This is a genomic window from Burkholderia sp. WSM2232 (genome assembly GCF_000472545.1).
GTDB lineage: Bacteria > Pseudomonadota > Gammaproteobacteria > Burkholderiales > Burkholderiaceae > Paraburkholderia.
This window is the reverse complement of the sequence record NZ_AWZV01000029.1, coordinates 1-57,671: the sequence shown is the minus strand read 5'-3', so window position 1 is coordinate 57,671 and position 57,671 is coordinate 1. Positions and strand designations below refer to the sequence as shown.

The 57,671-nt window shown below is 62.5% G+C and carries 38 protein-coding genes, 1 tRNA gene and 1 pseudogene (1 of these 40 running past the window's edge); 34 read left to right on the top strand and 6 right to left on the bottom strand.

The features are described 5' to 3' along the window. From acs to F757_RS0123805, 15 genes and pseudogenes are all read left to right on the top strand, one after another. Positions 1-1,898, top strand: partial view of an acetate--CoA ligase gene (gene acs, locus F757_RS0123865; RefSeq protein ID WP_027213583.1) — the 3' portion only. 85 nt of this gene lie to the left of the window's left edge; 1,898 of the gene's 1,983 nt are visible here — the last part of the coding sequence; its start codon lies beyond the left edge, outside the window; the stop codon is at positions 1,896-1,898. Positions 1,899-2,166: 268 nt separating this feature from the next. Continuing rightward, positions 2,167-2,619, top strand: a complete 453-nt coding sequence (locus tag F757_RS0123860) for a DUF4212 domain-containing protein (protein WP_027213582.1) — start codon at positions 2,167-2,169, stop codon at positions 2,617-2,619. 4 nt (positions 2,620-2,623) lie between these two features. Continuing rightward, positions 2,624-4,642 (top strand): sodium:solute symporter family protein, encoded by a 2,019-nt coding sequence (locus F757_RS0123855; protein ID WP_027213581.1) that lies wholly within the window; start codon positions 2,624-2,626, stop codon positions 4,640-4,642. 60 nt (positions 4,643-4,702) lie between these two features. Continuing rightward, positions 4,703-4,793 (top strand) — tRNA-Ser (locus tag F757_RS0123850). Positions 4,794-4,961: 168 nt separating this feature from the next. Then, positions 4,962-5,339, top strand: coding sequence for a hypothetical protein (locus tag F757_RS0123845; RefSeq protein WP_198021434.1), 378 nt, complete (start codon positions 4,962-4,964; stop codon positions 5,337-5,339). Next, a complete protein-coding gene (locus tag F757_RS0123840) occupies positions 5,318-5,731 on the top strand; it encodes a hypothetical protein (protein ID WP_027213579.1) in 414 nt (137 codons plus the stop codon). Before F757_RS0123845 ends, F757_RS0123840 begins: the two co-directional genes overlap by 22 nt. A gap of 25 nt (positions 5,732-5,756) precedes the next feature. Beyond that, positions 5,757-6,122 carry a hypothetical protein gene (locus F757_RS34050; protein ID WP_035467425.1) on the top strand — a complete coding sequence of 122 codons (366 nt, stop codon included), beginning with the start codon at positions 5,757-5,759 and terminating at the stop codon, positions 6,120-6,122. 10 nt (positions 6,123-6,132) lie between these two features. Continuing rightward, positions 6,133-6,492 carry a hypothetical protein gene (locus F757_RS35905; RefSeq protein WP_156923714.1) on the top strand — a complete coding sequence of 120 codons (360 nt, stop codon included), beginning with the start codon at positions 6,133-6,135 and terminating at the stop codon, positions 6,490-6,492. Positions 6,493-6,602: 110 nt separating this feature from the next. After that, positions 6,603-6,853, top strand: a pseudogene (locus tag F757_RS35395) (PAAR domain-containing protein). Between the two features lie 498 nt (positions 6,854-7,351). Beyond that, positions 7,352-7,774, top strand: a complete 423-nt coding sequence (locus F757_RS0123830) for a hypothetical protein (protein ID WP_027213578.1) — start codon at positions 7,352-7,354, stop codon at positions 7,772-7,774. Between the two features lie 460 nt (positions 7,775-8,234). Continuing rightward, positions 8,235-10,400 carry a two-partner secretion domain-containing protein gene (locus tag F757_RS0123825; RefSeq protein WP_232221450.1) on the top strand — a complete coding sequence of 722 codons (2,166 nt, stop codon included), beginning with the start codon at positions 8,235-8,237 and terminating at the stop codon, positions 10,398-10,400. After that, positions 10,385-12,289 carry a ShlB/FhaC/HecB family hemolysin secretion/activation protein gene (locus tag F757_RS0123820; RefSeq protein WP_027213576.1) on the top strand — a complete coding sequence of 635 codons (1,905 nt, stop codon included), beginning with the start codon at positions 10,385-10,387 and terminating at the stop codon, positions 12,287-12,289. The genes F757_RS0123825 and F757_RS0123820 overlap by 16 nt, the downstream gene beginning before the upstream one ends. Positions 12,290-12,299: 10 nt before the next feature. Continuing rightward, entirely contained in the window at positions 12,300-13,214 is a 915-nt protein-coding gene (locus F757_RS0123815; RefSeq protein ID WP_027213575.1) for a peptidylprolyl isomerase, read from the top strand. Positions 13,215-13,338: 124 nt separating this feature from the next. After that, a complete protein-coding gene (locus F757_RS0123810) occupies positions 13,339-24,798 on the top strand; it encodes a two-partner secretion domain-containing protein (RefSeq protein WP_027213574.1) in 11,460 nt (3,819 codons plus the stop codon). A 2-nt stretch (positions 24,799-24,800) separates the two neighbouring features. Next, on the top strand, positions 24,801-25,025 hold the full coding sequence (locus tag F757_RS0123805) for a hypothetical protein (RefSeq protein WP_027213573.1): 225 nt from the start codon (positions 24,801-24,803) through the stop codon (positions 25,023-25,025). Positions 25,026-25,149: 124 nt separating this feature from the next. On the opposite strand, the gene F757_RS0123800 is transcribed toward F757_RS0123805, so the two are convergent. Next, positions 25,150-25,362 carry a hypothetical protein gene (locus tag F757_RS0123800; RefSeq protein ID WP_051376857.1) on the bottom strand — a complete coding sequence of 71 codons (213 nt, stop codon included), beginning with the start codon at positions 25,360-25,362 and terminating at the stop codon, positions 25,150-25,152. Positions 25,363-25,496: 134 nt separating this feature from the next. Between F757_RS0123800 and F757_RS35900 the strand changes: the two genes are divergently transcribed. The 6 genes from F757_RS35900 (at position 25,497) to F757_RS34035 (ending at position 31,878) form a co-directional block, all read left to right on the top strand. Beyond that, positions 25,497-25,640, top strand: a complete 144-nt coding sequence (locus F757_RS35900; RefSeq protein WP_156923712.1) for a hypothetical protein — start codon at positions 25,497-25,499, stop codon at positions 25,638-25,640. A 703-nt stretch (positions 25,641-26,343) separates the two neighbouring features. Then, the gene (locus tag F757_RS34045) at positions 26,344-26,724 is read left to right on the top strand and encodes a VENN motif pre-toxin domain-containing protein (RefSeq protein ID WP_232221449.1); all 381 of its coding nucleotides are present in this window, start codon (positions 26,344-26,346) and stop codon (positions 26,722-26,724) included. Positions 26,725-26,994: 270 nt separating this feature from the next. Next, entirely contained in the window at positions 26,995-27,351 is a 357-nt protein-coding gene (locus F757_RS0123785; protein WP_051376856.1) for an immunity 8 family protein, read from the top strand. Positions 27,352-27,839: 488 nt separating this feature from the next. Then, a complete protein-coding gene (locus F757_RS34040; protein ID WP_332258137.1) occupies positions 27,840-30,578 on the top strand; it encodes a DUF637 domain-containing protein in 2,739 nt (912 codons plus the stop codon). A 1-nt stretch (position 30,579) separates the two neighbouring features. Then, positions 30,580-31,101 carry a hypothetical protein gene (locus tag F757_RS0123775; RefSeq protein ID WP_035467420.1) on the top strand — a complete coding sequence of 174 codons (522 nt, stop codon included), beginning with the start codon at positions 30,580-30,582 and terminating at the stop codon, positions 31,099-31,101. A 405-nt stretch (positions 31,102-31,506) separates the two neighbouring features. Next, a complete protein-coding gene (locus F757_RS34035; RefSeq protein WP_051376853.1) occupies positions 31,507-31,878 on the top strand; it encodes a hypothetical protein in 372 nt (123 codons plus the stop codon). Positions 31,879-32,311: 433 nt separating this feature from the next. Here the strand turns inward: F757_RS34035 and F757_RS0123760 are convergent, their stop codons facing one another. Beyond that, entirely contained in the window at positions 32,312-34,270 is a 1,959-nt protein-coding gene (locus tag F757_RS0123760; RefSeq protein ID WP_027213569.1) for a phosphatase PAP2 family protein, read from the bottom strand. A 207-nt stretch (positions 34,271-34,477) separates the two neighbouring features. Here F757_RS0123760 and F757_RS0123755 point away from each other — a divergent pair, with 207 nt between their 5' ends. Next, positions 34,478-35,614 (top strand): sensor histidine kinase, encoded by a 1,137-nt coding sequence (locus F757_RS0123755; RefSeq protein WP_027213568.1) that lies wholly within the window; start codon positions 34,478-34,480, stop codon positions 35,612-35,614. A gap of 43 nt (positions 35,615-35,657) precedes the next feature. On the opposite strand, the gene F757_RS0123750 is transcribed toward F757_RS0123755, so the two are convergent. Then, complete coding sequence (locus F757_RS0123750) at positions 35,658-36,503, bottom strand: CPBP family intramembrane glutamic endopeptidase (RefSeq protein ID WP_027213567.1); 846 nt, start codon at positions 36,501-36,503, stop codon at positions 35,658-35,660. 303 nt (positions 36,504-36,806) lie between these two features. Here F757_RS0123750 and F757_RS0123745 point away from each other — a divergent pair, with 303 nt between their 5' ends. After that, positions 36,807-37,838, top strand: a complete 1,032-nt coding sequence (locus F757_RS0123745) for an alpha/beta fold hydrolase (protein ID WP_027213566.1) — start codon at positions 36,807-36,809, stop codon at positions 37,836-37,838. Between the two features lie 74 nt (positions 37,839-37,912). Here the strand turns inward: F757_RS0123745 and F757_RS34030 are convergent, their stop codons facing one another. After that, on the bottom strand, positions 37,913-38,917 hold the full coding sequence (locus tag F757_RS34030) for a LysR family transcriptional regulator (protein ID WP_035467418.1): 1,005 nt from the start codon (positions 38,915-38,917) through the stop codon (positions 37,913-37,915). Between the two features lie 147 nt (positions 38,918-39,064). On the opposite strand from F757_RS34030, the gene F757_RS0123735 reads away from it, so the two are divergent. The 3 genes from F757_RS0123735 to F757_RS0123725 all read left to right on the top strand — a co-directional run bounded on the left by F757_RS0123735 (position 39,065) and on the right by F757_RS0123725 (position 41,887). Beyond that, on the top strand, positions 39,065-40,354 hold the full coding sequence (locus F757_RS0123735) for an MFS transporter (RefSeq protein ID WP_027213565.1): 1,290 nt from the start codon (positions 39,065-39,067) through the stop codon (positions 40,352-40,354). Positions 40,355-40,681: 327 nt separating this feature from the next. Next, positions 40,682-41,017 (top strand): DUF4148 domain-containing protein, encoded by a 336-nt coding sequence (locus F757_RS0123730; protein ID WP_027213564.1) that lies wholly within the window; start codon positions 40,682-40,684, stop codon positions 41,015-41,017. A gap of 81 nt (positions 41,018-41,098) precedes the next feature. Next, positions 41,099-41,887, top strand: coding sequence for an alpha/beta fold hydrolase (locus F757_RS0123725; RefSeq protein ID WP_027213563.1), 789 nt, complete (start codon positions 41,099-41,101; stop codon positions 41,885-41,887). 26 nt (positions 41,888-41,913) lie between these two features. Here the strand turns inward: F757_RS0123725 and F757_RS34730 are convergent, their stop codons facing one another. Together F757_RS34730 and F757_RS0123715 are read right to left on the bottom strand one after the other, a co-directional pair. Further along, positions 41,914-42,438: a BLUF domain-containing protein gene (locus F757_RS34730; RefSeq protein ID WP_027213562.1), complete on the bottom strand. Its 525-nt coding sequence runs from the start codon at positions 42,436-42,438 to the stop codon at positions 41,914-41,916. Positions 42,439-42,575: 137 nt separating this feature from the next. Beyond that, positions 42,576-43,211, bottom strand: coding sequence for a nitroreductase family protein (locus F757_RS0123715; RefSeq protein WP_027213561.1), 636 nt, complete (start codon positions 43,209-43,211; stop codon positions 42,576-42,578). A 333-nt stretch (positions 43,212-43,544) separates the two neighbouring features. Here F757_RS0123715 and F757_RS0123710 point away from each other — a divergent pair, with 333 nt between their 5' ends. The 8 genes from F757_RS0123710 to F757_RS34020 form a co-directional block, all read left to right on the top strand. Further along, the gene (locus F757_RS0123710; protein ID WP_027213560.1) at positions 43,545-43,778 is read left to right on the top strand and encodes an MbtH family protein; all 234 of its coding nucleotides are present in this window, start codon (positions 43,545-43,547) and stop codon (positions 43,776-43,778) included. 18 nt (positions 43,779-43,796) lie between these two features. After that, positions 43,797-44,690, top strand: a complete 894-nt coding sequence (locus F757_RS0123705) for a thioesterase II family protein (RefSeq protein ID WP_027213559.1) — start codon at positions 43,797-43,799, stop codon at positions 44,688-44,690. Positions 44,691-44,766: 76 nt separating this feature from the next. Further along, a complete protein-coding gene (locus F757_RS0123700; RefSeq protein WP_035467432.1) occupies positions 44,767-46,203 on the top strand; it encodes a peptide synthetase in 1,437 nt (478 codons plus the stop codon). A 215-nt stretch (positions 46,204-46,418) separates the two neighbouring features. Beyond that, positions 46,419-47,303 carry a YqcI/YcgG family protein gene (locus F757_RS0123695; protein ID WP_027213557.1) on the top strand — a complete coding sequence of 295 codons (885 nt, stop codon included), beginning with the start codon at positions 46,419-46,421 and terminating at the stop codon, positions 47,301-47,303. Positions 47,304-47,368: 65 nt separating this feature from the next. After that, complete coding sequence (locus tag F757_RS0123690) at positions 47,369-49,039, top strand: cyclic peptide export ABC transporter (RefSeq protein ID WP_027213556.1); 1,671 nt, start codon at positions 47,369-47,371, stop codon at positions 49,037-49,039. A 17-nt stretch (positions 49,040-49,056) separates the two neighbouring features. After that, positions 49,057-49,875 (top strand): ATP-binding cassette domain-containing protein, encoded by an 819-nt coding sequence (locus F757_RS0123685; RefSeq protein ID WP_027213555.1) that lies wholly within the window; start codon positions 49,057-49,059, stop codon positions 49,873-49,875. Between the two features lie 226 nt (positions 49,876-50,101). After that, on the top strand, positions 50,102-53,764 hold the full coding sequence (locus tag F757_RS0123680; protein WP_027213554.1) for a condensation domain-containing protein: 3,663 nt from the start codon (positions 50,102-50,104) through the stop codon (positions 53,762-53,764). Between the two features lie 126 nt (positions 53,765-53,890). After that, on the top strand, positions 53,891-57,671 hold a 3,781-nt coding region (locus F757_RS34020; protein WP_232221448.1), incomplete at its 3' end, for a non-ribosomal peptide synthetase.

The following is a 57,671-nucleotide window of genomic DNA, read 5'->3' as shown; positions in this document are numbered from 1 at the left end:
TGGATGCTTACCATGCGCTGACCGCCGAGGCGGAACGCGACTACGAGGGCTTCTGGGGGCGTCTTGCTCGCGAGACGCTGAGCTGGAACAAGCCCTTCACGAAGGTGCTCGACGAATCGAACGCACCGTTCTACACGTGGTTCGAAGACGGCCAGTTGAACGCGTCGTACAACAGCATCGACCGGCACGTGGAAGCGGGCAACGGCGAGCGCGTCGCGATCATTTTCGAAGCCGACGACGGCACCGTCACCCGCGTCACCTATCAGGATCTGCTGCAACGCGTGTCGCGCTTTGCGAACGCGTTGAAAAAGCGCGGCGTGAAGAAGGGCGACCGCGTGGTCATCTACATGCCGATGTCGATTGAAGGCATCGTCGCGATGCAGGCCTGCGCGCGTATCGGCGCGACACACTCGGTGGTGTTCGGCGGCTTCTCGTCGAAGTCGCTGAACGAGCGTCTCGTCGACGTCGGCGCGGTCGCGCTCGTGACCTCCGACGAACAGATGCGCGGCGGCAAGGCATTGCCGCTAAAGAACATCGCCGACGAAGCGCTCGCCATGGGCGGCTGCGAGGCGGTGAAGAGCGTGATCGTCTTCAGGCGCACCGGCGGCAAGATCGCCTGGAACGAAGGCCGCGACCTGTGGATGCACGAGCTTGCGCAAGCCGAGTCCGATCAATGCGCGCCCGAATGGGTCGGCGCGGAGCATCCGCTCTTCATCCTCTACACGTCCGGGTCCACCGGCAAGCCCAAAGGCGTGCAGCACAGCACCGGCGGTTATCTGCTGTGGGCTGCGCAAACCATGAAGTGGACTTTCGACTGGAAGCCCTCCGACGTGTTCTGGTGTACCGCCGACATCGGCTGGATCACCGGCCACAGCTACATCACGTATGGTCCGCTCACGCTCGGCGGCACGCAGGTCGTGTTCGAAGGGGTGCCGACCTATCCGAACGCCGGCCGCTTCTGGGACATGATCGCGAAGCACAAGGTGTCGCTTTTCTATACCGCACCGACCGCCATCCGCTCGCTCATCAAGGCGGCCGAGGCGGACCCGAAAGTGCATCCGAAGAGCTATGACCTGTCCACGCTGCGCATCATCGGCACGGTCGGTGAGCCGATCAACCCCGAAGCGTGGGTGTGGTATCACGAGAACGTCGGCGGCGGCCGTTGCCCGATTGTCGATACGTGGTGGCAAACCGAAACCGGCGGTCACATGATCACGCCGCTGCCGGGCGCGACGCCGCTCGTACCGGGGTCATGCACGCTGCCTTTGCCGGGCATCATGGCTGCGGTCGTCGACGAAACCGGTCAGGACGTGCCGAACGGGCAGGGCGGCATTCTCGTCGTGAAGCGGCCGTGGCCTTCCATGCTGCGCAACGTGTGGGGCGATCCCGACCGCTACAAGAAGAGCTATTTCCCTGAGGAGCTGGGCGGCAAGCTGTATCTCGCCGGCGACGGCGCCGTGCGCGACAAGGAGACCGGCTACTTCACGATCATGGGTCGTATCGACGACGTGCTGAACGTGTCCGGCCATCGTCTCGGCACAATGGAAATCGAATCGGCGCTGGTGTCGAATCCGATCGTCGCCGAAGCTGCCGTGGTGGGTCGCCCGGACGCAACGACCGGTGAAGCGGTGTGCGCGTTCGTCGTGTTGAAGCGCGCGCGTCCGGAAGGCGAGGAGGCGGTGAAACTCGCGAACGAACTGCGCAACTGGGTGGGCAAGGAAATCGGTCCGATCGCCAAACCGAAGGACATCCGCTTCGGTGAAAACCTGCCGAAAACGCGTTCGGGCAAGATCATGCGCCGTCTGTTGCGCTCGCTGGCGAAGGGCGAGGCCATCACGCAAGACGTCTCCACGCTCGAAAACCCAGCGATTCTGGATCAGCTCGGCGAGTCGCTGTAAGCGACGCCCCGGCCGTTGCGGCGCCTGTGAAACGGCGACGGACGTGTCGAGTGACGCGTCCCTCGCCCGGTAGCCCTCATCGGGCAAGTTCGTCGGGCAGCGCCCATCCGGCAAGTCCGTCGGGCAACCGTTGTCGGCCAGGTTCACTGGGCGCCTGGCCGGACATCTTCGCCGTATACGTTCGGCATGCACCTCCGCCAGGCGCCGCGAGCGGTGTCGCGCGGACAATCCCGATTGCCTGCGCGGTGCCTTTTTGATACATAGGCGCATGGCCGCGCCGCACCCCATCCCTCACGCCACGCACAATCCCGCACCCGAACCGCCGGCGGTGTCGGAGGCATTGGCGCGCGCGCATCAACGGTACTGGCGCTTTAACGTCGCGCTGATCGCCGCGTTGATGACGGTCGGCTTCGCCGTGTCCTTCCTGCTCCCGCTTGCTGCGCCGGCGCTTGCGCGCGTGCGCTTTGCGGGCTTCAGTCTGCCGTTTTACTTCGGCGCACAAGGCGCGATCCTGATCTACCTTGCGCTGATCGTCGTCTACATTCTGTCGATGCAGCGCGCCGACCGCCGCTTGCAACGCGCATTCGATGCAGACGCCAACGCTGCTGCCCGGAGCACGCAAAGCGCTGGCGATGCGAATGACGCCGCTCACGCTGCCGCAAGGGAACGCATGACGACGCAGCCCACAGCCGCCGCGGATTCCGGCGCACGCGGAACTTGAGCCGATGAAGCTGACGAACCGGCTGATCCGCTCGTATGCGTTCTACACGCTTGGCTTCCTGCTTTTCGTCTATGTGATGTGGCGCATCGAGCGCACCACCGGTCCGGGCATGTGGATCGGCTATGTGTTCCTGTTCGTGCCGATTGCCGTGTATGCGGTGATCGGTCTGCTGTCGCGCACGTCTGATCTGGTCGAGTACTACGTGGCGGGGCGGCGCGTGCCGTCCGCGTTCAACGGCATGGCAACGGCGGCAGACTGGCTCTCGGCGGCGTCGTTCATCGGCCTCGCCGGTTCCATTTACGCCACCGGTTACGACGGCCTTGCCTATCTGATGGGCTGGACCGGCGGCTATTGCCTCGTCGCGTTTCTGCTTGCGCCCTACGTGCGCAAGCTCGCGCGCTACACGATTCCCGATTTTCTTGGCACGCGTTTTTCGAGCAATGCGGTGCGTGCGCTTGCGGCGTTATCCGCGATTCTGTGTTCGTTCGTTTATCTCGTCGCGCAGATCCAGGGCGTGGGTCTGATTGCGACGCGCTTCATCGGCGTCGACTTCGCCGTCGGCATTTTCTGCGGACTCGCGGGCATTCTTGTGTGCTCGTTCCTCGGCGGCATGCGCGCGGTAACCTGGACGCAGGTCGCGCAGTACATCATTCTGATTGCCGCGATTCTGATTCCGGTTTCGATGATCGCGCATAAGGACGGTCTTGGCTGGGTGCCGCAACTGAGTTACGGCCGTTTGATGGAGCGCATGGAGAGCCTTGAAAAACAGGTGCGCGACGAGCCGCTCGAGCAGACCGTGCGCGATGACTACCGCCGCCGCGCTACGTTGATGCAGCAGCGGCTCGACATGCTGCCGCATTCGTTCGTCGAGGAGAAACTGCGGCTCACGCAGCAGGTGGCGGACTTGCGGCGCCGCAATGGTCCGCTGCGCGAAATCAAGGAGCGCGAGAAGGCGCTCGAGCAGTTCCCGCGCGATGCCGCCGCCGCGCAGGTGGTGTGGACCCAGCAGCGCGATGAAATGCTGATGCGTGCCGCCGCGCCGTTGCCGATGCATGAGCCCTTTCCCGCAACGGGCGACGATGATCGACGCATGCACGAGCGCAACTTTCTTTCGCTGTTGTTGTGCCTCTCGCTCGGGACGGCGAGCCTGCCGCATATTCTGACGCGCTACAACACCACGACTTCGGTGGCTTCGGCGCGGCGTTCCGTCGGCTGGACGCTGTTCTTTGTCGCGCTGTTCTACGTGACCGTGCCGGTGCTCGCGGTGCTGATCAAGTACGAGATGCTGACGAACCTCGTCGGTCATCACTTTGCGGATTTGCCGCAATGGCTCACGCAATGGCGCAAGGTCGAGCCGAGCCTGATCACGCTCGCGGACACGAACGGCGACGGTATCGTGCGATGGAGCGAGATCCAGATGCAGCCCGACATGGTGGTGCTGGCTGCGCCGGAGATTGCGGGGCTGCCGTATGTGATGTCCGGTCTGATCGCCGCGGGCGCGCTGGCTGCGGCGCTTTCCACTGCAGACGGCTTGCTGCTCACGATCGCCAATGCCTTATCGCACGATGTCTATTACCACATGGTCGATCCGGGGGCGTCGAGTCAGCGGCGGGTGACGATTTCGAAGATTCTGCTGCTGGGGGTGGCGCTGTTTGCGTCGTATGTGGCGTCGCTGAACACGGGCAATATTCTGTTCCTCGTGGGTGCGGCGTTTTCGCTTGCGGCATCCAGCCTGTTTCCGGTGCTGGTGCTGGGCGTGTTCTGGAAGCGCACGACGCGCCTCGGTGCAGTCGCCGGCATGCTGGCGGGGCTGCTGGTGTGCATCTACTACATCGTTTCGACGTATCCCTTTTTCGCGCAGATGACCGGTTTCGCGGGACCGCGCTGGTTCGGCATCGAGCCGATCAGTTCCGGCGTGTTCGGCGTGCCGGCGGGCTTTCTGGTGGCGATCGGCGTGAGCCTGCTGGACCGCAAGCCGGACGCTTATACGACGGCGCTGGTGGACTATATCCGCCATCCTTAGACGGCTTCTTTCAAGAGGACTGGCGCACGGCGCGAAGTTTGCTATAATTCGGCTCCCCGCGGAGAGATGGATGAGCGGTTTAAGTCGCACGCCTGGAAAGCGTGTATAGGTTAATAGCCTATCGGGGGTTCGAATCCCCCTCTCTCCGCCAGGAAACCAATGAATACGGGCTTCTGAGCCCGTTTTTCGTTTCTACCCGCCAAAGAGCCCACCAAAAAATACAATAGATTCCAGGAGCGGTTGAGATTAGCAACTGGCTAGGATCGAATCGGGGGAGTCCATGCATCGGTCTGATTTTCAACGATTGGCGACGACGCGGGTGACCGACGCTAAGGCATTGCTCGCTGCCGGTCAACATCAGGGGGCCTACTACATTGCCGGGTACGCGATCGAATGCGCCCTCAAGGCTTGCCTGTGCAAACAGTTCAAGCTTTATGACTTTCCCGACAAGAGGCTCGTTACAGATAGCTATACGCATAATCTCGACGATCTAGTTAGGCTCGCGGGATTGCGCCCCGCATTGGCGGCAAACATTCAAGCCCATGCGGCGTTCGAAAGTAACTGGGCCGTGGTTAAAGATTGGTCTGAGCATGAACGCTACAACACGACCCGCACGCAGTTAGAGGCGAGAGACTATCTCTCCGCTGTCATCGCGAGAAAACAGGGAGTTCTGGCATGGTTGAAACAGCACTGGTAGGCGAGCGCGTCCCTGCCCACGCCGTGGATGCGGGGTCCGAACTCCTCCGCTCGCTCGACAAGGCGCAATTGCAGATTCGCGCAGCGCTTTGGGTTCGTCGTGAACAGTCGCTAGAGTGGGTATTGGAATTCGCCACTCCTTTGCTCAAAGCCGAGGGGCCCAAAAGGCTTTATACAGCTGTCCAAGTTGAGTTACGGAAGCTAGAGAAAAAGAAGGGCAACCCGACAATCAGCCTCGAGAGCGTACGAATTATCTCGCCAGATGATGAACTGCTGATGCAACTTCGCGTTGTGGCAAGGACGCCATCTTCGGCAATTGTTGGAATAGCTTTTCGGGGCAACGTTGTGAACGGCCGGCTGGTTCCCGACTGTTATATTTATCGCAACGCCTGATCGAACTGGCTTAGCGCCAAACCGAATGTTTGCGACAGGGAAATATCAAACAACGTTATACACGCTTAGGTCTGGTAAGGCGGCTCTGGGATCCACCGGGAATGAAAAATACGATGCAGATATGCAGGAACGGTTTTTCAGAGACTACCTCTTCAACAAGGCCGGCGGAGGCGCATTGGCCGATTTTGTCAAAAACGGCAAGGAAACTATAGATGACGCTCAATATGCGGCGGCGCAGGAGTGGGCTTCCATTTCCGCCCCGCGAGGTTGCCGATTCAAGACGGTAGAATATCGAACGGTCACATGTCGTATTATCAAAGCGCGGCCAACACGAATAACGACGGGTCTACTGCAAAATTGGTGGATGTTCTCAGTCAAATTCAAGGAATGAGCTGATTAACGTGAGCCTGAAATTGTCTTTGAGACACTTTGTTTGCGCATTGCTGTTTGCCTTTTCCGGTAGCGTGCTTGCTGAGTCAGGTATTAATGGACTGAATGTTCCTGCCATCAAGAACGAGACGCCCTACGACAAGGTTCGTGAAATCATGTTGGAGCATGGATGGAGGCCGTATCGTGGCGCCAACGCTCTACCGTGTGCTCCCGAAGACGAAAGATGCAAAGGGCGGCCGGAGATGCAAGTGTGCTCGGATGTTGGACTCGGCCAATGTTCCTGGTTATGGAAAAAGAACGGGAACATAGTGGTTATAAAAACGCAAGATGACGACTTGTTTTACGGCGTTACCCGCTACTACGGGCGTTGAATGAAAACTGCGCAGCAGATCGTCGGCTGATCGTAATGATGCGGTCAGTTTAATATCGCTCCTCATAGTCATCGGTTCTTGTAGTCGATGCTGTCCAAGCACATCACCTCATGATGAACCTCACCGTGTTGACGACGATACCGACCACGGCGGCAAAGTACTGACCGGCTCGGCGACGATGCGTTACGATGGCCGCTTCGTCGCGCGTAAGGGCGACCGTGTTTCGTGCCCGCGGCATCCGGACGTATCGCCGAACGTGATTGAGGAAGGAGACGCATCGATGACCGATGACGGTATCCCTATTGCTCGGCATGGTCACCGGGCCACGTGTGGCTGTCGCCTTATCTCAAGTTTGATCTGATACTCGCGACCGTCGCCAAGATTGGCAGCAAGAAGAACGTGGTCTCACGTTGGGCGGAGCCTATATCGGCGCGAAGGGAGTCGACCAATCGAAGCGTGCGGTGTCTTCCGCGTCAGGCGATGCAGGCTCATTAGTCATTTCGCCGGATGGATGCTACGTTGCGCCGAATGGACAGATAGACTGTGGCGACGACGCGTATCCGGGGTCTGCGATATCCAGCCAAACAAACGGTCGCAGTCGATAGTGACGCGTGTAACGCTCTCTTTTAGATCGCTTGTGATGGGGCGCGGCTATCGATAAATGGGCCGGACAACCGACGCACGGCGTTAAGCGACGGCTTCTCATCTGCAAGTGTAATTCGCCGCCAGAACTGGTAGCGTCCCAGCAGTCGGCAACGGTCGAGGTACTACTGTGGACGATGAGTCCTCTGCTGCTGCGAGTCTCAAGACGCGTAGACCGTATTGCTGATCGATTCGGCTGAAAAAGCAATAACGCCAAATGCTCAAAGAATCTCTCCTTGCGGTAGTGCTACTCGGTCTGCCTCCAGTCACTCATGCAGAAATAACGAGCGAGACATTCTGCTTCAGTTCCGGCGACGGGAAACCGATCAACTTTGAGATGCGTACGTACTACGACTCAGCCAACAAATTCTCGTCTGGCTTCGTGAGATACCAGAACTCAAAACAACCGATCCCGCTGGTCCTCGCCAACTCAGCGGGGGAAACGTTGAGCGAAGATGCGCCCGGTCAGGAGACCACAACCTGGACCGAGATATACAACGGACAGGCAACCGGCGAATACGAAATGATCACGCAAGGAACGGAAGTATCCTCTATGGTCTACACCAATAAGAAGAAAACTCAGAAAACCGCCTTCGTGTTGAACACTAGTGCAATCGCCGATGGCAATTGCAAGTGGTGATGCTTCTGCATCAATCATAACGGCGGGTTGATGGCGGCGCGAAGTCCAAGATGGCACCTTTCATTGGAACCCCGCAGACCAGCAACGCTATTCGAGTCGGTGACCCGGCACGCGCGGCACCAGCGATCCCATGACAACAACCGTGGAAGCCCCGATGCTTTACGGAGCCGCATGGAGAGCGTATCGCGTCGCGAGTGGTGTAGGCCTTGAAGCAGATCAGCAATCCGCGCGATAACCGATTCGAGTGAGGCAATATGAAATATGCAAATCGCATAATCAAAACGAAGCCCCGCCTAAGTTATGCATTTGATTGCTTTTCGTAATGAAAAAGTAATAAAAAATATTCCAGATCCTTACTCAAGTTTTTTCCGCTCACGCCGACATTCGTAATACGGGCGCATGGGTCAAAGAACCCGCCCTACACAAAAACCAAGCTAGAGAGTCTGTCGGACGGGGTTGCATGAAAGGCCGGTGTTATCTCCGACTCCCGAAATGCGGGAGTTGGCACGCGATTGCTCGCGCTGTCTACTTCATTCAGTTGCTATTTGCCGCTGCGCCAGTCACGGCCAGTGCGGCAGGCATTGTCGTTGACGGCGCGACGGCAACGACGGTTTCCACTGCCGCAAATGGTCACCAGACCGTCAATATCGCTCCGGCATTTGCGGGCGTTTCCAGCAATACCTACACGAATTTCAATGTCGATGCGGCGGGCGCTTCGCTGAACAACGTGGGTATTAATGCCCGCACGATTGTCAATCAGGTCACGAGCACGAATCCCAGCGTTATCAGCGGCCGTATCGATGTATTAGGCTCTCGCGCCAATGTGATATTGGCCAATCCCAATGGCATTACGGTGAACGGCGGATCGTTCGTCAATACCGGCCGTGTGGCGTTGACAACCGGGCACGTCAGCTTCAAGGACACGGTGCCCGTAGCCGGCCTTCCCGAGCGAGACATCGTGCTCGATACGAGCACCGGCACCATCGTTGTCGGACCGCAGGGATTGACGGGCGCGCTGATCGGTCTCGACCTGATCGCGAAGAACCTGCAGATCAACGGGCCGCTGACCAACACCTTCACGTCGCAAACCGCTGGGATACGCGCGGTCGCGGGCAATAGCAACGTCACGCTGAACACCGCCGTGTCGCCAAACGACAATGGCAACGACTGGCTGACACTGAGCCAGTCGACATCGCCCGCCACCGCAAGCTCGTTCGCCATCGACATCACCGCAGCAGGCAGCCTGACGAGCGGCCGCGTGCAACTGATCGTCACCGACAAAGGCCCTGGCGTGCGCAGCGCCGGGCCGCTGAACGCGACGCTCGGAGATTTCACGCTGGCCTCGAACGGCTCCGTGCAGTTTTCCAACACCACGCTCACCGCGCAGAACAATCTCGATCTGCAGGTGCGTGACAACCTTGCGCTGACCGACACAAAGGTCACAACGAACAACGGCGCGGCCACGCTGGCTGCGAGCGGCGCCGTGACGCTGACAGGCAGTAGCCTGCTCGCCGCGACGGGCATCGACATCAGCGGTGCGGGCATTGCATTGACGCAGGACACCGCGGCTCAATCGGTGGTTGCCTCGGCGAAGAGCGGGGTGGTTCTGACCAGCACCGGCGACATCACTAACTTTGGCTCGCTGATCCAGGGCCAGCAGACCAATACGCTCGACTCCGCATCGCTCGGCGCGGTGACGCTGAACGCGACGGGCAACGTGCTGAACCACTCCACAGTGGATAGCAAACTCTCGGTCATCTTCGGTGTGGCTGGCGATGTGTCGATCACTGCGGGCGGTTCCGTGACCAACCAGAACGCCCGCATTCTGTCGAACAAGGCGCTGACAATAACGGCCGGCGGCGACGTGAACAACATCGTCGATCATTCCGCCGGTACCAACGGCGGCGCGCCGGTCGGCTATTCCGACCGCAGCTGGCGGCTCCTTTTTGTCGAGCATCGCGAAAGCGGTTTCGACGTGGATTACGGCGCAATCGACGACCCTTCGAAGCTCTCGTACATCACCGCGGACGACGGCAAGCTTTCCATCTCGGGCACGAACGTGACGAATGTCGGCGGCTCGATTCTCGCGAACGGCGGCTCCATTGCGGTCACGGCTCGCAACCAGTTGCTCACGCAAGGCGTCTTTACAGGCCAGGCCTCCTACCGGCAAAAGTGCTTCTTCTTCTGTAGTTCGTCGTCTTCGAGCAGCGTGCAGGCGTTCGGCGGAGTGATCGAAGCATCGCAGGACATCACGCTGAAGGCCGGCACGCAGATTACCAACACCGGCGGCACGGTGCTCGCGCTCAATACACTCAAGCTCGATGCGCCGAAGACGCTCGCTCAGGCTGTACTCGGCTACAGCGCGATCAACCGCAATCACGACCTGAAGGCGTGGTTCGGCAACTCATGGTCGGCGATTTTCGCGGCGGACACCGGCGGCGTCTTCACCGGCGGCAACGGCCAGGTCGAGCTGACCGGCGAGGCCGACATTGACGGGGGCGCCTTCAACGCCCCTGGTGGCGTCAAAGCCGCGGGCGGCGTGAACACCATCCGCACGCCGTACCGTGCGCCGGTGACCATCGGCAATCACAATCACATCGGGCTCGTGTCATGGTTCGGACTCTGACGCGCGCGATGCGGCGGGCACTCAAGCCGGCCACGCAGCAGCCCGGCATGCGACCCGCGCAGCAGGCGCGGAAGCACCGCCTGCACAGCCTTGCACGCTGCACATTCGCCGTGCTCGCTGGTGCCGTATCAGCCCGCGCTTTCGCGGAAACGTTGCCGCCCGGCCTGGCCGGCAACGCGGCACTGGGCGGCGCACCGTTCGGTGTGCCGATGCGCGCTGAGCAGGACCCTGCGCAACGGTTGCTGCAGGAGCAGCGCGACCGGCAGCGTCGCGAGGAAATCCAGCAGGCGCCCGCGCAAATCGAAGTACAGCAGCCCACCGTGGTCAACCTTCCCGAAGGTGCGGATGTGGAAACGCTGCCGGACGTGGAGCCGCTCTTCAAGATCGACCACATCAAATTCATCGGCGACACGGTGCTCGGGCAACACGAACTCGACACGATTGCCGCGCCTTTCATCGGCAAGCAGCTCGGCCGCAACCGCATCAACCTGCTGCTGCGCCGCGTGACCGAAGCTTTCATCGCGCGTGGCTACATTACGACGCGTGCCTATCTTGGCGCGCAGAATCTCGCTTCGGGCACGCTGAAGGTCAATATCGTCGACGGCAAGGTGTCGGCGTTCACGCTCAACGGGCACCCCCTGCGTCCACGCGATCCCAACGAGCCCTGGTACACGACGCACGGCGGCGGCCTGCTGACCGACGCAGGTACGGCATGGGCATTCGGCGACAGCGTAGGCGACGTGCTGCGGCTGCCCGATCTCGAGCAGGGCGTCGACCAGATCAACCGGTTGCGCCGCAACCAGGCCGAAATCCAGATCATGCCGGGCGAGACGCCGGGCGATTCAGTGGTCGCCATCACGAACCACTATGGCGACCGCGTTTTCTACGATCTCGGCATTGACAATTACGGCAGTTCGCAAACCGGCACGCTGCGCTATCGCGCCGGCGTGCAGGCGAACAACCTGATCGGTTTGCAGGAGTCGCTGTCGTTTAACTTCGTGGGCACTCAGGACAGCAATGCGTTGGTGTTTTCCGCTGCGGCGCCCTACGGGTATCAAACCTTCAGCTATACGACGTCGCTCTCCGAATACCAGCAGGCCATCGGCGACATCGCGTTGCTTCAGGGCCGCACGTTCAGCCAGATTCTCGGCTGGAACGATGTGTTGACACGTTCGCGTGCGGGCCGCACGAGCGTCGACGTCACGCTCACGAAGATGCGCACCGAGCGCACCTTGAACGGTATCGAACTGTCGCCGCAGGACCTCACGGTATTGCGCATCGGTCTGAATGGTTTGCGCCGTTTTGTCGCGAACGACCAGGGCGCGGCTGCGACGTGGGACGTGGGCGTCTCGCGCGGTTTGCCGTGGCTCTCGGCCAGTCACGATAGCGCCGGCATCGACGAGGTCGAGGCGCACAGTCAGTTCACACGGCTCGATGCGACTGCCACGCTGCAGATCGCGCTCGGCACGCTGGCTGGCATGCAATGGAGCTATCGCGGCACGCTGCGCGGCCAGTACAGCCGCGTCGCGCTGTTCGGCAACGAGCAGATTTTCCTCGGTGGCATGGACTCGGTGCGCGGCTTTACCGAAGGCGGCATTGCAGGCGACAGCGGCTTTTATCTGCGCAACGAGGCGGCCTGGCAGAACGTGCCTGCCTGGCACGACGCGCGTCTCGAACCGTATGTGTTTCTCGACGGCGGCAAGTCGCATCTCGTCGCGCAAGGCGGCTGGCCGACGCTGATCGGCACGGGCGTCGGCGCACGCGCGCAATGGCGCTACAAGACACAAACCGTCACCAGCGAGGTGCTGCTCGGGCAGGCCTTGCTTCAACCGGCCGCGCTCGGAAAGAAAGCCACCGTGCTGCTCGCCACGCTCAACTGGTCACTCTGAAGAGGTCCCTATGAAACATCGCCCGATCGCAGTCACGATCCGCAACGCCACGCTGTTCGTCATGCTTGCCGCAGCAGGCCTCGCTGTCGGCATGCCGACGGCACAGGCAGCCAACAAGCCTTCGACGAAGCCCTCTGCGGAAAAAAGCGTCGAAGCGGCGCCGGGTCCGTTGCCCGCCAACGCGGTCGCACGCGTGAACAACGTAGTCATCACGCAGGCCCAGCTCGACGATGCTGTGCGCGCGTCGAACGCACCTGACACCCCCACGCTGCGCGCATCGATCAAGAACCAGATGATCGCTCGCGAACTGTTCCGCCAGGCTGCGGAAAAACAGCACTACGAATCCCGCCCGCAGGTGGTGGCCGCAGTGGAGCAGGCGAAATCCGCAGCAATGACTGCCGCGTATCTGCGCGATCAGGTGAAGCCTGCGCCGGTAACCGATGCAGACGTAAAGGCGAAGTACGACGCGATCGTCGCCACGCTCGGCGAGTTCGAATACAAGCCGAGCGCCATTGCCGTGAAAGATGCGGACACCGCGCAAACGGTGCTGACGCAACTAAAGAAGGGGACAGACTTCGCGCAGCTCGCGAAGCAGTACAGCCAGGGGCCAGGGGCCGCGCAAGGCGGCGCGCTTAACTGGATTTCGTTCAGGACGCCGATTCAGCCCGGCAACACGCAGAACTGGCCGCAACCGCTTGCCGAAGCACTCGTGAAGCTGCCGCAGGGCGGCGTGTCGAGCGCGCCGGTACAGGTCGGCGACGCGTTCTGGATTCTGCGCGTCGACGAAAAGCGTCCGACGCAAGTGCCGCAATACGACCAGATCAAGGACACCTTGCGCAAGCAACTTGAACAGGTGGCGCTGCAGAAAGCGACCGCGCAGGTGGTTGTCGATCTGATGAAGAACGCACGGATTCAGCAGCAGTAACACCTTGCTTTGCGAGGGATGCAGCGGGCGGGGTGAAACCGCTGCGACGCCACTTCGGGTTTGAACGCCCGGGCTGGTGAAGAAGTGCCATACGTACAAAAAACCAGAAGAAGACGAGAGCATCATGAACGCGTCGACGCGCAACGCTTTACGACAACTCGAACAGAATCGGCATGCCCACGACGAGCGGCACGAACGCGGCATGCAATCGGCGCGCGAGCGCTGGTCGGTGCCGACGCCTGCCCGCGTGTATCGCGTGTGGCAGCGCGCGGTCTCGGCGCTGGTCGCGTTGACGCTTTTCGCCGGGCCGCTGTCTGTCACGTTTGAACAAAGCCGCGACGCGGCAGGCGTGCTCGCCGCGGGCAGCCAGCGTCTGGACGACGAAGCATGGCAGCAGATTCTGGATCTCGCCGGCTTGCGCGTTCGCTTCATGATGCAGGAGGCGCAGGCCGCGCCTATCGTCGACCCGACTGCACCGATTTCCTTTCAGCCGAAGATCACGCAGAGCACGGGCGCGAACGGCGGTGTACCTGTCGTTAACATCACGGCGCCGAACGCGGCAGGCATTTCGCTGAATCAGTATCAAAGCTTCAATATCGACCCGGTCGGGCTGATCCTCAACAACAGCCTGATGTCCGGTACGTCGCTCACGGGCGGCGACGTGCAGGCCAATCCCAATCTCTCTGGCCGCACGGCAAGCGTGATCGTCAACCAGGTGACCTCGACGGGCGCTGCATTCGCGAGTCTGCTGAACGGCCCGCTGGAAGTGTTCGGCGCGCCGGCCACCGTCATCATCGCGAATCCGAACGGCATTACGACGAACGGCACCGGCTTCACGAATACCATCGGCGTCACGTTGTCGACCGGCACGCCGCAATTCCTGAGCGATCTCAAAGGCACCGTCACCGACTTCAACAACGCGCAGGCGGTCGGTTACAGCGTGACTGGGGGGCATATCCAGATCGAGGGCAACGCGGGCGTGAACGGTCCGGGCGCGGGTATCGAAGGCACGGTGGGCACGATCGATCTGATCGGCGAGACCATCGGCATCAATGCGCCGCTGTATGCGGGGCAGCGCATCAACGCGATTGCCGGCCGCCAGTTCGTGCTGCCTTCTGCAGTGGCGAGCAGCGGCACCACGTATGCGACATCGTCCAACGGTGCAGAGAACACGGCAAGCGCCATCAACGGCGCAAATGGGCGTGCCAACAACGGACTTGCGATTGACGCCACGGCCTTCGGTGCAATGACCGCGGGCCAGATCCAGGTGATCGGCACGGCAGCCGGAATGGGCGTGCGCACCGATGCGCAGATGGCGGCAAATACTGGCGATCTGTTGCTCTCGTCAAATGGCGATCTCACCGTCAACGGTTCGGCTGCGCAACAGCAGGCGACCTTGCAGGCAAGCGGCAACCTCGCGATGACGGGCGCGCACGTCGGCGTTACCGGCTACACGATCAATGCAAATGGCGATGTGACGTCGAGCGGCACGATCCAGACCGGCGGCAAGCTCGCAGTGAGCGCGGGCGGCAGCGTGAATGTCGCGAACGCGCAGTCGAACGGCGACGCCGCACTCAAGGGCGGTGCGAATGTCACGCTCGGCGACGTGCAGACGGGCGGCGCGCTGGCGGTCAGCGCACAAGGTAATGACGGCGCTGGCGACATCAATCTGAACGGCACCTCCGTGGTGAGCGGCGCGACGAACCTGCAGGCCGCGCGCGACATCAACTTCAACGGGCAGACCAACAGCGGCACCCTGCAGGCAACCGCGCAACGCAACGTCAACACAAGCGCGGCGTTGCAGACATCGGGCGAACTCGCGCTGAATGCCACGCAAGGCAATGTCAATGCTGGCGGCACCGTGAAAAGTGGAAGCGGGCTTGCGCTCGCATCCGGCCAGAACGTCAACGTGAGCGGACAAGTCACTGCGCAGAACGCAGTCACGGTCGCGGCGGGCCAGGACCTCGCAGTGACCGGGTCGCTCGCGAGCGGCACGACGCTCGCGGCCAACGTTGCGCGTGACGTTTCGGTCGCAGGGTCGCTGCTAGTCGGGACCGATGCGCAGATCAACGCGGCGCGCAATGTCGATGTGCCTGGCGTCGTTATCGTGCAGCAGGACGGCGTGGTGAATGCGCAGAATAACCTGACCGGCAGCGGTTCGCTTGCGTTTGGACAGAACGGCACGCTGACCACGGGACAGGACGTCGCGTTTACCGGCAAGCTGCTCGCCAACGGTCTGCAGGTGAGCGCAGGCAATAATGCCAGTGTCGCCGACGTCCAGGCTGGCGGCACGTTCAGCATTGCCGCAAACGGCCTGACCAGCAACCCGGCTGGCGGCGGCGACGTGAGCTTCAATGGCAATGCGGCTGTGGTGGGCGCAACGAACGTGCAGGCCGCGCGCGATGTCACGGTGAACGGCACACTCGCGGGCGGCTCAAAGGTCGCACTGACGGCGCAACGCAACGTGACGGTGGCAACTAGTGGAACGGTGCAGGCCGTCGGGGACCTGGCTGTCGCAGCGGTGAACGGCAGTGTCAGTTCGAGCGGCACGATGAACGGTGCCGCGAATCTGTCGGTAAGCGGCGCGCAGGACGTCGCGTTGACGGGTGCGACTAGCGTGACCGGAGACACGACGCTAACGGCAGGGCACGACATCGTGATTGGCGGCACGCTGGCGGGGCAGGGCGCGGCAACGCTCGATGCAGGCCACGACGTTAGCGCGGGCGGCAGCAGCGGCTTCGTCAAGGATACGAGCATCACCGCGGCAAATGATCTTTCGGTGACGGGCTCCCTGCAAGGCGCGGCGGTTTCGCTGTCAGCGGGTCAGTCGGTGACGCTGAACAACGTGCAGGCCAACAACGCGCTGCAGGTGACGGCGTCAGGCGGCACGCTTGCGGTGAACGGGCTGGTTGCTTCGCTTTCCACTGCGTCGCTGAGTTCCCGCGGCGACACGTCAGTGAGCGGCGCATTGCAGAGCGCCAACGCATTGAGCGTGACGAGCGGCGGCAATACGGCGGTTACGGGAAGTGTTGCATCGAACGGCGACGTCACGCTTAAGAACGCGAACGGGTCGCTCGTCAGCACAGGCAATATTCAGTCCGGCGACAACCTGCTGATCGACGCGGCGCACTCGGTCGATCTCGGCACGCAAGGCACCTCCGCACTTGCGGACCTCACCGTCAAAGCCGGCCAGAATCTGACGATCAACGGTTCAGTGGTCGCGCAAGGCAACGGCACGCTGAGCGCGGGCGGGAACATTGCGGGCGCTGCGGCAAGCGCATTTGGTCTCGCGGCAAACGTCGCTTCCGGCGGCGATACGAATCTCAGCGGCTCCTTGCGCGGCGGTACAGTCCAGACGACGGCGCGCGGCTCAGCATCGCTGCATGACGTGCAGGCCGCATCCGGTCTTTCGCTCGCAGCGAACAACGACCTCAACATCACCGGCGCTGTGACCGGCGGCGCGGCGGTCGCGCTCAACGCCGGGCACAACATCGGCATCAGCGGCTCCATACAGTCGGCCAATGACACGACGCTGGACGCGCAAAACGGCAACGTCACTTCGACAGGCACGATCGCGAGCAACGGTGCTTTCAATGCGCAGGCCGGCTCCGACATCAACCTGGGCGGCACGACGAGCGCTGCGCTCGACACGACGCTCACGGCAATGCGCGACATCAACGTGACCGGCATGCTTGCCGGACAAGGGCAGGGCAGTGCGACGGCCGGGCGCGACATCGGCGGGGCGGGCACCATGACGTTCGCGCAGGCCGCCACGCTCGCTGCGGGCCGCGACGTTGCGCAGGGCGGGTTGATCCAGGGGCAGTCCGTCCAGGTGACGGCTGCGGGCAACATCGCCACGAACAACGTCGAGTCGGCGAGCACCGTTGCGCTCACCGCGAATGGGACCAATACGGCTAACGGTCCCGGCAATGTGACGGTCAACGGTTCGGTGGCGGCAGCGGCGGCGGTGAGCACGACGGCGCGCAACGACGTGTCCGTTGCATCGACCGGCAAGATTGCCAGCGGCACGACGGTTGGCATCGAAGCTCAGCACGACATCAACATTGCGGGCGCTGTGGAGTCGGTCGGCAATACGCTGCTCACTGCGCAGCAAGGCAGCTTGAATGCGACGGGCGGCATCAACAGCGGCGGCAAGCTCGACATCGCGACCGGGCTCGATCTGTCGCTCGGGGCGAGCACGAGTGCAGTCGGTGATGCGACCTTGAACGCCGGCCGCGATGCGCTGCTGAACGGCCTGCTGATCGGCGAGGCAAACGGTTCGGTAACGGCGGGGCACGACATCGGCGGCGCAGGTACGCAGGCCTTCACGCAAGCCGCATCCTTCACGGCGCAACACGATATTGCGTTGACGGGCGGCGTGCAGGCGAGCGAGGTGAGTGCGATCGGCGGTAACAACGCAGCGCTGCACGATGTCCATTCATCGAGCACGTTGACGCTGAGCGCGAACGGCAACGCTGGCGGTGGCGATGCGGCCATCACCGGCACGGCCACCGCTCCGGGCGTCGTGACACTGAGCGGCGCACGCGACGTGCTGGTGAGCGGATCGCTGACCACCGGCGACTCGCTGACACTCACAGCGCTTCGCGACGTATCGGCAAGCGGCACGCTACAAACCACGGCTGGCGATCTCACCGCGACGACGGCCACCGGCAGCATCGCGCTGACGGGAACCACGACCACCTCCGGTGCGCTGACTCTGAACTCGGCGCTCGACACGCGACTCGGCGGTCAGATCAACGCGGCGAGAGACGTCACCGTGCAGGCGGGACGTGACATCGCACTGAGCGGCACGCTGGCCGGTCAGCTTGGCGGCTCGCTCACGGCATCGCACGATATTGCCGGTGCGGGCGCGGCGGCATTTGCCCAGGCCGCGACGCTCGACGCTTCGCATGACGTTGCATTGACCGGCGCGTTGCAAGGCGCGAGCGTCACCGTGACGGGCGGCAACAACGCTGGACTGGGCAGCGTGCAGGCAGTGACCGGCAATGCGAGCGTCACCGCAAACGGCAACGCAACGGGTGGCGACGTGACGATTGGCGGTGCGGCAACCGCGCTCGGCGCGCTCGCCGTGCAGGCAGCGCGCGATGTCAGCGTGGGCGGCGCGATCAACACAGGCAGCACGACCACAATCGACGCAACCCGCAACATCGCGCTTGCCGATGTGAATTCGGCAGGCAACCTGACGTTCGCCGCGACGAACGGCAACGCCAGCGCCGCGAACGTCACCACGCAGGGCAATCTCACAGGAAGCGCCGGACAGGCACTGACCGTCTCCGGCGCGACAACCGTCGGCGGCAATGCGCAGCTCGCGTCGGGCGGCAACATGACGTTGACGGGCGGCATCGGCGCGCAGAGCACCGGCACGTTGACGGCAGGCGGTTCGATCAGCGCGGCCTCTGTGGCGTTCGGTCAGCAGGCGACGTTAAGCGCGGGAGGCAGCATCGGCGTGAGCGGCGCTGTCGCGACCAACGGTGCGCTCAATGCGACCGCGGGAAATGACCTTTCGCTAGGTTCCGCGCAAGCGGGCGGCGCGCTCGCGCTGCAGGCGCAAGGACATAACGGCGCGGGCGACGTGAAGGTGAACGGCGCACTTGCGTCCGGCAGCACGGCGACGATAAATGCCGCGCGCGACGCAACCATCGGCGGCAACGCAAGCAGTACCGGCACGCTTGCTTTTAGTGCTGGCCGCAATGTCACGGCGAACGGCACGATCGGCGCAAACGGCGACGTGACGCTGACTGCGACGAGCGGCAACCTTGCCGTGGGTGGTGCGATCACGAGTCAAGGCAATTTCAACGCGAACTCAGGCGGTGCGCTCGCGTTGAACGGCGAGCTTGTCAACGGCAATACGACGTTGGCCGCGGGCAGCACGGCGACGCTGACCGGCACGTTCCTCGGCCTCGGTCTTGCGAACATCAACGCGGGCGGCGCTGTGAACGGCGGCGGCTCGCTGACCTTTGGCAAGGACATTACCGTAGGCGCCGGTAGTGGTATCACGCTTGGCGCGATTCAGGGCGCAGGCCAGTTCACGGCGACCTCGGCCGGCGACATGTCGCTTGGCGCGACAACGGCGGTGGGCAATGTAAGCGCGAAGTCGACGGGCGGCAGCGTGAGCTTCGGCGGCGATCTGCAGTCAGGCGGCAACGTGACGCTTCAGGCCGCGAACAATGCGACGGTGGCGGGCGCGGTGTCGTCGATGGGCGCGGTCAACATCAGCGGCGCACAGGGCAATGTGAGCGTGGCGGGCGTGTCGTCCAACGGCGATACGACGATGAGTGCCGGACAGACGCTCTCGCTGAGCGGCACGAGCACCGTGGCAGGGCAGTTCACGCTCAGCGGCGGTAACGTCACGTTGAGCGGCTCGCAAGGCGGGTCGAAGAATGTGAGCGTGAGTGCGCAGGGGACGCTCGATGCGAGCGGCGCGTCTGTCGTGTCCACGCAGAACATGCAGTTCAGCGGTACGAACGTGACATTGGGGACGGCGATTGCCGGCGGGGCGCTGACCGCGACGGCATCGAATCAGCTCTCTCTCGTGGGCGCGGCGGTGGATGCCGTCGGCGCAGCGACGCTGAGCGCGGGCAACGACTTCTACAACGCGAGCCAGGTGCTGTCGGGCGGCGCGCTGTATGTGTCGGCGCCGAATCTGACAAACGCGGCGAATGCGTCGCTGGCGTCGACCACTACGACGACGATCAACGCGACAAACTTCACGAATGCGGGACTCGTGAATGGTTCGACCACCAATGTTACGCTGGCCGGCGCGCTCAACAACAGCGGCGGCTCGTTGATGGCGGTCAACAGCCTCAATGTGAATACGGGGACGCTCAACAATCAGAACGGGATCATTTTCGCGGGCAATCCCAATGGGCCGGGTGGGCCGACTACGGGCGACGTCTCGCTGACCATCAACGGCGGCGACGGTTCTTTCTACAACGCTGGAGGCCAGTTGCTTGCGCAGCGCAACATGGGCATCAGCGCGATGAACATGGCGTTCGATCCGTCGCAGGGGACGATCAGCCAGGGTGGGCAGCTTTCGATCACCGCGGCGTCGATCAGTAATACCGGAACCTGGAATTACGGTGGACAGGGCGTGACGCTGACGGGCGTCTACGGCATCAACAACTACGGGACCATGACGGGGACCGCGCCGCTGACGCTGTCGACCAACGGCACGTTCACGAACTTTGGGCAGGTTACCGGCAGCAACGTTACGTTCAATGGGACGTTGAATAATGTTGCTGGGGCGGTGATGCATGCGGACGGCACGCTTGCGTTGAATGGGAATACCGTTAATCGCGGGACTGTGGAGGCTAGTGGGCTGCTGTCGGTCACTGGCGGGAATTACGACAATCAGGGCGCGACGACGCAATCAAAGGGGGATGCGAATTTCAATCTCTCAGGGACGTTGCTGAATACTGGTGGTTCTATTTTCGCGGGGAATAACGTCAATATTAGTGCGGGGGCGGTGGTTAATGATCAGACGGCGCCGAGCGCGCCTGTAACGACGACTGCAACGGTCACTGATCCCACGCTTCTATGGTCAGCAGTTGCCGGGACCAAGACGTCCTGGTCGCTGCATCACGTAGGAACCGGAGACGGAGGCGAGCTCGCAGCCGGATCGACCACTGTCAGTGCGACGCTCGGAGACGTTCTGTCGCCGCAAGGTAATGCGAGCGCCTCTTCGCCCGTGGCCGGATCAGGAACGGTCACCTTTTACGATCACGACGGAACATGGACGGTGGCGGATGGGCCCGACCCGACTGCGACTGGGTCTGTCACCCTCTCTTTGCCCACGATTTCGCAAACGTCCGTGACACAGCAGCCGGGGACATCCGGCGTGATTTCCGCTGGTGGATCGATATCGCTAGTGGCGGGTTCGCTGTCTAACCAAGGTGGGCAAATCGCGGCGCAGGGCGATGTCACTCTCAATGTGCAGTCGCTCAGCAATGGTGCTGCTGCCGCCACCACAACCTATCAGACGGGACTGAGCGTTGACGCTGGGCAATTCTCGAGTTTCTTTGCGCAGTTGAAAGCACTGGGCGTGATTACGGTGGCAGGTACCGGTAACCCGACCGGCACCAACTGCGATTCGCAAGGATACTGCACGGTCGGGGACGCACTTCCGCCGACACAATTTAACATCGCACCGGGCGCAGCTCCCACCGCTACAGGATCAACTACAGTCTCGTTGCCGACAGGCATGATCGCGGCTGGCAGCAACCTGGCTATCTATGGCGGCAACCTCGCTAACGCGGGTTTGTTATATGCCGGCAATAACGTTCTGGTCGGCGCGGCGAGCCTGACGAACCAGGGCGGCAACCAGCAGAGTTCTTCGACGCAGACTGGTTGTGCGGCCGGTGTGCCAAGCACCGCGTGCGGCACTGCAGGCCACCTCCGCGGGTCGAATCCCACCACGACGACGTTCGGCTACAGCCAGAACGACGCGACGATCTACGCCGGCCACGACCTGGTGATTGCCGCAGGCCAGATCAACAACACGTTCGGGAATCTGCTCGCGGGGCACGACATCGTAATTGGCGGTGTCGGTACAACCGCGAGTTCGACGACGCCCGCAAGTAGCCTGAACAACACGTCGGGCAACATCGTCGCGGGCAACAACATAACGCTTAATGTGTCGGGCGCGATCACCAATAACCTGCCACCGCCGGTTCCCGTGCACGAGAACTACGGCATGAAGGAGCAGTATTCCGGCTGTATGACCGCTGGCGGTTACAAGGAGAGTTACTGCGAAGGCTACGTCGATCAGCAGTCGGGAAGTTCGTCCGTCATTAGCGCCGGCAACAACCTGCAGATCAACGCCGGTAGCCTGACCAACATCGGCAGCCTCATCGCGGCCGGCAACACTGCGACGATTGCGGTTGCTGGACCGGTGGTCAACGAAGCTCAGACACTCAACGCTTACTGGCACTCGCATTGGGTCCAGGAAACGGGCATGTTCAGTAGCGACAAGCGTCACGACGTGTGGGCGTGCGGATCGCCATCTGAATGTACCGCGCTGTACGGTAGCGCTTACACGAGCACCGGTGGCACGATCGATCCGCCGCAGCCCGTAGGCAATATCGCGGCGACGATTCAGGCGCCGAATCTGTCGATCACCTCGAGCGGTCAGATCGAGAACGTCGGCAACGTGATCGGAACGTCAGTAACTTTGACGGGGCAGAAGCTCATCAATGGGATTACGACGGCCAATACCTATACGCCGCGCGTCAATGCGCCGTCGCAGGTGATCTCGCTAAGTCCGGTGAGTCTGCCGGGGTTGAACCTTTCGGTGCCGCGTGCAGTGGGCGGCGCGCTCCCGACGCCAGTGGCTGGCAAGGCGTCGTTTGTCGACAACTCGCTGGGTACCTCGGCGCTGGGCAATCTGGGGCCGCAGGATCTACTCACGGCACTGCCGGCCAACCTGCAGCCGAGTTCGACGCTGTTCTACTACAACCCTCAGGAAGAAGACCTGATGCTGCAGCAGGCCGCGTTGCAGCAGACAGGCAAGGCTAGCTTTATCGACGGGCTGACGTATGACAGCAAGACGAATACGTCCGTTACGGAGCAGGAAAAAAAGTACCTATATCAGAACGCGCTCGACTACGCAAAAGCGAACAATCTGCAACTCGGTGAGGCGCTGACGCAGACGCAGATCAACGCGCTCGATAAGCCGATGCTGTGGTATGTCGAGCAGACGGTTCCGGACCCTTCTTGCACCGTGACGGGCACGGCTACGTGTCCCACGATTACGGCGCTGATGCCACAGGTCTATCTGCCGAGCGATACGAGTGCGATGTCGGCGGGTGGGAATATCTTCGGTCAGGACGTCACGCTCAACTTTGGCAAGGGTAGTGGCGGCAGCATTCTGAATACAGGCAGCATTACTGCCTCAGACACCCTGACGGTCAACACAGATTCTCTGACCAACCAGGCGAACCAGGTTGATATTGGTCAGATCTGGAGCAAGGTGAAGGGCGGTTACGTCGAAGAAACGGGAACCACCGTGCAGCCGGGCGGGTTCATGAGTGCGGCGAACATGAATCTGAACGTCCAGACACTCAGTCAGATCGGCGGTGCACTGCAGAAGCTAAATGCGGACGGCACGATCGACCAGGCCGGCACGCAGATAATTCTGGCGCAGATCCAGCAGCAGCTCGGCAGCGCATTTTCGCAAGTCGCAGTGAGCGACAACTTGCATACCCAGTTCGTCCAGGAAGGAGGGCTCGGGGTATTCGGGCAGGTGCTCAGCATCGCGATTGAGATCGTCGCCTCGTTCTACTTGGGTCCGTTAGCTGGCGCACTTATTGGCAGCATCGCCGGGCAGATGATCACCACAGGCTCAGTGGATTGGGGTTCCGTTGGCAAGGCCGTGGCAGTCGCGGAGCTCACCGCTGGAATTGACGCCGGTCTCGGGCTGAATGGGGCAAGCGGCTTCAGTGATGTTGGCAATGGCGCCGTTTATGCCGACTCGTCTATCACTTTGGCGGACGTGGGGCAAACGGCGATGAATGTGGCCGAGCGCTCCCTGGTGAGCGCGGGCGTATCTACCGCGATATATGGCGGTAGCTTCGGGCAGGCGCTGAAGAATAATCTGGTGTCAAACGTTGCTGCTGTGGGCGCCAATTTTATTGGCGACGAGTTCAATCAGTCGTCCGGCCTTTTCAGCAATAATAGTCCGCTGTATTACGCTGCGCATGCGGCATTGGGCTGCGCGAGTTCGGCGGCGCTCGGAACAGGATGCGCGGGCGGGGCCATTGGCGGGGCGACGAGCGCAGTGCTGTCGCCGTGGGTGATTAGCCAGATAGATCCGACAGGAGCGCCGCTCGATCAAGGGCAGATTGCTGCAATTACCGCACTGGCGACGCTGGCGGGTGGCGGTCTCGCCGGGCTCGCCGGTCAAAACGCGATGGCTGGAGCGACGACCGCGCAAAATGAAGCGCTGAACAATGCGACGCAGCATGTTGGGCCGTCGAACGGTATGCTATCGAAGGTTTGCGCTGCTACGAATCCGGCTTGTAGCGACCAGATGATCCAGACGCTGAACAATGCGCCGGCGCAGAATGCCACAATGGCGCTGGGTAACATGAACGCGGCCGCGCCTTATGTCGCGGGTGCGCTCGGCGTTTCGTTGTTTGGCCCAGAAACGATCGCGGCGGCGGTGACCGCTGGTGCATATGATTACTTCGGCGATCTTTATAGCTACAGGACGGGGTTGCAGCCGGACCAACCGAACTTCCCGAAGTCGTATATCGCGGGTGTGGTCGGAGGGTTGGCGTATCCGTTCGCAATCGCCGACGAAGCCATTTCGGGAATGAGTAAGGTTGGGAAGATCGCGGCGAACGGTTATAACGCCGGAGTAGCTGGGGTGGGTGCATTCGGTTCTGCGGCGGTGACACGCCAAGACAACCCAGACTTGTCCGGCGGGCTCGGAAGTGGATTGGCTGCTGCCGGGACTTGGGCCAAGGCAACCTTGCCGGCCCCGTTTGGCAACATAGCGAATCAAATGCTTCAAGGCGCTGCCGGGCCGATCCAGAATGTTATTCAAAAGGCATTGGGGCACTAACGTTGGATGACAAAAGGCGGTTGATCTTCTGGCGCTTTGCGAAGGGCTACCTTTCGCTTATTGCCATGATTGTGTTTGTTCTAGGAGTGTCATTGGCTAAAGGCGCAGGCTGGAAGCCAATGCTAGCTGGCATGCCTGTTTACATCACTTTCTTCGTGGGGATTACGTATCAGTTCGTGAAAGAGTTGCGCGCGTTGAATCGTGAAAAGCCACGAGACCCGGAGTGATCTAGCTTCTTTGGCCGGCGAAGATTTTTATTCGAGTGCAGGATAGGGCTTGCGCCGGTTATTGCCCGGCCAGCGAGCGAGACGACAGACCCGGCTTCGGCCGGGTTTGTCGTTTCTGGCGCTACTATTGATGAGTTTCGCGCCATGCGTGGCCAGCGGCGATGGCGTCGTCGCGGGTGGCGTAGGTCTCGCTAGGACCGCTGGTGATGTTGCCGATGCGCACCCACGATTCCCAGCGGCCGTCGTTACGCCAGCTCGGCACGGCGGCGACGCCGCTGGCTTCAAGTTCGGGTTTGACGGCCTCGACTTCGGGGCGGTGGATGAGTGCGCCGGACATGAGCAGGAGGGTGCCGCAGATGCGGCGATCGGTATGGCCACGTTGCTGAGGTCGCGCCAGATTGCGGCGGCCTCGGCCGGGGCAATGAGTTCGGCGGCGGCGTCGATCGCGGCGACGAGTTCGGTGAGACGGGCGTGTGCAGTGTCGAGCGTGTGCCGGTGCAGGGCGTGTTCGTGGCGATCGTGCTGGACGGAGAGCCAGCGGTCGAGGGCGGCCTGTTCGTCGTCGGCGAGCTGCGCGCGCAGCGCTCGCGAGGGGCCGTCGTCGCGGCGGAATGAGCCGATGATCTTCTGGCGCGCGCGGGACGAGGCGGCATCACGTTCGACACGAATCAGCTTGACGGTAGGGCCTTGTTCACGGATCAGCACGAGGCGGCACATCGTAGAGGATGACGGCCCAGCATAGCGCACGAGGGGCGTGAGACGGAGGTGTCCGGACAAAAACCGGCGCGCGCCTATCCTGCACTGAAGCGAAAAGTTTGACCGGTCAAAATCGGTGTGTTCCTGATTAAAGCGAAGCCAGCCCTGGGGCTGGCTTTTTTACGTCCGGTGAGGGGAGACCCGGCGACAGCGGCTGGATGAAATCGACGCCATGCGCGCTTCCGCGTTTCTCCCTGAGCGGGAGAAACGGCTGCCGGGGTACGCCGTTCTGTTAGCCGTCTGGGCGCTTTGCAAAGCTTGACATTCCTGCCAGCGCAGCGCGGTTAAAGTTCGTTCATCGCGCGCGGGGAGACCAGCCAGGTGCGCATCGCTCTTTAAGTGACTTCGGGTGTGGGCTGAAAACCCACGTCGGGGCAAAAACCGGATAGCAGGAGCGCATCCAGGCGGTGGTGCCGGCGAAGCCGTGTCGCGTCTGGGATTGCGAGCGTTGCGAACGCGGGACGCGTCGGAGCAACCATATGCGGCACTGGGATGTGCAAGCTCGGCTGCGCTGGGGACTGGCTGTGCGGGGGGTGCCATTGGCGGGGTCACGAGCGCAATCGTGTCGCCGTTCTTGGTTGAGCAGGCGGGCGGCGCAGCCAACCTGACGAACGACCAACGTGCGTTGATCGTCGGCGCGTCGACGCTGCTGGGTGGTTTAACGGCGGGACTTGCTGGCCAGAACGCGCAGGGCGGGGCGACAGCAGCGGCAAACGAATCGCTGAACAACTCGACGGGCGATCATCGAACAGAAGAAGAAAAGGCGCAGGACGCGATCAAGGCACAGAAGCAGAAAGAAGCGGCGGCTTTGGGTCAGGGGCGCACGGTCAAGACGGAAAAATGGCGAGACCTATGTGACCGGCTCGTCTGCGATCGGGGGATTGGGAGGAGCCACAAACAGTGGCGGTCTGACGGCGGGAGAACGGATTGGTATGTTGCGTGATGCGGCTACTGGCAAAGGCAATTTTGCATTAGGCGAAGCGTCGACCGCAGATGCGAACGTGCTTGGGCAAGATTGGGTTGGTCCGGGTTATCGAGTGTCCCAGACAGACGGAAGTACGCTGATCAGCGCGGACGGCCTGCGGCAGTATCGTCCACCTTCACCGAAGCCCAATAGCTCCTACGCTACGACCGGAGTGCAAGCTAATTTCCAGTCGCGGAGTGTGCCAAGCGGGGCGTGGCAGAATAATGGTCACTTGAACATCACGAGGCCATGATGCGAGCCAAGCTAAAGGGCATTTCTTCCCCCGATGTTGAGCTACGGACCTACTGGCCCGAAGACGAAGCCTGCTTCGGTTTCTTGGTCGAACTGCAAATTGGCCCGGAAAACGAAAAGGGTGCCGACCTGTTTCAGATCATGGTCTGCACCCCAGACTGGATTAAAGCCAAGTACTCGGATCGTAAGGCCGTGTGGGGACGCCATATGCTGATCGTGTTTGAGTACGACTTAACTGAAATCGAGTCGGCCATAAGCCGATATGTGGAAAGTTGCGCGGCGGACCATTGGCATGGCTTGGCGTTGAAGCTGAGTCGAATCGGCGGTTGGGAATTTGAGGACTATCAACCTTGAACTATCAGCTTCGATCTCGATGACCTGACCCGGCTTCGGCCGGGTTTGTCGTTTGCGGCGTCGTGGAGCGTCGTGATGTTGTTGCCCGATTTGCGCAATTCGTCGTCGGGTCGAGTGTTTATCGTACGGTGCTAAAAAAGCCTCTTTGCGACTTCGCGGCGCACGTCCTCGTTGAGGTGCATGTGCTTCGAAGTCTGCATCGCGCTCTGAATCTAATCGGGTGGCTGGATCAGGGTTTGTGTCCCGGTGTGTGGCGGTGGCGATGCCGTGCAAATGGCCGAGTCGCCGCGCCACGCAGGGTCGTCACCGGTCCGGGGTAATCGCGGAATGCTCGTTGTGGGGATGCGGACGAGCATTATGATGTGTAGGCCTGCGACTCGCTGGCGGAGTGCACGACGCTTTATGGCAGCGCGTACACGACAGCAGGTGGGACGGTCGATCCGCCCCAGCCAGTCGGCAACATCGCCGCCACGATCCAGGCGCCGAACTTGTCGATCACCTCGACTGGAGAAATTCGGAACGTTGGGAACGTAATCGGCACGTACGTCTCTTTGACAGGGCAGAAGCTCATTAACGGCATTACTACGGCGAACACCTATACGCCACGGGTCAATGCGCCATCGCAAGTCATATCGTTGAGCCAGGTGCAGTTGCCTGGGCTGAACTTGTCAACGCCGCGTTCCGTCGGCGGGGCGCTACCCACGCCCGTAGCGGGCAAGGCCTCATACATTACCGGTTCGCTGGATGGCTCCGCGATCGGAGCGGTGGGACCGCAAGCCCTGCTGACGAATCTGCCATCCAGCCTGCAGCCATCGTCAACGCTGTTTTACTACGACCCTCAGGCAGAAGACCTGATGCTGCAGCAGGCAGCGCTGCAGCAGACGGGCCAAGCCAGCTTTGTTAGCGGGCTGTCTTACGACAGCAAACGCAACCTGTCAGTCACTGAGCAGGAAAAGGCCATCCTGTATGAAAACGCGATCGACTATGCGAAGCAAAACAATCTTCAGCTTGGGGAAGCGTTGTCACAAACGCAGATCAGTGCGCTTTCCGAACCGATGTTGTGGTACGTCCAGCAATCTGTGCCCGATCCGAGTTGCCTGTCCACCGGCGTAGTCGCTTGCCCGACTGTTAGCGCGCTCATGCCTCAGGTCTATCTGCCGCGGAACTGGAACGCGATGTCGGCGGGCGGCAACATCACCGGCCAGGATGTCACGCTCAACTTCAACGAGAACGGGCAAGGAAGCATTCTCAACACGGGCAACATTGCAGCGTCGAATACGCTGACGGTCAATACCGGCACGCTGACCAACCAGGCGAATCAGGTCAATGTAGGGGATATCTGGCAGTACATCGCGGCGACCGGCTACGAAAAGACCAGTGGTACTAAAGTCCAGCCTGGCGGCTTCATGAGCGCGGCTGACATGAATCTGAACGTGCAGACGCTCAACCAGATTGGTGGGGCGTTGCAGTTGCTGGGTAACAACGCAACGGTTGATGAGACCGGTACGCAGCAGTTGCTCTCCAGTTTGCAGCAACAACTCGGGACCAATTTCACGCAGACGAGAGTGACCGACCACCTCGATACGAGCTTCACCGCGATGGGCGGGTTTGGTGCTGCGGAGATTGTTGGAATGGCTTTCGCTGTCGTCGTGTCGATCATGACCGCCGGCGCAGCGAGTGGCGCCATCGGGGCGACCCTTGGCACGACGGCCGGTAGCACGTTTGCAGCAGGCACAACGGCAACCGCTGCAACGGCGACCTCGGCGGCTACGGTAGCGACGACGGCAGGACTGGGCAACATCGCGCTGTCGGCGGCTCTCGCCGGGTTCACCTCGAGCATTGCCTCACAACTGACAGTGAACGGAAGCCTGGATTGGGGCAGCGCATTCGAAGCGGCTGCCGTCGCAGGTATCACGGCAGGACTGACGAACGGCATTACTTACAACTCGGACACTGGATTCGATTTCACCACAGCACCCCTAACGGTCGGAGGTCCGACTAGCTCTCTTGCCAGCCTGGCCGGTGTCAATCCGTCGATCGGCACCACTGTGAATCAGGCGGCTGCATCGACCGCGTCAACCTTGGAAACGCGTGCTCTGGCGATGCTGGCCGAGGCCGGGATTTCCGCTGGCGTGCGTACAGCGATTGAGGGAGGCAGCCTGCTTGGCGCATTCCAGAACTCGCTGATTCAGGAGATGGCAGCGTCGGGCGCCTATGCTATCGGCGATGGCACAAGCCCTCTTTCAATCGAGAACATACTGGAACATGCGGTGCTGGGCTGTGCTGCCAGTTCGCTAAGTGGCACCGGATGTACGGGTGGCGCCATCGGAGCGGCGACTAGTGCAATATTGTCGCCGCTTGCGATCATGGCTATGAGTCCGACAGGCGCGCCGCTCACCGATGGCCAGGCGGCGGTCGTGACCGCACTGTCCGTACTGACGGGCGGCGTTGCCGCTGGCCTCGCAGGCGGCGATGCGCAAGCAGGAGCGACGTGGGCTGAAAACGAAGCGACTAACAACTCTGAGATACATACGGCTGACATCCTCAAAGCTTGTCTGCAGAGTTCTTTTTGTAGTGCAATGTTGCCTGCGCCCGCGAAGATCGCTGCAATCGGCTATGTCACGAGTGCAACCGGCAGTTCGAAGGACGATTCCGGGAACAACTTGCCGCAGTTACCGGATAGCCCAAGCAACAACGATGATGACCTAAGCGGCGGCTCGCAGGGACAACACGTCAGCGGCTTTACCTTGGCCGGGATGCCTATTCCCGTCTGCGTGCCATACGCTGGCTGTACGTTCGTGATCGTGCCGGTACCGACGTCGTTTTCCTTGCCCAACATTGGCGCCATCTTTTCTACCGGTAGTGGGAGCGATAGTGGGACCGGCGGCGGGTCAACCACTAGTGCGAACGATGGCACGACGAAGGGGGGCGCAAATAGCGCTACAAACACGGCGGCAGATGGTTCCAATGTCGGGTGGGCGAACACTACAATTGGCAGGAGCATTCCGAACTCTGCCGTCGACCCTACTCGGGACCAGTTCGAGCAGAGTCTCTTGAATGGTGGATTTACTGCGACCCCGAAGGGCGGCGCGAATGATGTAACCGTCTACACGAACGGAGCCATCCAATATTCGGTTCGTAACAACGCCAGTTCGACAGGTGGACCTTCTGTTGATTATCGGGTCAACGGAATTCTTGTCAGCAAGATTCGATTGAATGGACAGTGATATGGGATACGTTTCGGATGCTGAGTTGTACCAGCGCCTAGTGGGGCGAGTGACAAGCCTGAACTCTTGGCAGCTCGGTCAAGCTTCGCCTGACACGTCCCTACGATACTTCGACTGGCTGGAGTTCCTCGTAAACGGGTTCTGGGCGTACGTCATTGAATTGGCGCGCCTGAGTGGAGATACGTCGATCTATTTCTACGATCTTGAGCAAGCGAGAACTTCGTTATTTGTGGAAAGGTTTGGCGTATACCCACTGGTCCAACTCGACACGCACATGACCGAGCCGGAATATATTGCTGCCCTTAACGAGGAGCCGGGAAAGGTCCAGCGGGAAACGTTCGCCGTTTCGAATACCAACTCGTACCTCATCTTTCCGCAATCAGGCAAATGGCACATACATGGGGAATACTCAATTGAGATGGCCGAACTGGCGTCGAGCGTGGGTATTCCAGCGGACACCATGTTCCCACATGACTTTTGGGCCGAGACGGAAGCTTTGCGCCTCGTCGGATCGACCAAGTGACCTCTGCCCGTGACTGAGGATTTGCTATTGCCCGCATGGGTGATTTGTAGCCACAAACACGGCGGCGACGGCTGGGAGCGCGGCGGATATGATGACCGCAACGTAACTGCGTACCCAACTGAGTTTTCAACAAGCGGGTATCCTTGACGCCAGCGGTCGGCTTACGCAACAAGCGGTCCAAAACTCTGACCCGACTGCTCTTGCTGGCGGCAAGATCAATAACCCTGCTGTCGTGAGCGAGCTTACGAGCGATGGGTCAAACATTGCTGATTGGGGCAAATTCACGACGCAATCTGTAACCATGCCCAATGGGCAATCGATGCAGATTCACTACTACATGAACTCGGTAACGGGCAAGATTGATTACGTCACTTCTGACTTTAAGGTGAAAGACGTGGTTAGACCATGAAGGCGCAATATTCAAGGGCGCGGCCCTACAAAGGGCACGGAAGCGATCCCAGCTTTACCTTGGGAGATACGTACCTGGTTCTTGGTGTTCGCTTCCAGCCGGAAGGTCGGCCAACAATGATCACCGTTCAGCGCGACTCTGATAGGACCCCTGTCTTGGTGGAGCTTCACTGCTTCGATGTTGTCGACCCCGCTATCCCTGGCGGTTGGTGTTTCTCTGATTTCGGTTGTGGCTCCTATCGCGTAGAGCCTAAGGAATTTGGAGGCAAATTCTGGGATCGCTTTCACGATGGCGACCCGGAGGCAAAGAAGACATTCGAGCGGGCAGTCGAGAAGCTCAAAGCGTTCCGTGCGCAAAATGCAGGATAGGCTTGCGCCGGTTATTGCCCGGACAGCGAGCGAGACGACAAACCCGGCTTCGGCCGGGCTTGTCGTCTCTGGCGTTACTGTTGATGAGCTTCGCGCCATGTGCGGCAGCGGCGAGAGCCTCGTCGCGGGTAGCGCAGTTGAACGGGCGCATCTCCTACCCAGGCGGGCGCTTCGAGGTCTCGCGGGGACCGCGGGTGATGTTACCGATGCATCCCCACAATTCCCGGCGGCCCTCGTTGCGCCAGCTCGGCATGGCGGCGACGTCGTTGGCTTCGAGTTCAGGTTCGACGGCCTCGACTTCCGGGCGGCCGACGAGCGCGCGGACATCAACGGCCCAGCCGGAACGCTCCTTCGGTGGGCCATTTTTACATCGGCACTATCTGTGAAACGGCGCTGCCATCGGGGGACCCGGAAACGCTCAACCCCGCCGTCACTATCCCCCCACCAACCTAACCCCCACCCCCGTCCCCGTATAAACCGGCGTCGCCTTAAACCCGTCGACTGTCACCGCCGAGAACTTCGCCGATCCCGCCGCACCGTCGATCAACGCAATCGTATCCCCCACCTTCGGCGCATAGCCATTCACGAACTTCACGTGCAGCGTGCCGCCCGCGATGCTCAGCGTGCCGCCCACGCGCAGGCGTCCGCCGCCGTTGCCGTCGATATCGAGCTCGAGCGTCGTGTTATCGAGCTGCGTGTAGCGCGCTGCGATCGTCACGGGCGCGCTCGCCGCGACTTTCACGCTGCCGCCCGAGCCGACATACACGTCGCCGGTGCCAAACGCAGTAGGCGATGCTGCCGCGAGCGTGCCGCCGCTGACCTGAGTGCCGCCGGTGTAGCTGTTCTTGCCCGCGAGTGTCAGCATGCCCGTGCCTTGCAGCGTCAGCTTGCCCGCACCCGCAATGTCATTGCGCCACAGGTCGGCTGCATTGAATCCGCCCTTCGACGCATCCATCGAAACGATCACGTTGCCGTTGAACGCGCCATAACCGTCCGCCGCGGCGAACAGGTTCAGGCGGCCCCAGCCCTCGGCGTCGTCCATCATCGGATAACCCGACGGCATTTCGGTCGTCTTCAGCACCACACGCCGCTGGTCGGCGCTCAGGTACGGAAAGCGGGTCTGCAGCAGAACCTCCGCGCCCTTCGGCACGACCGGCGGCGCATCGGTCGATTCGATCGGAGCGAAGCCGAACGTCATGCGGCGCAGGAATGCCGCCTTGTTCGCGGTGTAATCGGCGAACCGGTCGGTCGTTGCCGTGCCTAAATGAGCGAAGGTGGCGAACGTCGCGTCGCTCGTTCCCGTGAGCTGCTGCAGCGTCTGGTGGGCTTGACCGTAAGCGGTCTGCGCGTCGCTCGCATACGTGGTCAGGTTGGCGGCACTGACGGCCAGCGCGAGCATGCGGCCGCCGATCACGTCGAGTGGCGAGTGCATCCCGGCGAGAATGCGGTTCTCGCCCAGTTCGAGACCGCGACTCACCATTTCCTGGAACCGCTCGGGAACGAGCCACGCCATCGTCATCGCATCGCGCATCGCTTCGCCCTCATGGCCGCTGATGAAGCCGCCGTCGGTCGCGGGCGTCGCACTCTCGGCGGGCACGAGCGTCGGCGCCACGACGACACTCGTGCTCCAGCGGTAGGGCCGCGCGTACTTGTAGAAGCGTTTCGTCGGTTCGGTGGATGCGTTGTTGCCCATCTCGTTGAGCAGATCGACGACCTTCCCGAAGCTCGCGTTGGCACTGCCGCCCACGCCGACGTTGTTGCCGGAGTCGTTGTACAGCACGGTCGTGGCATCCGGCGGCACACTGGTGATGCTCGTCGTTTGCTGCGCCGCAGTGCGCCATGCGGCGGTAAGCGGGCCCATGCCGTCGGTCACGCTGTAGCCCTTGCCGCGCCGGTCGTCGAAATACGCGGCGTCGGCCTGCTGTTGCGTGCGGGCGGTGGTCGCGTCGACCACGTACTGAACGTTGGCCGCCAGCACGGTGCTGTTGACAATAGTGCCGCACGGCGTGCCGCTCGCGGGCAGGCCCGAACAGGCCGACGCCACGACGGCGGGAAACGCGCCGTTTGCCGGCGCGCTCACGCCGGCGTCCACCAGCATCGTCGACGGCTGCCATAGGTCGAGGAAGCGGCTCACCACACGCACGGCAGCGTTGGTCGACAGGGTCGCGTAGCGCGCGTCGCCGCGCTGGTTGGTCGCGATGTTGTCGACGAAAGCCGGCACGCTCGGCACTGGCGCGCTATCGACGAAGCCGGGGTCTGCCGGCGGTGCCGGCACGGCCGCGATGGTCTGATTCGTCGATACGACGTCGTCGCTGCCGCCGCAGGCAGTGAGAACGATCGCACTCGACAGCGCTGCAACACGCAGGGCGAAACGGCTTCGTGACACAAACATGCAAGACTCCATCTCTGGGGGAAAGATGGCGCATTGTGGTGGGCGAACGTGACGCGCCGGTTAAGGCCTGGTGTTGAGTGGTATCTGGTGGGGTGAATGGCCGGCCTCCCGGCTTGCATCATTAAAACGGCCGGGCGCCAAATTGCCTGTAACATGAAAGTACACGGATTGCTTCCCCATTCCGCGCTCAGGCAGTGGAGACCTCGGATGCGACTTGCTGACTTTATCCTGCGAGACATGGAGCCGATTCTGGCGCAGTGGGAGGCGTTCGCCGCCACACTGCTGCCGGCAGCGGCTCACCTGGAGTCGCTTGCGCTGCGTGACCATGCGCAGCAGATCCTGCACGCCGTAGTAAAAGACCTGCGGACTTCCCAGACCCGCCAGGTTCAACGCGAGAAGTCGCTGGGGCATGCCCCGATGATCGACGCAAGCGAAACCGCGGCTCAGACGCATGCGCTGCTGAGGGCGCGGGCGGGGTTCAACATCAATCAGCTTGCCGCCGAATACCGCGCACTGCGCGCCAGCGTGCTTCGCCTGTGGATCGACGACTGCGAGCCGCGCACGGCTGACCTCGACGACGTGATCCGTTTCAACGAGGCGATCGACCAGGCGCTGGCGGAATCGATCAATTTTTTCAGCGCACAGGTCGAGCAGAACCGGAACCTGTTGCTCGGCATGCTCGGACATGACATGCGCAGTCCGCTTCAGGCAATCCAGATGACCGCGTCCTACCTCGCAGCGCTGAATGCGGGGGAGGTCGTATCGGACGCGGCTGACCGTTTGATTCGCAGCGGAGGGCGGATGCAGGCGCTGCTCGACGACCTGTGCGATTTCAACCGGACGAGGCTCGGCCTCGGCATCAACGTCGTGCCGGAGAAGATCGACCTCGCGGAAGTACTCGCCGACGAACTCGACGAATTGCGTACGGCCCATCCCGGCAGCCAACTGGAACTGAGCGTCAGCGGCAATCTGCAGGGAACCTGGGACAGCCGCCGCCTGCAGCAACTGGTGCAGAATCTCGTGCTCAACGCGCTCAAATACGGGGCGCCGGATATGCCAATACGCGTTGAGCTGAGCGGCGACGCCGAGCAGATTCGCATCGACGTCAGGAACCGTGGACCTGCCATCGAGCGCGCGACGCTCGAGCGCATTTTCGAACCGCTCACGCGAGGAGCGGACGCCCGGCAGTCATCCGGCAGCGACGGAAGCCTGGGGCTTGGGCTCTACATTGCACGCGAGATCGCCAAGGCCCATCGCGGAGAAATAGAAGCGAATTCCGACGGCACAGAAACCGTCTTCTCGGTGTCGCTGCCGCGCGCAGAGGACACGGCAAACGGGCATTGACACGGCGTTCTCGCGAGCGCCAGTTGAGCACAGCCTGCTCGCATTACGTGCGTGCAATGAACGGATAAGTGAACAGTCCGAAGTGAATCAGGTTGAGTCCGAAGTGCGTGAGCACTGCGGCCTGCAAACCTCCTGCGCGATAGGCGAGACCCGCGCCGAGCCCGGCGAGACCCGCCACCACGACCAGTAGCGCGCCACCCTGGAAGTGCAGGGCGCCGAAGAGCACAGCACCCACGACCAGCCCGACCCATTGTGCATTGGAACGACCGCCGGCAAGGCGACCGATGCCGCCTTGCACATAGCCGCGAAAAAAGGCTTCTTCCGCGAACGCAACCAGCAGCAAGTTGTTCAGCGCCCACAGCCATGCGAGATGCGGCCACTTGGGCGCCCACGCAATAGATCCTGCAACGAACCCGATCGTCAGGCACACGAAAGACGTCGCGGCGCAAGCCACGAGCGCTGCGACGGCCCGCCTGCGCCAAGCCTCGTGCGGCACGATCCACGGGCACGCCAGTACCAGCCAGAAGCCGATCAGCGGCTTATCGAAGTTCAGGTACATCGTGAAGGGCGCGGCGTCCGGCGTAAAACGCTCGGCATGAATGACCTCCAGATTATGAAAACCGGGCAACTTGTGTTGAAACAGTCCGATTGCAACCGCGACAAACACGAAGTTGCACAACAAGCGCATGGCAGGCGACGCAGCGTGCCGCAGTAAAAGACCCGTGCCGACAAGAAGCGCAATGGGGATCAGCGCAAGTGCCTCCAATTGCCCCAACGCAAATGCGCTTGCATACGCAATGGCCAGCATGCCCAGGATAATGGCACGCGGTACTCGCGCTATGGCCAGCGCGGCGGCAAGAAAAATGGCGACCCACGGCAATGCTTGCATTGAGATGTCCGGAAAAGATAAGGGGCTAGACCTGCCAGATGGATTTTTTCAGCCGTGCGATGTTAGCGGAGGTTCGCTTTGTATCGCAATGTATCCGGACAGTGACACGATACATAACGTTGCACCCATCGCGAGTGCGGACATATGCCAGATACGTCCAGCGGGTTTAATCCGATTCACGCGAGTCGAACGGGCGTTGCCGCCGAAACCGCAAAACGCAGCCAGCTTTGCGCGACACCAATGATTCGGACCTTCGACTGCCGCTTCCTGCTTCAAAGCTCTCTACACAAAGGAAAACGAGCCATGTCTGAACAGATCAACACCCGGCGCCGTCGTCTGCTCGGCACCACAGTCGCGGGCCTCAGCCTGATGGAACTGGGCCTGAGCGGTCTCGCCAATGCGCAGACCACTTCGGGCGCGGCGGCGTCGCGAGTGGTTTCGTTCGAGAACCTTCGGCAGGTCAACGCTGGCACGCTCAACGTGGGTTATGCGGAAGCGGGCCCGCAGCACGGACCCGTTGTGATCCTGCTGCACGGTTGGCCGTACGACATCTACAGTTTCGCTGAAGTCACGCCCTTGCTCGTCGCCCAGGGCTACCGCGTGATCGTGCCGTATCTGCGTGGCTACGGCACTACGCGGTTTCTGTCGCCGGACACGCCGCGCAACGGACAGCAGGCTGTCGTTGCCGTCGACATCATTGCGCTGATGGATGCGTTGAAAATCGACAAGGCGATTTTCGGCGGCTTCGATTGGGGCGCCCGCACGGTGAACATCATTGCCGCGCTGTGGCCGGAGCGCTGCAAGGCGATGGTCTCGGTGAGCGGTTACCTGATCGGCAGCCAGGCTGCGAACCAGGCGCCGCTGCCGCCCAAGGCGGAGCTCGCGTGGTGGTATCAGTTCTATTTCGCGACCGAGCGCGGCTATGCCGGCTACGACAAGAACCGCAACGAGTTCAACAAGCTGATCTGGCGTCTCGCTTCCCCCAAATGGAATTTCGACGACGCCACTTTCGATCGCACGGCTCAGTCGTTCAACAATCCGGACCACGTGGCCGTGGTGATTCACAACTATCGTTGGCGCCTGGGACTCGCTCAGGGCGAGTCGCAATACGATGAACTGGAACAGCGTCTTGCCAAGGCGCCCACCATTTCGGTGCCGACCATCACGATGGAAGGGGACGCAAACGGTGCGCCGCATCCTGAACCCGCCGCGTACGCGAAGAAGTTCACCGGCAAGTATGCGCACCGCAATATCGGCGGCGGCGTGGGGCATAACCTGCCTCAGGAAGCGCCGAAAGCTTTTGCCGACGCGATTATCGACGTCGCGCGTTTCTGACTGACGCAAGGGGCGCGGCCGCGTTTCACCGTGCCCCCTGGTAGACCCGCGCCGCACTCACGCGGCGCCGGCCCTCAAGCTTTGCGCGCGCCCCGGCTCTTCTGCGTCGGGGCCTTGTGCCGCCGGGCGCCTGAAGCAGGTTGCGGGTTTTGCGCTTGTTGCCCGTTCGGCGCAGCAAACATCGGCATGCGTTCCTCGATCCATTTGAGCAATTCGAGTGGCCCCGCGGCCAGCGGCCGGTCGGTTTTCACAAGGACTCTCGCCTGGGCATTCTCGAACAGCGGATGCGCGATCGCAACCGTGGTCAACTGGTCGGCGGCCAGCTCGCGGTACGCAGCGAATTCTCCGATCAGCGTCATGAAATCGCCCGCCATCACGAAGCGCTTCAATGCGCTCAGCGAGTTGGTGGTCAGCGTCGGGCGAATGCTTACGTTTTCCGCCATTTCCAGCATCGATACGACATGGCCGATGCCGAACGCGGACGGCATGACCGCAAGCGGGTAGGCGCGCAGATCGTCGACACTCGCCGGGCGCTTGCGGCGCGCGAGCGGGTGGTCCTTGCGCACCAGCAACACGACGGGTTGCGCGGAACTCGCCCGGTACTCGATGCGCGGATGAGGCGGCGGATTGTAGGCGAGACCGATGTGCGCGCGGTTCTCCGCCACTTCGTCGAGAAGGGCGTCCACGGCCAGCATCGTCATGCTGATCTCGAGGCCCGGATAGCGTGTGCAGAACTGCGCGAGCACTTCGTCGATAAACATGTCCACGAAACCTTCGCTGATGGCGAGCTGAATATGCCCCTGCCTGAGCTCCTTCAGCGCATGCAGTTGGTCTTCGAGCTTTTCCTGCTGCGCGCGATAGCCGCGCCAGAACTCGAGCAGATGCGTCGCCGCTTCCGTGGGCCGCACGCCGCGCGCCTGGCGCTCGAACAGCGCCGCGCCCAGTTCGTCTTCCAGCAGCCTGATTTGCCGCGTAATGACCGACGGCGACGTATTGATGTGCTCGGCCGCGCCGCGAATGGTGCCCTGCGTCAGCACCTCGTAAAAATAGCGAAGACGCTGCTGATTGATCTCTCTCATGTGCCTGCCCTGTGTGCCTGCTGTATGGGGACGCGTTGCCTGTAGAGCAACGATATGTGAACTTAGTTGCTATTGCTAGTCCATTTTTGCCCTGCCAACATGAATTCAGCCCGCCAGACGGATCCCGCAAGGAACGAGGAGACACCTATGTCAGCCATCCACCCATCCGCCGCCGAAGATCTTTCTTCCGCGCTCTACAGCAAGCTCAACTGGCGGCTCCTGCCGTTCCTCGTGGCGTGCTACATGTTCGCGTATCTGGACCGCGTAAACGTCGGCTTCGCGAAGCTTCAGATGCAAAGCGACCTGGGCTTCTCCGACGCGGCGTACGGCGTCGGCGCAGGCATTTTTTTCATCGGCTACGTGCTGTTCGAATTGCCGAGCAACCTGATGCTGCCGAAGGTAGGCGCACGCCGCACATTCAGTCGCATTCTCGTGTTGTGGGGCATCACGTCTGCCTGCATGCTGTTCGTGCGCAACGTGCCGGCTTTTTACGCGATGCGTTTTCTGCTCGGCGTCTTCGAGGCCGGCTTCGCACCGGGCATGATCTATTACCTGTCGTGCTGGTACGGGCCCGCCCGCATGGCGCGCGCGATTGCCCTTGTATTCGTTGCGGGACCGCTCGGCGGCATCGTGGGCGGTCCCGTTTCCGCGTGGCTGATGACGGCTCTGGCGGGCGTGGGCGGCCTTGCCGGCTGGCAATGGATGTTTCTGGTCGAAGGTTTGCCCTGCATCGTGCTCGGACTGCTGACGCTGCGCGTGCTGTCGGACCGTCCCGCTGATGCTCGCTGGCTCACGAGCAGCGAAAAGCAACTTCTCGAGAGCGAAACGGCGCCGGCTGCGCATCATGCGGACTCCTTCAAGGCCGTGCTCAGGAGTCCGCGCGTGTATGTGCTCGCGCTCGCGTACTTCAGCATCATCTTTCCCATCTACGCCATCAGCTTCTGGCTGCCGACACTGCTGAAAGAGCAGGGCGTGACTGACACACTTCGCCTCGGCTGGTACACCGCGATCCCCTATGTGGCCGCGGCCATCTGCATGTATGCGGCAGGCCGCCGCTCAGACCGCGTGGGCGAGCGGCGCTATCACTGCGCGATTCCGGCAAGCGGCGCGGCGCTCTTCCTGATCCTCGCCATCTTCGCGGACGGCAGCGTGATGCTCACGCTGATTGCGCTGACGCTCGGCACTGCATGTCTGTGGATGGCGTACACCGTGTTCTGGGCGATTCCGTCGGAACTGGTCAAGGGAACCGCGGCCGCCGGCGGCATTGCGCTGATCAATACCGTGGGACTGTCGGGCGGTTTCTGGGGGCCGGCAGTGGTCGGATGGACCAAGGCCGGCACGGGCAGCATACACGCGGGGCTTCTCGTCATGGCTTGCGCCGCCGCACTCGCTGCCGTGCTGATCATGAAGAGCAAGCTGACGCTCAAACAGGACTAGCCATCAGGCACGCCAGATTCTGCAAGTCGTGCGCATGTCATGAAAACAGTATCCGGACTATTCTTTGCCCGCTTCGCGACCTTGCCTCGTCTTGTAGCGCGATTTTGTATCGCAGTGTATCTGCGCTACGGGCGGACAAACTGCGTTGCACGGCATGCGGTTCGCGAACACATTGCAGATACGTCGGCGGGTTCAAATATCTACACGCAAGGTTGATCCGCAACACTGCGCCCGGTTCAGGGGATGCAAGGGTCCGCATGCTCTGCACGAGACGGATTGTCCCTGAACGCTTGAGCTTTGATCCCGCCATTTTTCTGGAGAACACTCATGAAACTCGTTCAATCGCTTGTCGTCGCAGCACTCGTTGCCGTTCCTGCTCTTTCGTTTGCGCAGTCCACTCATGCATTGACGCGCGCCGAAGTGCGCGCGGAACTGGTTCAACTCGAGAAGGCCGGCTACAACCCCGCCGGCGACCATACCCAGTACCCGAGCAACCTTCAGGCTGCGCAAATGCGTGTCGACGCACAAAACGGCTCGGCTGCTGCCGCATACGGCGGCGTGCAGAACGGTGCGTCGGCTGCGGGCTCGCGCTCGCCGGCGGGCGCAACGCCTCGCGCGCATCAGGACGTTATCGGTCTCGGTCCGATCTATGCTCATTCGTAATCCTGAGGATGGCAGCGCGCGTGTGCATTCTGCCATCCAATGACTGCGACAACACTACTACGATTTGCCGGGAAAAAAACAATGGCCACGCTAATCAAAAGACTCTTCGGTGCCGCGGTATTATTCGGCGGCCTGTTCGCGGTACAGGCGTTGCAGGCAGCAAATGCAGCGCCGGCAGAAGATTTGAAGGGCAAGAACGTCGTGCTCGTGCACGGCGCATTTGCTGACGGCTCGAGCTGGGACAAAGTGATTCCGCTACTCGAGGCGCGCGGACTTCACGTGGTTTCGGTGCAGAACCCACTGAGCTCGCTGGCTGACGACGTTGCCGCGACGAAGCGCGTGGTGGACCAACAAACGGGTCCGGTCGTGCTGGTCGGTCATTCGTGGGCCGGCGTCGTGATCAGCGAGGCAGGCAATGACGACAAGGTAAAGAGCCTTGTCTACGTGGCGGCATTTGCGCCCGATAACGGCCAGTCTATTGAAGACATCACGAAGGGCAAACCCGCGCCGGCCTGGGCAAGTGAGCTGCAAAAAGACTCCGGCGGATACCTGACGCTGTCGACGAAGGCTGTTCTAGCCGATTTCGCGCCGGATCTGCCGCTGCCGCAACGACGCCTGATCGCCGCGACGCAGGTGCCGTGGGCGGCCAACTGTATCGGCGAAAAGGTCACGACCGCTGCATGGCATGACAAGCCGTCGTACTTCGTGGTTGCTTCACATGACCGAATGATCGATCCGAAACTTCAGCAGGCTATGGCCAGCAACATTGGTGCACGGATCACGACTGTGGAGAGCAGCCACGTCGCGATGGTGAGCCAGCCGAAAGCCGTAGCGGAAACCATCATCGCCGCTGCAAAAGCCGCGCAGTAGCAGTGTATTTGCGAGAGCGAGCGACATCACACGGACGATTGTGCGTCGCGCCGGAGCAGAACGTCGAACCGGCCGGCGACAAGATGCGACTCGCTCACTTCCGGCAGCGTCCGTGCTGCCTGACAGATGCGCCACACTTCCTCGAGCAGCGAGCGGTCCGTGCCCGACCAACTGGTCAGGATGCTCTCGATGCGCTCAGACCCGTCAAGGTCGCCGGTGAAATAGCCCATTGACCATTCGACAAAACGGCGCCGCTCGAGCGATCCAATCGCGACAATCCTCATCTCATGGTGACGCCGGTCGTTGCCGATGCGGCGCAGACATTCTCTAACGGCGCCTGGATTGCCCTCCAGGTACTGAACGAAGTTGCGGCCCGCATGAACGAGAAAGCCCGTGAGCGCATCCGCCCGATTCAGAACGCGAGAGACCGACACGATCGATTCGACATCCGCGATGCCTACGCCCGCACACACGTTGCTTATATAGACGGCGGCAAATAGCGTCTCGTCGTCACTGGGCGGTCCGGGGCGACCGGATTCATCTGAGCACATACGATGGGTCTCTGCGAAGACATCGTCAGTTCCCAGTATAGAGTCGCATGTCGCGGCCTAAGCGAGGGTGGTCGGTATCTGACTAATGCTCGACGCACAGTGCCGGATGAACGCGGCAGAAACGGCCTGGCGATGCTTTAGATCGACGTGCGCCCCAGCCACTCACGTACGTAAAGCGAATGCGGCGGCCGCGCGGCTGAAGCTTCGCGAGACTTCGGTGTCCCGACGAACAGAAACCCCAGCACGCGCTCGGACGGCTCGAAGTCGAGCGCGGCTTGCAGGTTCGGGTCATAGGCGTCCGCGCCGGTCGCCCAGAAGCCGGCATAGCCAAGTGCGTGAATTGCATTGAGCATGTTCATCGCGGCGGCGCCGACCGCAAGGAGCTGTTCGGTCTCCGGAATGTGCGAGTCGCTGCAAGTTGCTGCGGCTATCACGATGACAAGCGGCGCCGTGTACGCAAGTTGCCGCCGATGTTCGTGCTGCGCGCGCGGACTCGCCGGTTCCCGGCGCGCGGCGACGTCCACGAGCACTTCGCCGAACTCGGCGCGCGCGTCGTCGCGTATCAGCGCAAAGCGCCACGGACGCAATGCGCCGTGGTCCGGCGCACGCATCGCGGCGTCGAAGATCAGGGCCAGCTCGGTTTCGTTGGGCCCCGGTTCGGCGAGCGGCCACGAGGACCGGCGTGAGAGCAGGGTGTCGAAGAATGCCCGCTGCGTTGGCGACGAAGCGGCGACGACGACCTCGTGGTTAGCGGAGCGCTGCGAGTTTTCCATGGCGATTGACCGTGTTTTCGATGAAACGGATGATGGCGAGAAACGCCGCATAATGCAAATGATTCTTATTTGCTTGTCTGACGAAAGATTTTGCCTTAAGCTCCGGTTTCGCTGGCCGCATACGTTTGCGTTGCTTTTGAGTCGATTGAACGGGGCATCTTGCTCACTTGACACACGCCGTGATCGACGAGTAGATTTAAATGAAAATGATTCGCATTTAGATGCTCGGCGGATAAACCGCGCGTCTCGCTGCGAACCAGCGGTGCTTAGGCGCAAAGCAACCGGGCCTTCACCGGATCAACCAGACGCAGACAACTTCATTCAGGAGCCGCGATGAGCTGGGGTGACGAAAACACGAATTTCGTTGTCGTTGTAAATCATGAAGAACAGTATTCGATCTGGCCTGACTACAAGGCTATTCCCGCTGGCTGGCGCGAAGCCGGCAAGTCCGGCAGGAAGGACGAATGCCTCCAATGGATCGATGAGGTCTGGACCGATATGCGTCCGCTCAGCTTGCGTCAGGCAATGGCCGACAGCGCAGCGCCCGAAGGCGTCACCAATGCGTGATGCGCGCGCGCTGAACCAATGAACTCGTCAAATCGCGTTCGGCACGCGTCCAGCGCGCTCACGCTCGTCTGCCTTGCGCACGCCGGCGGCAGCGTCGCGGTGTATCGAGAGTGGCAAGCCTTGCTGCCGTCTTTCGTACGGGTGCGCACACTCGAATTGCCTGGTCACGGTATGCGCCGTGCCGAGCCGGTGCATACGGAATGGCCCGCGCTCGTCGAACAACTCGCTGACGAACTGCTCACTCTGGTGAACGACGGTGCACCGTTTGCCTTGTTCGGCCACAGCATGGGCTCGCTCGTCGGACTGGAACTCATGCATGCGCTGCGCGAGAGAGGCAAACCAGCACCAGTGTGGTTCGGTGCCTCCGCCACCATCTCGCCGGTCCGCCGTAAACACGAAACGAATTGGCTGAACTGTTCGCATACCGAAATGATTGCCTGCCTGCGCGAACGCGGCGGTACGCCGGCCGAATTGCTCGACGATGCGGATTTCGTCGACTTCATGCTGCCGTTGTTACGCGCCGACTTTCATTTGTGCGGCATTCATCCAGCGCGCACCAAGGCGCGTCTGGCGGCGGGGGGCAGCGCGGCGGCCATGCTCGATTGTCCCATCGACGTCTTCGTCGGCCGGGACGATCCCGCCACGGCACACGCCGCAGATGTTCATGCATGGGCGCAGCAGACGCGCGGCCCCTGCGCGGTGCACCGGTTCGACGGCGGGCACTTTTTCATCGACACGGCGCGCGAGGCGGTACTCGCAGTCGTCGCCGGATCGCTCGCGCGAAGTATCCGGCATACGCAGCTCGCCCAGCGCGCGCAAGGGCCGCAACAGCCGCAACTGCCGCAACACATACCGCAGCCGCACGACTCACCGTGCGCAGGCGCCCGAGCAAACCGTTGCGCGGAGCCGTAGTGTGAGTCTTTCGCGCGAGATGCTTCACCTCCATTCACTCGCAGTTTGAGGCAACCCGGATAAGGACCGAATGACCATGAGCCAGGCTTCGCTGCCGATCTTCGATTTCTCGCCGTTCGTTGGCCACAGCGAGCGCTACGTCGCGCTCATCAAACAGTTCGCGGCCGCACAGCCGTTTCGCAGTGCCACTGTCGACGAACTGCTCCTCGACGACGACTTTCACCGCCGCCCCCTGCGGCCCGAGGACTTCGACTTCCTCAAGTTCATGAAGCCGGTGCGGGAGCACAACGTGAGCCGTCTGCCGGCGCTCGCCTCCGGCCGCACGCTGATGTCGATCTACGAGCTCGACGTCGCGCGTGCACCTGCCGGCGCGCAGCCGGCAGACTGGCAGCGCTTTACCGACTTCTACCGCGAAGACACGCGCGAGCTCGGTGCGCAGATCGCGCCGTTTCTCGAAGCCTATGCGTTCGAATACCTGACCAAAGACGTCGACGTGAGTGAAAACGCCAGCGCTGCGAGCGCGCGCGTTACCGGCATCGTAGACGAGGAACTCGCATTCTGGAGTGCCACGTTCGAGCGGCTCATGCGAAACGACTACCTGGAAGAGGGGCTGCGCTTCATCATGGTCCAGCGCTGGGCGCTCGCGGTCTCGAAGCGCCGCGCGCTCGCGCGAGCCGGCGCAAGCGGCTTCTTCGACATGCTGCCGCCCGATGAACGGCCAGGCCTTCATCACGCAGCACCGGACGACGCACTGTTCGAACGCGTTGCGGCCGCAAGCGGCGTCACGGGCAGGCAGCACGCGTACTGGCAGTTCTATCTGCCGACCAGCACTGCGAAATGCAACCTGCTGTATGCGCTCGCACGACGGCCGGATCGCGCGTTTGGCCTGATCGGCGCGGCCTTCGCGGCCGAAGCCGAATGGCTCGCGTTCGGGCTTGCGCTGGAGAGGGCGTGCGCGCATCTGAAGCCGGCCGGCCGCGGGCCCGCCGACGCAACTGCATTGAAAAGCGCGCTGGAACAGCGCTGCACGCGCGCATTGCGGCGCGTGGCGGACAATTTCGGCGACGCGGCGCGCGCTCAGTGCGTGCAGGGTCTTGTCGCTGGCGAGCGGCTCGCCGGGCGCGCGCGCTGGGACCTCGGCGAGCAACTGCGCTGGCTTTCGTCGATTCGCGACTATGTCGCTTTCGCGCATCGCATCAGCTCGCGGATCGATGCGGAGTGTCCGGGTATCGACCGCGAGACGTTTGTGGAGCCGCACGAAATGTGCTCGACCACGCATGTACACAACGACCATCGTCTCGTCACGATCGAGGAGGGCGACATGCTCTTCTGGGGTAACGTCGGCATGCAACTCCCCATGCACAAAGGCGACATGGTGCTGATTCCGGATGGCCGCCTGCATGGCTCGACCGTGGTATCTGGCGAGTGTACGTATCACCAGCCGATCATTCCCGACGAGTGGGTCGAAGCCCTCGTCGCGGAGCTCGACGAGCCGGCGGCCGCCTCGACGTGAGCACGCGAAGCGGGTAAGCAACGGAGCAGAAACCAAGCAGTAAGCGAGCAAGAAGCGAGCAAAAAGCGAGCAGCATCATGCAGGCGCCCACGGCAAAGATCGACAACAAAGGTGCCTCTTCCCCACGACAGCAGTATCGATGTCCCCGTCACCCGGCGCGGGATGCCTCGCGCGTTCGACGCGCGCAACAGTGGGTCAGGAAGAGAGAGCGAACGATGCAAGCAGGCACTAGTGCTATGGCAGAGGCCGATCGATTCGAGGTCAGCGACTGGAAGAGCCGGATCATTGCCGGCAAGGCGACGGGAGCGGCGGTGTCCGCGCCCGCATGGCTGGACGCGTCGTATGCGACGCTGCGCGAGCACGTGCTCGACCCGGCGTATCCGTGTTTTTTCGGCACGATGGCCGAGCGGCGCGGCGAGATGTTCTACTCGTTCGTCAACGGCCGCGATCTGCGCGATCTGCCTGCGACGATGCAAACCTTCGCGGAGCTTGCATTGCAGCCGCAATACAGGAGGAACAACATCGCGGTGTTTTTCGAGCCGGACCCGGAGCCGCTTTCGCACGATGCGTACAGAATGCTGTTCTGGGGCATTCTGCAGCAGTTGCACGACATCGACCCGGACCCGGCGGCGGATCAGCAGCCCGACCCGATGGACGAAGCATGGGAGTTCTCGTACGCAGGCGTGCAGATGTTCGTCGTATGCGCGTGCCCGTCGTTTCGCGCGCGTCATAGCCGCAATCTGGGTCCCGGCATGGTGCTGCTGTTCCAGCCGCGTTCGGTGTTCGTTGATACCATCACGAACAAGGTGATTGGCCGCGAGGCACGCAACCAGGTGCGCAAGCGCCTCGAAACATGGGACGATATTCCCGCGCACCCTGACCTTGGTTTTTATGGAGACCCGGGCAACCTGGAATGGAAACAGTACTTTCTCGACGACGCCAACGCGCCCATCGAGGAGCGCTGTCCGTTCCTGAAGCGCCGCGCGCAAGCGGGTGCTCACGCTATGCAGGCACGCCGTCATGTGCCTGCGCATGGGGCGCGCAACGAACACGAAAGAGCCTTCGCGCATGAAGACGATGCGCGAGGTGTCGACAACTGACGCGGCCGGCGCGCGAGGACGCCGCTCGCGTCCTCGCGCATTCAAGCCGCAATGAAAGGAGCTTCATGTCCGTACTTTTGCAACTGGTCAGCAAGTCGCGCTGGATGATCGCCGCGGCGCTCATTGCGAGCGTGCTCAGCGGCCTCGGCAATGCCGCGCTGCTCGCGCTCATCAATCAGGCGCTCGTCGCGACGCCTGACGGCCTTGCGCGGCTCGGCATGCAGTTCCTCGCGGTGGGGCTCGGTGTGCTCGCGATGCGTGCGCTCGCGCAGTCGCTCTTCATGTGGCTCGGCCAACAGGCCAAAGCGACCCTGCGCATGCGCACCATTCGTCGCATTGGCGACGCTGCGTTTGCACAGCTGGAAAAGCAGGGTGCGGCGAAATCGCTTGCTGTCCTCACGCAGGATCTGGACACGATCGTGGTGTTTTTCGTGAGCCTGCCCTCGCTTGCGATGCAAAGCGCGGTGATCGTCGGCTGTCTCGCTTATCTCGGCTATATGTCGTGGCCGATCCTGCTTGTCGCGATGGTCACCATCGTGCTGGGCATGGCGGGCTTTCGCTATGCGCACACCCGTGCCATGTTCCATTTGCGTGCGTCGCGCAAACGCGAGGACGATCTCGTCAAGCATTTCCGCGCGCTCTTCGACGGTGCCAAGGAACTGAAGCTGCATCGGGCCCGCAAAAATGCGTTCGTCGAGGACACGCTCGCGAGCAATGTCGAAGCGGTGCGGGTGCAGCGTACGCGCGGCTACATGCTGTATGCGGCGGCGACGAGCTGGGGCAATTTCATTCTGTTCGCGTTCATCGGCCTCACGCTCTTCGTGTTCGCGCGCTACATCAGAGTCGATCCTCATGTCATGTCGGGTTACGCGATTGTGTTCGTCTACATGATCATGCCGATTGAAGCCGTGCTGTCCGCGATTCCGAGCCTCAGTTCGGCGCGCGTCGCTCTGGAACGCATCGAGCAGGTCAATGCAGAGCTGCCGCGCGAGGTCATGCTCGAACCGCCGGTCGCGGCCTCGTTCGAAAGCATTGCGCTCGACGGCGCTACGCATCGCTACTTCCGCGAGAAGGAAAACGAGGTGTTCACGCTCGGGCCAGTCGATCTGACGTTCCGGCCAGGCGAGCTCGTCTATCTGATCGGCGGCAACGGCAGCGGCAAGACCACGCTCGCTAAAATGCTGGTGGGACTGTACGTGCCCGAGAGCGGACGCGTGCTGCTGAACGGCGAGCCTGTCGACGAAGCGCGGCGCGACGCCTACCGTCAGCACTTTTCCGTCGTATTCAGCGACTTCTTCCTGTTCGACACGCTGCTCGGCATGCATGCCGAAGGACTCGACGCGCTTGCGCAACAACTGCTCGTCGATCTGCAGCTCGATCACAAGGTCAGCGTGAAGGACGGCAGGTTTTCGACCCTGGACCTCTCGCAGGGTCAACGCAAACGGCTTGCGCTGGTCGTCGCGTATCTGGAAGATCGTCCGTTCTATGTGTTCGACGAATGGGCTGCGGACCAGGACCCGCTTTTCAAGGACGTGTTCTACAAGCGCCTGCTGCCCGAACTGAAGGCGAAGGGCAAGACCGTGCTCGTCATCACGCACGACGATCGCTACTTTCATCTTGCCGAGCGCTTCATCAAGCTGGACTTCGGCCAGATCGTCGAAGACGGCCCCGGCCCCGGCCCCGGCCCCGGCCCTGGCGCCGCGCATGCCGCGAGCCTGGCGTCCGCTTATCAATGATTCAGGATTCATCTTTCATGAACGACAATCCGTCCGTTTTCTCTGCCCCTGTCGCGCAGGGCGAGCCGATGTACGAACTCGACGGCGTGTCGTTTCGCATCGGCGAGCGCGTGCTGTTGCATCCGCTCGCGCTGACGCTGCCGAAAGGACGCGTGTGCGGCCTGATCGGTCACAACGGCTCCGGCAAATCGACGCTGCTCAAACTGCTCGCGCGTCAGCAGGCGCCCAGCGCAGGCATGCTGCGTTTCGCGGGGCGGCCGCTGCGTGAGTGGGAGAACCGCGAGTTTGCGCGTCAGGTCGCGTATCTGCCGCAACAGCAGCCGGCGGCGACCGGCATGACGGTGCGCGAGCTCGTGGCGCTTGGCCGCTATCCGTGGCACGGCGCGCTTGGGCGCTTTACCGGCGTGGACGCCGACAAGGTGCACGAGGCGATGGAACTCACGGACATTGCGCGTTTCGCGGACCGCGCGGTGGACAGTCTCTCGGGCGGCGAGCGGCAACGCGCGTGGATCGCGATGCTGGTCGCGCAGGACAGTCAGTGTCTGCTGCTCGACGAACCGATCTCGGCGCTCGACATCTCGCATCAACTGGAAGTGCTCGACCTCGTGCGCACGCTGAGCCAGCAACGCGGCCTCGGCGTGGTGGTCGTGCTGCACGACGTCAACATGGCGGCGCGTTTCTGCGACGACTTGGTCGCGCTCAAGGGCGGCCGTCTGCTCGCGAGCGGCAGCGCAGCGGAGTTGATCGAAGAAAAGATGCTCGGCGCAATTTACGGCGTGCCGATGGGCACCGTGGCGCATCCGCGCGGCGGTACGCCGATCAGTTTCGCGTATTGACCGGTATCTGCCGACCGGGCCTCGTATCCGCGTGATGCAAAGCGCGCCGGCACGGCTGACCGGTATCACATAACGGCGTTCCCAAGAGACGCCTTGCTTTCCCCGCAATGACGATATTCACGCCGCCGGCGCAATGCATGCGACGGCGACGCTTGTCTTGCGCCGCGCCGATGCGGTGCAGGGCGATGACGGCCGCGCGGCGCGCGGCATATCTCGGGAGGCGAGGATGTCTGTTACCAATACGCCGCGCCATGATGGCGCGGACCAGTACGCGGTGAATCGCGCGGCGCAGAGCGAGGAAGTCGATAGCACCGGGTTGTTCAGCGAAGCGCAGTCTCAGACAGCTGCGGCGCCCGCGCTTGACCTCGTCACGGTGATGAAGCTACACGTTCGCGAACGCCCCGACCAGGTGGCGGTGCGTTTTCTCGCCGACGGCGAGATGGACGCTCACGAACTGACCTACAGCGAGCTGGATGCACGCGCGCGGCGTCTCGCGGCACGCCTGCGCAAGCACGGCGCACAGAATGACCGCGTGCTGCTGATGCTGCCGAGCGGCCTCGATTACGTAACGTCGTTTTTTGCCTGCCAGTATGCAGGAATGATCGCGGTTCCGGCGTATCCGCCGCAGGCGCTGCAAAGCGGACACATAGAACGGCTGCGGCGCATTTCGGACGATTGCATGGCGCGAATCGCAGTGGTGGACCGCGCCTCGCGTGGCGTGTCGGGCGGCCCTGAATGCGAGCTGGAGCTGAACGGCGCGACGCTACTGTCGCTGGACGAGGCGAGCCCCGACGAATACTTTTGCATCGAGCGCGCGGAACCTGGCGCAATAGCGTTTTTGCAGTACACGTCCGGCTCGACCTCATCGCCGAAAGGGGTGATGGTTAGTCATGCGAACGTATGCGTGAACGTGAGTGCGATGTCGCGCGGCATGGGTTGCCGGCCCGGCGACCGCATGTTCTCGTGGCTGCCGCTGTATCACGACATGGGGCTGATCGGCAGCGTGCTGATGCCGGTGCTGTGCGGCTTCCAGGTCAGCCTGATTTCGCCACTGCATTTTCTGGAGCGTCCGGCGCGCTGGCTGGCGGGTATCGCACGCGAGCGCGCGAGCGTGACTGGCGGCCCGGACTTTGCGTATCGACTATGCACGGACCGCGTGCGCGATGCGCAACTGGCCGGACTCGATCTGTCGTCGCTGCGCGTCGCGTTCTGCGGTTCGGAGCCGATTCGCCAGACGACGCTCGACGGTTTCGCTCAGCGTTTCAGCGCCCACGGCCTCGACCCGCGCGCGATGTACGCGTGCTATGGCCTCGCCGAGGCGACGCTGTTTTTCACGGGCGTCGAGGTGGGCTCGGGCTCGCCCGAGACGCGCTTTTCCGCGTCCGCGCTTGCGCAGGCACTGCCGGTCGCGCGACCCGTGGCTGCTGCGAATGGCGGCGGTCATGGTGCTTGCGGAGAGCACCATGACCCCACTGACCCCACTGACCCCAGTGGCCGCGGGGACGACAAGGCCGTCGTCGGTTGCGGTGTAACCGCCTTTGGCCACGAGCTTGCGATTGTCGATCCGCAGACGGGCAAGCGCCTGCCGGACGGTCACGTCGGCGAAGTATGGTGTGCCGGTCCCAGCATCACACATGGCTACTGGCACAACCCGCAGGCCACGGCCGAGGTGTTTCTCGACGACGCGCCGGGTTTTCCGGGACGCTGGCTGCGCACTGGCGATCTGGGTTTTGTCCACGGCGGTCAGTTCTTTTTCTGCGGACGCCGCAAAGACATGATCGTGCTGCGCGGCGAGAACGTGTATCCGCAGGACCTTGAAACAGTGCTTGCGGAGCGTGTCGAATGGCTGCGGCGCGGGCGCGTCACCGCGTTTCCTGTCGAGACCGCCGACGGCGCGGAGGCGATTGGCATCGCAGCGGAAGTGCCACGCGGCAGGGCGCGGCAGGCGGCGCCGGAGACTATCTTCAACGCGATCGCCGCAGCGCTTGGCGATGCATTCCAGTATGAAGCTGCACTGATTCTGCTGCTCGAACCCGGGGACCTGCCGCGCACGTCCAGTGGAAAATTGCAGCGCAGCGCATGCGTGGCCGCGTGGCAAAGCGGCGCGCTCCTGCCGTTCGCGATACACGACGCAAGATCGTCGCGGCTGCGAACCAGTGCAACGGGCGCGAGCACGCCAGAGGCGGGCGGCACGACGTTGACGCCGACTGAGCAGGTCATCGCGCAGATCTGGAGCGACGTGCTCGACGTGCCGACACCCGACGCAAACGACGACTTTTTCGCGCTGGGCGGCCGTTCGCTGCTCGCGGCGAAGGTCGCATCGCGGCTGCGTGCACAACTGGGGCGCGACGTGCCAGTGGGGCTTCTGTTTAGTCATCCGAAGCTTAAGGAACTGGCGGGCGTGCTGGAGGCGCGCAGGGCAACGCCTGCGCAAGCCGGCGCAAGCGTTGTCCCCCTGACGCGCCGCGCTGCAAGCGAGCGCGGTTCGGCGCCGCTGTCCTTGCCGCAGGAACGCCTCTGGATGCTGTGGCAACTCGATCCGGATAGCCCTGCCTACAACATTTCTGCGGCGCTCTCTTTGACAGGGCCGCTCGATGTACATCGGGTGAAGAGCGCGCTCGATGCGCTGGTTTTGCGTCACGAGATGCTGCGTACGCGCTTTGACGATAGCGGCGACGCACCGCGCCAACTAATCACGGCGGTGACCGAAGCGGCCGATCTTCGCGACGCGTGGCACTGGCAAACCATCGACGCCCGCAACAGTACCGACGAACATTTCGACGCCCAGTTGCGTCGACGCGCGCGCGAACCCTTCGATCTGACAGGCGGGCCGCTCTTTCGCGCGACGCTCTTCCTGCGCGGCGATGAGCGGCACATACTGCACTTCGTCATGCATCACATTGTCGCCGACGGTTGGTCGATCAATGTTTTGCTGCGCGATTTCGCCGCCGGTTATCGTGCCGCGCAGCGTGCCGGCATTGACGCACTGCCCGCGCTGTCCGTGCTGCCTGCACCGGCAGTCCAATACGCCGACTACGCGGCATGGCAGCGCGAGCGCTTTGACGCCGACGGCGGCGCGCAACTCGACGCACAACTTCACTACTGGCGCAGCCGTCTCGCAGGCTACGACGCTTTGCTCGACCTGCCGACCGTTCACGAACGCGGCCGTGCCTACGCGCCGCATGCCGCGCGCGTGGGCGCACGCATTTCCGTTGCTCTGGCGAGCCGCCTCGAGTCGCTCGCGCGCGCGGAAAACGCCACCTTGTTCATGGTGCTGCTCGCCGCGTTCGCCGCGTTGCTGTCGCGGTACAGCGGCGCGCATGACGTCGCAATCGCGGTGCCCGTCGCCGGTCGCGACCGGCTCGAAACCGAGGAGTTGATCGGCTTCTTCGTCAACACGTTGGCAATGCGCGCATCCGTGAAAAGCACGCAGCCGTTTGCCGCATTGCTGCGCGAGGTGCGCAACGACAGCATCGACGCGCAGGCGAATGCAGACGTGCCGTTCGAGCGCGTCGTAGCTGCGCTGCAGCCAGGACGCCGCGCGGGCGGCAGTCCGCTCGCGCAGATCAAGTTCGTGCTGCACGACGAATTCGACACGGCGCTCGATCTGGACGGCGTGCAATGCGAACTGATCGACGCTGACGCGAGCGACGCCCGCTTCGAACTCGCGCTCGATGTATTCCGAGAGGGCGCCGGCGAACTGCGCTGCGTGTTCGCGTACGCCGTTGCGCTTTACGACGATGCGTTCATCGCGCAGTTCGCGCGCCACTACGTTGCTTTGCTCGAGCAGATCGCGGACACGCCCTCGCGCGCGCTCGGCGCATTCCACCTCGACGACGATGAAGCGGCTGAAAGCACTGCGCCGGATGCGGGGGCTTACGCGTTGTGAACGCGTGGCTTTAGCCGCGCTTTCACAGCGCCGTTGCGGCGCCAGCGACATCTCGACTTACCTCTAAAACAGTGGCCCGCGCTCGCTCGCGCGGGCGTCAGACACCTGGATCACACCACGGACACCATGCAAGCCATCCACTTCGACACCGATTTCCTGCCTGCGCGCGTTGCGCGGTTTGCCATCGAACGGCCGCACGCCGTTGCACTCGTCGACAGCGCCGGGTCGCTCGCCTGGCGCGATTTATGGGCGTGGTCGGGGCAGCTTGCCACTGCGCTCGTCGATGCAGGCGTGCGGCCCGGCGATCGCGTAGTGATTGCATTGCCGCGCTGCGCCGCGCTCGTCGCGACGATTCTCGCGGTGTGGCGAGTGCGCGCTTGCTATGTGCCGCTCGACCCCGCGTTGCCGCAAGCGCGGCTGCGCTGGCAGGCCGAGGACTGCGGCGCGCGGGTGGTGGTGATGGGCAAGGCGGTGGGTGCAACGAGAGATGATGCGGGTGGCGAAGGCGCGGGCGACGCTGCGCCCAATTGCGCCTGGCTGCCCAACGGTGTGGTGCAACTGAATCCGCATGCGGTGCATGTGGGCATCGGCAACACCGGTGGCGCCACGAGCGTCATTTCTGCGGAGCCCGCCGATCTCGCCGCGTTGCATTCGCAGGCCGACGACAGGATTCTCGCGTGGCCTGCCTATGTGATCTACACCTCGGGCTCCACCGGCCGTCCGAAGGGTGTCGTGTTGAGCCATGCCGCGCTCGCCGCGTATTTGCGCGGCGTCTGCGAACGGCTGCCCGAGGACGTCGCGAGCGCCGCCTATCTGTCGACGCCCGCGGCCGACCTCGGTCACACGTCGCTGTTCGGCGCACTGTGGCATGGCTGGACGCTGCATCTGCTCGACGCCGATGTCGTCGCCGATCCCAACGCATTCGCCGACTACATGCACGCGCATGCCGTCGATCTGCTGAAGGTCGTGCCGAGCCATCTCGACGCGCTGCTGCAGGCGCAATTTCCCGAGCGGGCCTTGCCGCGCCGTTGCCTCGTACTGGGCGGCGAGCCAGCGCCGACGCGCCTTGCGGAGCGCGTTGCGTTGCTGCGTCCGGAGTGCCGGCTGATCAATCACTATGGGCCGACCGAGACCGCCGTCGGCGTGCTGACACGCTCGGGCGCCCACAGCCGGGCGGCGACGTTGCCGCTCGGCAAGCCACTTGCGCATGTTGACGCACGCATCGTCGATGTAGACGGCAACCCCGTGCCGAAGGGCGCGGCAGGCGAACTGTGCATTGGCGGTGCGAGTGTCGCGTATGGCTACCTGAACCGGCCGTCGTTGACCGCCGAGCGTTTCGTGCCCGATCCCGCTGGCCACGGCACACGGCGTTACCGGACGGGCGATCGCAGCCGCCGCTTGCCCGACGGCGAATTTGCGTTTCTCGGACGTCTCGACGACCAGGTGAAGATTCGCGGTTTTCGCGTCGAGCCGGAAGAAATCGCCGCCCGCCTGCGCATCGAGGAGGGCGTGCGGGATGCCGTGGTGATTGCACATGCGGATAGCGAGGGCGCGGCGCCGCGCCTCGTCGCCTATCTGAGCGCTAGCGGGACGCTCGACGTCGATGCGATCCGCACACGTCTAGCCGCGGATTTGCCGGACTACATGGTGCCGTCGTCGCTACAGGTGCTGGCGGCGTTGCCGCTCACCGCCAACGGCAAGGTCGACCGCGCCGCGTTGCCGGTGCCGCAGCAGCAGAGCGGGGCCGTGAGTGCGGCGCGCGTAGAGCCGCGCAACGACGCAGAACGCACGCTCGCGGGCATCTGGCGGCTCGTGCTCAAACGCGACGATATCGGCATAACGGACAATTACTTCGAGATTGGCGGGGACTCGATTCTGAGCTTGCAGATCATCGCGAAGGCGCGCGCCGCGGGCCTGAAACTGACGCCCAAGCAGATGTTCGACCATCCGACTATCGAGGCTGCGGCGCGGGTGGCGGTGCCGGTGGCAATGATGGGCGGGCGGGCGAATGCGGCGGCGCATGCGCAGGCGCAGGGGCATGCAAGTGCAAATGCAAATGCAAGTGCAAATGCAAGTGCAAGTGCAAGTGCAAGTGGCCAGGCGCCAGCGGCGGCGCTCGGGCACGCCCGCGCACCAGCGGGTGAACCTGGCAATGTGAGCGCATCGACGAGCGAGAGCGCGACTGCACGCGCCACTGCGCCTGCGCGCGCACAGGAAAACGCAAGCACTTCTTCTGGTGCCCCTAGGGCCGCATCCGCCGAGGTTTGGCCAGCTATTAGCGCCGCAACGGGGGCCGCTGGCGAGCTCAACGCAGTCTCGGCGGCAGCCGCCCAGAACGCCGACGTATCGTGCGCCGTCGAATTCAGCAGCAACGCGTCCTGGTTCGCACAGGCCGGCGTTTCGCGCGACGCCGTCGAAACCGTCTACCCGGCGACGCCGATGCAGCAGGGGCTGCTCTTTCACGGCATGCTCGACGGCGAGCCGGGCATGTATGTGTCGCAGTTGCGCCTGACGATCGACGCGCTCCATATCGACACGATGCGCGCGGCGTGGGACGCGGTGATCGCGCGTCATCCCGTCTTGCGCACGCGCTTCGTGTGGCCTGCGGGCGGCGAGCCGTTGCAGGTCGTCGAGCGGCATGTGCGTATGCCGTTTGAAGTACATGCGCGCGTTGCCGATGCGGCGCCGGGTTCGACTGTCGAGGCATGCACAGACGAGCAATATGACGCCGCGTACGACGCCGCACGGCAGGCGCTCATCGCGCGCGGCTTCGAGCCGGGGGTGGCGCCGCTGATGCGCGTCGATGTTTTCGGGCGTCCCGACGGCGCGCACGATCTTGTATGGACTCACCATCATGCGCTGACCGATGGCTGGAGTACCGCACAGGTCGTGGCGGAAGTGGCGCGCGCGTATGCGGCGATCGAGGCCGGAAGCGTTCCCGATACGTCGCCTGGTACGCCTTATGAGTCTTACGTTCGCTGGCTGCGCGATCAGCCCGACACCGCTGCGTTCTGGCGCGCACGGCTCGCAACGCGAGATGATCCGGCGCGCCTTGCCGATGCGCTCGGCAGTGCGTTGCGGCCGTCGTCCGGGAACAGCGCCGTTGGAGCGCAGGCCAAAGCGCTGGTCCGGGAACTCGACGGCGCCTCGCACGCGCGCCTGAAGCGCGCCGCCCAGCGCGCGCAGGTCACGCTGAATACACTCGTGCAGGCAGCGTGGGCGCTAGTGCTCGCGCGCTTCTCCGGGCGCACGCAAGTAGCGTTTGGTATGACCGTGTCAGGCCGGCCGGTGGATCTGCCGGATGCGCAATCGACGGTTGGTCTTTTCATCAACAGCCTGCCGCTGTGGGTCGACGTCGAATCGCACGCGCCGTTGCGCTCGTGGCTCGCCGCGCTGCAACGGCACAACGCGCAGTTGCGCGAGGTCGAGCACACTCCGCTCGCGAGCTTGCAGCAATGGGCGGATTCGAGCGTCGATGCGCTGTTCGATAGTCTCATCGTGTTTGAAAATTACCCGCTCGATGATGCGCTGGGTGCAATGGGGAGGGCTCAGGTAACGACGGCGAGGGAAGCGGCGGCAGCTGTGCAAGCGCGCGATGCAATGGGCGCATCTAGTGCAACGAACGCGAGGGACGCAGCGAGCACGACGGACACTGCCAGCGCGGCAGGTGCGGCAGGGGCGGCAGGTGCGGCAGGTGCGGCAGGTGCGGCAGGTGCGGCAGGTGCGGCAGGTGCAGCAGATGTAGAAGGTGCAGAAGGTGCAGCAAGCGCAGAAACCGCGGCAAATGCGGAAAGCGCAGCAAGAAACGATACGCAAAGCCTGCTGCAGGTGCGAGCCGTTGAGGCGCATAACCGCAGTCACTTGCCGTTGATGCTGGTTGTCGCGCCTCGTCACGTGGGCGGCGGCG

Coding starts and splice junctions, on each gene's coding strand:
- F757_RS0123825 (WP_232221450.1), top strand. CDS start 8,235: ATGAAAGGCCGGTGTTATCTCCGACTCCCGAAATGCGGGAGTTGGCAC.
- F757_RS0123820 (WP_027213576.1), top strand. CDS start 10,385: ATGGTTCGGACTCTGACGCGCGCGATGCGGCGGGCACTCAAGCCGGCC.
- F757_RS0123690 (WP_027213556.1), top strand. CDS start 47,369: ATGTCCGTACTTTTGCAACTGGTCAGCAAGTCGCGCTGGATGATCGCC.
- F757_RS0123725 (WP_027213563.1), top strand. CDS start 41,099: ATGGCCACGCTAATCAAAAGACTCTTCGGTGCCGCGGTATTATTCGGC.
- F757_RS0123860 (WP_027213582.1), top strand. CDS start 2,167: ATGGCCGCGCCGCACCCCATCCCTCACGCCACGCACAATCCCGCACCC.
- F757_RS0123715 (WP_027213561.1), bottom strand. CDS start 43,211: ATGGAAAACTCGCAGCGCTCCGCTAACCACGAGGTCGTCGTCGCCGCT.
- F757_RS0123735 (WP_027213565.1), top strand. CDS start 39,065: ATGTCAGCCATCCACCCATCCGCCGCCGAAGATCTTTCTTCCGCGCTC.
- F757_RS0123710 (WP_027213560.1), top strand. CDS start 43,545: ATGAGCTGGGGTGACGAAAACACGAATTTCGTTGTCGTTGTAAATCAT.
- F757_RS34730 (WP_027213562.1), bottom strand. CDS start 42,438: ATGTGCTCAGATGAATCCGGTCGCCCCGGACCGCCCAGTGACGACGAG.
- F757_RS0123745 (WP_027213566.1), top strand. CDS start 36,807: ATGTCTGAACAGATCAACACCCGGCGCCGTCGTCTGCTCGGCACCACA.
- F757_RS0123830 (WP_027213578.1), top strand. CDS start 7,352: ATGCTCAAAGAATCTCTCCTTGCGGTAGTGCTACTCGGTCTGCCTCCA.
- F757_RS0123840 (WP_027213579.1), top strand. CDS start 5,318: ATGGTTGAAACAGCACTGGTAGGCGAGCGCGTCCCTGCCCACGCCGTG.
- F757_RS0123685 (WP_027213555.1), top strand. CDS start 49,057: ATGAACGACAATCCGTCCGTTTTCTCTGCCCCTGTCGCGCAGGGCGAG.
- F757_RS0123680 (WP_027213554.1), top strand. CDS start 50,102: ATGTCTGTTACCAATACGCCGCGCCATGATGGCGCGGACCAGTACGCG.
- F757_RS0123700 (WP_035467432.1), top strand. CDS start 44,767: ATGAGCCAGGCTTCGCTGCCGATCTTCGATTTCTCGCCGTTCGTTGGC.
- F757_RS0123695 (WP_027213557.1), top strand. CDS start 46,419: ATGCAAGCAGGCACTAGTGCTATGGCAGAGGCCGATCGATTCGAGGTC.
- F757_RS0123775 (WP_035467420.1), top strand. CDS start 30,580: ATGGGATACGTTTCGGATGCTGAGTTGTACCAGCGCCTAGTGGGGCGA.
- F757_RS34030 (WP_035467418.1), bottom strand. CDS start 38,917: ATGAGAGAGATCAATCAGCAGCGTCTTCGCTATTTTTACGAGGTGCTG.
- F757_RS0123810 (WP_027213574.1), top strand. CDS start 13,339: ATGAACGCGTCGACGCGCAACGCTTTACGACAACTCGAACAGAATCGG.
- F757_RS0123705 (WP_027213559.1), top strand. CDS start 43,797: ATGAACTCGTCAAATCGCGTTCGGCACGCGTCCAGCGCGCTCACGCTC.
- F757_RS34035 (WP_051376853.1), top strand. CDS start 31,507: ATGAAGGCGCAATATTCAAGGGCGCGGCCCTACAAAGGGCACGGAAGC.
- F757_RS0123760 (WP_027213569.1), bottom strand. CDS start 34,270: ATGTTTGTGTCACGAAGCCGTTTCGCCCTGCGTGTTGCAGCGCTGTCG.
- F757_RS0123755 (WP_027213568.1), top strand. CDS start 34,478: ATGCGACTTGCTGACTTTATCCTGCGAGACATGGAGCCGATTCTGGCG.
- F757_RS0123855 (WP_027213581.1), top strand. CDS start 2,624: ATGAAGCTGACGAACCGGCTGATCCGCTCGTATGCGTTCTACACGCTT.
- F757_RS0123815 (WP_027213575.1), top strand. CDS start 12,300: ATGAAACATCGCCCGATCGCAGTCACGATCCGCAACGCCACGCTGTTC.
- F757_RS0123750 (WP_027213567.1), bottom strand. CDS start 36,503: ATGCAAGCATTGCCGTGGGTCGCCATTTTTCTTGCCGCCGCGCTGGCC.
- F757_RS34050 (WP_035467425.1), top strand. CDS start 5,757: ATGTTTGCGACAGGGAAATATCAAACAACGTTATACACGCTTAGGTCT.
- F757_RS0123785 (WP_051376856.1), top strand. CDS start 26,995: ATGATGCGAGCCAAGCTAAAGGGCATTTCTTCCCCCGATGTTGAGCTA.
- F757_RS0123730 (WP_027213564.1), top strand. CDS start 40,682: ATGAAACTCGTTCAATCGCTTGTCGTCGCAGCACTCGTTGCCGTTCCT.
- F757_RS0123800 (WP_051376857.1), bottom strand. CDS start 25,362: ATGTCCGGCGCACTCATCCACCGCCCCGAAGTCGAGGCCGTCAAACCC.